Below are 57542 nucleotides of genomic sequence, written 5' to 3'. Positions count from 1 at the left end.
CAGCATTGATCACGCCGGAGGACTTCACATAGCCGGAACCTTTGAGGAAGCCGTCACGCAGGGAGAGATTCCACTTGGTTTCATCGAGGCTGCCAGCGACCTGGGCAAAGGTGTCACGCACGGCCTGATAGGCGGGGTCTTCCGCAGGAGCGGAGCCGTCAGCGGGCTTCTCCACAGGACCGATCTTCTTGCGGCCGAGGAGGGCGAGGAGCACCTCGATCTCACTGGTGCCGTCATAGAGCGGCTGGATCATCGGCTGGACGACGGAGTAGGTGCCGTCTGAGGCACGAACATCACTCCAGGACTCCAGGTAATGAGCGGCCGGGATGTGCAGCAGGGCTGCGCGAGCGGTGTCATTCGGCAGATGGCCGAGGTGGACGATCTTCACGCCTTTTTCCTGGATGGACTTCGCCACGGAGGCTGGGGCATCAAAGAGGAGGTTTGAAGGTGTAAGGGAGACGAGGGTCTTGACGGAACCGGAAGCCAGCGCGGTCTCAAGCTCAGCCGCGGTGCCGAGGGTGGCTGCGGCGGGGCCGCCTTCCAGGAGCTCGATGGTAGAACCATAAGCGCCGAGGGCGTTGTTGATAGCGGCGACGAGCGCGTGGACTTCAGCACCGTGACGGCTGCCAGCGACGACGACCGAGCGGCCTTTGTTGTCGATGAGGTCACGAACGGCAGGAGCGAGCCAGTCTTTGAGGCCGGCAGGAGCGGCGGCAGCGAGCGCAGAGCCGTCCTTGATGTCCAGAAGCTCGGCGATGATGGCCGCAGCGGCTGGGATGAGGCTGGCCGCGAGAGGCTTGCGGTGATCCGCCATGCCACCGGTGAGGGTGTAGCGGTTTTCCAGCACGTAGAGACGGTTCATCTCAGGACTTGGCTTGTCCTGGGCGCGCTGCTTGGTGAATTCCTTGATGGTCTCACCGGCGACGGGGTCGAGCGAGAGGAAGTCGCAGTCGAGGGAGATGATGCGGAGAGCCTTGCTCCAGCGGACGAAGGTCTTGGTGGTGGCACCGAGGACTTCGTTGTTCGCGGCATTCTGGGCGGCGCTGTTGATGGCTTCGTAGCTGAAGAGCTTCGCCTGCGGGAGGGCGGCCTTCACTTCACCTAACAAACGTTGCACCGTGGGGGAGGTGCCGCGGCCGACGACGACGGCCAGGGAGGCGCCGCCGTCTTTCTTGACTTCAGCGGAGATGTTTTCGAGACCCTTGTTGGCCTCAGCCCAGGTGGCGGACTTGCCGCCGATGGTGGGGAACTGGGAGCGCTCCGGATCATAGAGATCCAGCACGCTGGCCTGCGCGAAGCTATCCAGACCACCACCCACGGGGTGAAGCGGGTTGCCGGAGAGGTGCGTGGGGCGGCCTTCATGCGTGGTGACCACCATGGGCACGGCACCCGTGGGGGTGGGCATGGCGGAGGCATACAGGAGGGACTTTCCTGGGATGACCCACTCGACGTGGTTCGTGTAAGGCAGGATGTTCACCACCGGACGGCGGCAGGCGGCGAGGCCCATCATACCGGCGGAGGCGCCCATGAGCTTCAGGAAATCACGGCGTGAGTTGCCTGCTTCCTCCTCGGTCAGCGTGTCACCGGCGGGAAACTCCACACCGAGTGTCGAGAGGAATTCCGAGCGTTGCTCGAGTTCGGCCGGGCTGCGCCAGTAGCGCTTGCCGGTCTGAGGCTCCTCGGGGTGAATCCATTTGCGTTTCATGAGCGGGAAAAAGGAAGAATCAAAAAAGGGTCAAAAGGAGCAAACGAGCCGATCAACGGTGACAGGCGGTGCAGTTTTCCGGCGGCTGGACCTGCCAGTGTTTCTTGAGCTGGCTGCCCACTTCGAGCTGGGTCACCTTCTCACCGTATTTGCCCACGGCCAGGGCCACAAGGTCCTCGAGCTTACCGGCGGAGCTGCCTTCCTTGATGGTGGCGGCGATCTCGTCTGCCTTCACACCCTTCTTCAGGAGGCCGGCGTAGAAGCCGCTGCGGTCGAGCTGCTCAGGCTTGTAGTTCAGATTGGTGATCTGATCCAGCGGGCGGAGCTTCTGCTCAGGATTGCGATGGCACTCGAGGCACCAGCCCATGGACTGAGGTTCGGCGTGCTTCACCACTTCCATCTCATTGATCTGGCCGTGGCAGTTCTGGCAGGAGATGCCGCGGTTCAGGTGAGCGCTGTGGTTAAAGTAGACGTAATCAGGCGCCTTGTGGACCTTCACCCACTCGATTGGCTTGCCGGTTTCGGCGGCCTTGATCACTTTTTCGAGCTTCGGCGAGGAAGCCTTGATGTTGCCCTTGCCCGGACCATGGCAGTTAAAGCAGGTCTGGTTCGTCGGCACGTTCGCATGGCTGGAGACCTCCGCAAAAGAGTGGCAGTAGCGGCAGTCCAGGCCGAGCTGACCGGCGTGGATTTTATGCGAAAATGGCACCGGCTGAGTCGGCTCATAGCCCACGCGCGTGTATTTCGGCGTGAAGTAATACGGCACGGCCAGGCTCACCCCAAAAACGATAAAACCAGCCGCGACGGCTAGCTTCAGGGGGAGCCAATTGGTCCAACGAGGAAAGAAATTGCCCATAAAACGTCAAATTCAGGGCTTGTGAAAAATTTCACAAGCGAGGTTCGAGGATAGAAGTCCGAGGCACCTTTGCAAGGCTGGAAATCAAAAAAGTGGGGGCGCTTGAAAGACACCGGGGGGAACCGCGCGGGACGAAGAGTTGAAATGGGGGATTCCTGCATTTGGACCTCGGTCGACCGGGTCTCGACTGCCCCACCTAAACTTCACCTAAGGTATTGATTATCAAATGGATACTCCATTCCATTCTTGAAGATTACCCCACTTGACGCCATGCAGCTTTGTCAGGCGATTGGCTATTTCCCGGCTGGAAACTCGACCTCGGAGACGACTGCCCTGTGATCAGACGGATACGGAGAGACCACCACGTCGGCATATTCCGGCGACTCGCCGACAACCCTGGCTGCTCTTACTCGGAACGGTGGTCCGCCCACAAAAACGAAGTCGATTCGATCGTGCCGGTCTTTCGGATCGTCGACCCTGGTCCTCGGCGTCCAGGTCAGCCCCCGGTTTTTCACGGGGTCGGGGTAAACGGCGCGGTAGGTATCGATGAACCCGGCAGCCTCCACCGCCTGGGTTGAAGGCCACAGGACGGGCAGGGGGCAGTGGCCCGCTTTCACGGAGGCGGGCGTCCAGTCGAGGTGCGAGGGTTCATTGAAGTCACCGGTGATGAACACGGGCACCCCGTCTGGCAGGATGGTCTTCACCTCCGCCAACAGACGTGCCACTTCGTCACCCCGTGTGTCCCGGGCCGCCTGCACCGCCTCCTCACCCGTCTTTAAGAAGGGAGCCTTTCCATAAGGAATGCCGAGGAGCTGATATGGCTGGTAGGGAGAGTGAAAGAGGTGGGCATTGAAGTGATACAAGTGCCGGCCCGACGGCAGCTTCACCTTGATGCCCCATTTTTTGGGAGTCACCGCCACAATCTCAAACCGGCTGACGATGCCGGTGCCGCCCCCTTGCTCAACATGATGCCAGCCGAGCCGTCTGGCGATCTCGGCGGTGCGATCCGGGCGCGGCTTCCCCTGGGGAGCAAAACCTGCCGTCTCCTGAAGTCCTACCAAGTCCGCCTGGGACTGCCGGATGAGCGTCACCATCTGGTCGAGCGGCTGCTTCCCTCCATCTCCACCGTGCCAGAGGTTCAGACTCATGACCCAAACGATCTCCGCCTGGGGTTCCGCTGCGAGCGACTCAATCGCCTGATTGCAGGCCATGACGACGGCGAGAAAGGCAAGAACTTGTGATGGGAGGTGAATGAAGGGTTTCATGGGTGATTGCCACGGTGGCAGATCATGTCACACCTTCGGTCGGGAATATCGAGTTGAAGATAGCCACGTAGTTCGTCCTTCCTGGATACTCTTCGTTGTGATGCTTGTCCTGGTAGCACTGTAGCATGGCGCGCGTGTGCCCAATGCTCCAGCGCCCCCATCCGAAGATCTCGCGGGGTATGTTGTGAAAGGCGTCTGCAAGATCGGATGCCTGCTCCGCGCGGCCAGCCCAGCCAAGCAAACGAATCTCCACGAATGCCATCGCGACCATGTCGCTCAATCGCACTTGTTGTTCGGCGGTTGGCAATGGGTCGGCGTTCATTCTATGGTCTTCTTTCGATCCTTCATAGGAGGTGGGCATTTTGCCTCGTTATAGTTTGAAGAGCCTGTGGCTATGGTTTTTTAACTTCTGGAACGGCTGGGTCGGGAAGCTTGTCGGAGAAAGGATACGGGAGGAAGTCGTTTCCATCGATCAAGAAGCCACGGCTGCGGGTAGCTTCATCCTTGGCGGCGAAGTCTCCAATGGTCTCTTGCTGGCGGCGGAGCGCTATGCCCATGAGTTCAACCTCCGGGAAATCCAACTGACAGTGCGAAATCAAGCGCCACTGAGGTGAAAGGCAGAGGAGATAGCCATGGCCTTGCGCTGGGGGATACTCGCTGCCCTGGGCGGATGAGCGGAGAAACAGAGCGGTGGCCAGGAAAATCTTCTCCGAACCGCGCTCCACACTGCCCAGATACGAAACCGATTTCAGATGATATGAGAACTGCTGGACGCCATCACGATAGATGTGCGGCGTGAGATGATCCATCTTGGAAGCCATAAGTGCTTCCGTGATCTTTCCCACCAGATTGGGTTGCTCGACGAAACTTCCTGGCTCGGCTCCAGAAACTTGGAACGCGGCCCACAGCAAGAGGGCAAAGATGATGCGCATGGTTCAACTAGTCCGGCGTGGGAAATGTCATCGCCAACCATGTCATCCAAAGCGCAAAAGCACTGACGGCAAGATTGATAACAAGTGAAATGATCAGCGTCCATGTCCTCGGTGCTGTGGCTATGAGCCTCAAACCCACCGTCGCGAGACTCAGGACAAGAAGACCGGGAAGCACCAATACATGAAGTGAGAGCAAGTAGCGGTCACCAAAAATGGGGAACAGAACATGGAGCCCCACAGTAATCCCATAAAGCAGCGGCGCGACCAAGTAGGCTGCGGTTGGAATGCGTGCGATGCTGGCGGGCTGGATCCCCTCATTCGCGGTCGTGCTGCTCATGGCGTCAGCCTAGCTACTTCCAAAATCAGCTCAAGCTGGTCCTCCATGATGTGTGAGCGTGGTGGCGGCAGGGTGGACTCGATGCCGGTGGGTGAAAAGTCGTACCTCAGATAAAGCCTCCGAGCGGGAAGGTTGAGCCGGTCAACGTCGAGCACCAGTCTCCCAACGCCCAGACTCCTCGCCTCAGCGATTACGGCGGACATGAGCGCGTCTCCAACTCCCCTCCCCCGGTGCTCAGGAGCCACCCAGACGGCAAAGACGCCGCGGTCAGGTGGGGCATTGTAGGGTCCCAGCACAGCCATTCCTGAGTCACATGGCTCGACCGCCATGAATGTCACGGAGCCCGACGACTGGAGGCGGCCAATCCACCACTCGGGTGGTCTCTGAGACTCATCCTCGAAGGTGGAGCCAAAGGCGTCTGGTGTGTCCTGAAGCGCAGCCAGCCGGAGCTTCTGGACTCGCTGCCAGTCTGACGGAGAAGCTATGGCTATGATGGGCATATAAAATGATACTTTCAGTTAGGCTGACAGCTCAACGGCAGAGGCTGGCAGGCGAGTGGAGTAAAAGCCAGGCATTTTCTTTCCGGAGACTTGGAGAGCGGCACGCAGAAAGATGGCGAAGACTTTGTGCATGGAGGTGCTGCTCATGGGTGTCGGTTGACTCATTCTGAGTTCGCTACAGCGCATTGCGAGGCGCTTCAGTCTAGGGTCCATCGAGCGCACCCACATCCATGCCATCGTAGCTATCAAGTTCGAACCGATCGGCGAGTGCATACAAAGAAGCATTCCGCTCGAACAACGACTCTGGCGTGTGGGTCTCGACCCTGTCGAAGCGAAGGAAGATAGTCTGACACTCGTCATCTGGACTCGGATCCAGAAAGCCTCTGACCTCGTAACCGATCTCCTCAAGATGGCGACCTGCCTCGGCGAGCTTGTCCCTGTTCACATCGGTAAAAAAGTAAGACCAGCGACACTCCTTATTAATGTCGAAGCGGGCCTTGCCGTTGGCCTTGAGTTTACGGGTCTCGTCGAAGAACTCGATCAATATTTCCTTGGCAATCATACGCTTCCTCGACAGTTTGTTAGGCGAACAACTCAGCTACACCCAGGCTGGGGCACGGTGAGCTCGGAGACAGGATGGACGGCAGGGCAGCACCAGCGCTTTGTTCGGTCATTTGTCATTGGCAGCCTCCTTCGCCATCTTCTGGAGATCGTCAAAGTGCTTCTTGAATGCGACGAGATCACGATATTCACCCATGGGAAGTTTGTGGGCGTCAAAGATTTTAGCTATCGCTACCAAATCAAGATTCTCCGCTGATCCATCTGCGGTGATACGATGATTCGAGCATCCAAAGCAAATCTCGACAAAGGCCACAGGCTTCTTGCCAGCATCATAGAACACAAAAGCGTTGTGTGGAATGTGACACGCTGCGACTGGGTAATCAGGATGTTTGCCAGTGACGGCGGCAATGAGTGCCGTCGTCTGCTCTGGAGTCAAAACAGCTCCATCTGGGTTGATGCAACCTTCCTTCAACGCCATTCCATCCAATATGACGGCTTCTGTGCTTTTGTCATCAGGCCATGCATAAGCCCGAATTTCCGAGAACTTCACGCCGGGCCAAGCAGCGTCACCAGCAAATGCAGATAATGTGGACAGCAATAGAATCAGTATAGCTCGTGTCATGGCGAATGGTGCTACTTTGTTGGGCTTACGTCTAACGTGTACCACCGCCAGGGCGGTGGTGAGCACGAAGGCGGGTCGGCGAGTTGAAGTTGCGGGAGCATAACTGACAGGGCAGCGCCGGCGGTTTGCACCAGCGCTTTGTTCGCCATTGTTTGGTTGTTTGTCTGCGAAGTCGTCGTCATGGTGTCTTGATCCAGCCTTGCGAGCGCGCATGTGCCATCTCCTCCTGCTTCTTCACTCTAGCAATATTGGCTGGGTTAAGCTCCGCGTAGCGGGGATGCTGGGCGAAGTAGGGTCCAAGCGAGCCCTCCTCATGAGTAAAAGCCATCGTCCAGGCTAGGTTCGGGGGAAAGACGTAGAAATCTGAAAACGGACGATCCTCCGGTCTCGTGTCGGTGAGGAATGCCACCTCCCGATCATTTGAGAGGATGACGAACTCACCGCAAATCTGCTTGAGATACTCCACTCGGGCCAGCTCACCCTCCAAAGCCGGGTATCGGCTACCGCTAAAGACGTGCCACATGTATGCCTTGGTGTTGATGCCCTGCCTTTCTGGGGCAAAAACATCAAGCCACTGCTGAACAAGGCTGGCTACCTCATCTCCGGTGTACTCTCGTGGGCAGTTCATGGCGAGTGATGTGTAGTGATGCCTGGAATCGTTCGCTGCAGCGCATGGTTAGGCAACAGTTCGCTAGCGAGGTTGGAGTTGTCCGGCTTCATGTGTAAAGGGTTTCCCGCGGGATTCAGGGTTCCAACCTGCCTCGATTGCATCTGCAATGGCCTGGGTTAATCGGCCTGGATGGAAGTGGAAGCGCTGATGCTGTGGCATGTCTCCGTGGCGCGATAAATCTATTGAGAACTCAAGAATCAATCGACGTCTGCTTGCCTGAAGAGGTTCGACAAGGATTGCTAACCCCCGGAGTTCGTATTGTTCAAATCGGCCGGTTGCCCATGTGGGCTGTCGGTAAACGCTCCACCGGCAGTCAACGCCTTGAACTGCGACGATTCCTTCGGTCATAATTACAGCGCATAATGCGTGTCATATTCTATGATTCAATATGAACCTTACCGGGTTGTGAAGACTGGCGAGTGGGCACGCTCGCGCTCCGCAAGGAGCGCTCTGCGGAATATACGGGGTGCATCACCAACTTTATATTTCCTTAACATATCTCCGCGAAACTGGTCTGATGTCCGGAGGTTTAGAGCCACTGCCATGGAAACCCTGATCACCCCCTTTCATATCCGTCTGGACCGCCGTCGTCTGCTGAAGAGCCTGCTCGCTGTCACGGGCGGGGTCATCACCAGTCAAATCTATGCGGAGGCGCTGAGCCTGACCCCACGTGCCACGGAGGGGCCGTATTACCCGGACCACCTGCCGCTGGACCAGGACAACGACCTGCTGCAGATCAAGGACGGCGGCGTGGCGGAGGGTGTGGTGGCGAATTTCGGCGGGAGGCTGCTGGGGGTGGATGGCAAGCCGATCCAAGGGGCCTTGATTGAGGTCTGGCAGGCGGATAACAATGGCTGCTACATCCACAGCAAGGGCACCCAGCGGGACAAGGAGCGTGATCCGAAGTTCCAGGGGTATGGCAAGATCGAGACGAATGAGAAGGGCGAGTATCGATTCCGCACGATCAAGCCCGGTCTCTATACAGGTCGCACGATTCACTGGCACATCCGGGTGAAGCAAGACGGCAAGAGCATGCTCACGACCCAGCTTTTCATCGCAGGCGTGCCGCAGAACGATCGTGATGGCATCCTCCGCGGCATGGGCACGGACGAGCAGCGCCTCTCCGTGATCCGTGAGTTCAAGCCTGTGAGCGCGGAGAGCAAAGAGTTCGTCGGCACCTGGGACATTGTGATCGGCAAGACACCGGAAGAGCGGGAGCAGCGGCGCGGCGGGCCTCCGGGAGGTCGTCGTCCGAACGGGCCTGGTGGTCCTGGTGACCCGCCGCCAAATGGAGGTCCTCCCGGTGCGGGTGGGCCACCTCCGGGGCCGCAGGCGGAGCTGAGTGATCGGGAGATCCGCGATGCACTGTTTGGGCCTTCGCCGTTTTGATTTGAGGTAGAGATGAGGTCGTCTCGGGGGCGCTGACCCCCGAGAATTCGTGGGTCATGCACAAAGGCGGCGTGGGGTGTGTATTATAGCATCTCACCCCGCATGACCCGTTTTGCTTTCAGCCTCCCTGCCCTTTTCATCGCCAGTCTTGGCTCTGCCGGTGCTGTCCATGCAGCAGCATCTGCAGCCACAGCCCCAGCCGAGCCGTTTGATGCTTTCCTGAAGACTTACTGCATCAGCTGTCACGGACCTGACAAAGAGAAGGGTGATCTGCGGATCGACCAGCTTTCGCGTGACTTCAAGGTGGGGGCGGACACGCACCACTGGGCGGAGATGATCGAGCAGGTGAACTCCGGCGAGATGCCGCCGAAGAAGGAGAAGCAGCCGGCGCAGGCGGAGATCGCGGCGTTTATCTCGAGTCTCGACACACGCATCAAGGATGGTCGTGCGGCACGCATGGCGGCGCGGCCTGCGGTGGCGCACTATCGCCTGAGCCGGAAGGAGTATCAAAACACGGTCTATGATCTGCTGGGAGTGCGCTATGACCCGGCGAAACCCGGCGAGCTGAATGAAGACACGCGCTGGCATGGGTTTGAGCGCCTCGGCTCGGAGCTTTCGCTCTCGCCCTCGCATGTGGATCGCTACTACCGCGCGGCGGAGCTGGTGCTGGAGCGTGCCTTTCCTGCCGCTGCCACCAGCGAGGCGCGCAAGGTGCGCAAGACGGCGGCCGATCTGCGCTACAATGGTGGCAAGGACCAGCAGGCGGCGCTGGACCGGTTTGGCATCAAACGGCCGCTGCGCTACCTGCTCTTCCCCGGCACGGTGCAGAATGCGCTGTCAAACAATTGGTTCGGCAATGTGGGGCCGCAGCACAGCGGACTCTACAAGGTGCGCATCCAGGCCAGCGGTGTCCGCCCCATCGGCGGCCAGCCCGCGCACTTGAGCATCGGCAAGCGCACGGGTGAGGAGACGGTGGATGGCATCCTGGACTTCGACATCACGGCGCCGGAGGACAAACCGCAGGTGTATGAGTTTGACGTGGATCTGGAGATGCCGGCGACGCTGGACTTCTGCGTGGTGGCCACGGATGTGGTGGACCGCCGAAGCGGCGCAGCCTTCCGCAATGCGCTCGGCAGCCGTGGCGGCTACATCTTCACGCATAGCAGCGAGACGACACTGCTGAACTCAAACGCGCCGCAGATGTTTGATGACAAGGGCAACGGTCTTTTCTCGACCGTGCTCTTGGACTGGATTGAATGGGAAGGACCGCTGCAGACGGAGGCTGAAAAAGCTCTGCGCAAGGATCTGCTGCCAGCGGATGATGCAACGCCCGAAGTCGTGGCGCAGCATCTGCAACGCTTCGCGGAACGTGCGTGGAGGAGGCCGGTGAACACAGAAGAACTGGCGCAATATCTGGAATCCTACCGCACGGAACGCGAGGCAGGTGAAAAGCCTGCGGAGGCCTATCGCGTGGCGATGCAGGGTGTGCTGACCTCGCGCAACTTCCTTTATCTTGTGGAAGGTGAGCCGACAGCTCGCGAGACTCTCAATGACTGGGAGCTTGCGTCGCGCCTCTCGTTTTTCCTATGGAGCTCGATGCCAGATGAGGCGCTCTTTGCATCAGCCAAAAGCGGGGCCCTGAAGGGTGAAGGATTGAGGAAGGAAGTGGGCCGCATGCTGACCGATGGCCGCATCAATCGATTCATCGATGACTTCTCGCGCCAGTGGCTGCAACTGCACCGCGTGGGCATGTTCCCGCCGGATAAAAAACTCTACCCTAACTATGACCGCTGGCTGGAGGTGAGCATGCGGGACGAGCCGGTGGAGTTCTTCCGCGAGATGCTGGTGAAAAACCTGCCCATGGATGGCTTCCTCGACTCCAACTGGACGATGGCCAATGCGCGGCTCTGCGATTTCTACGGACTGCCGGAGCCGAAGAAGGATGGCTTTCAGCGTGTCTCGCTCAAGCCGGAAGATCATCGCGGGGGTCTGCTGACGATGGGTGCATCGCTCGGCCTAACATCGGATGGAACACGCCATCGCCCGGTGCATCGTGGTGTATGGCTGAGCGAGGTGATCCTGGCCAAAACACCACCACCGCCGCCCGCGAACGTTCCCGCCATCGAACCCAATCCACCGACAAGCGCCAAGGCCTCTCTCCGCGATAAACTGGAGGCGCACCGCGACAACGTGAACTGCGCTGCCTGCCACGCGAAGATCGATCCGCTGGGTCTCGCCTGGGACAACTACGATGCCATCGGCCAATGGCGCACCCACGAAAAGACCGCGACGGGAACCGGTGCAGCCCCCGTGGTCAATCCTTCCGGCGAAATGCCCGATGGCCGCACCTTCAAGGATGCCACCGAGTTCAAGAACCTGCTGCTCGCCGATCGCGAGAAGTTCGTGCACGCGTTCATCGAGCACCTCTGCACCTACGGACTGCGCCGTGTCTTGACTGTCGATGATGAAGACGACATCAAGGCCATCATGGCCGAGGCGAAGAAGAGCCAGTTCAAAGTAAAGGATGTCGTCCGGGCAGTCGCGATGTCTGAATTGATGCGCAAACGCTAACCTTTTTAAACCAAGAACAAGGAACCAAGAACCATGAACTATTTGTCTCAATCCTGGCTGATCGACCGCCGTCATGCGCTGAAGGCGATGGGCTCTTTTATTTCGCTGCCCTTGCTGGAGTGCATGGTGCCGATGCGCGCCGCGGCGGCGGAGAAGATCACGGCCACGCCACGGCGCAGTGCTTTCATCTACCTGGCGAATGGTGTGCACTCGCTGAACTACCAGATCACCACGGCTGGCAAGGACTACAAGTTCTCGCGCTCCATGAAGCCGCTGGAGAAGCATCGTGACTCCATCACGCCGATCAGCGGTCTGCATCATCCAGGAAGCCTGAGTCATCACCACAACTGCATCAGCATCTGGCTGACAGGTGGAAAGCTCGGGCCCTCGGATCGCAACACGATCTCCGTGGACCAGAAGATGGCGGAGATCACGGCGCAGCACACGCGCTATCCATCGCTGGAAGTGGCCATCACGCAGGAGTCGCTCGCGTGGACGGCGGACGGTGTGAGGCTGCCGGCGCTGCGCCGTTGCAGCGAGATCTTCTCCTCCATGTTTGCCGAACCGAAAGGTGGTATCGCGGCCCAGCGCAGGGCCTTGCGCCGCAAGGGCAGCGTGCTGGATGACAATCTGGCCGAAGTGCGCCAGCTCGAGAAGAAGATGGGTTCTGAAGACAAGGGACGCATGGAGCAATACCTCACCTCCGTGCGCGAGGCGGAGATCCGCACGCGACGTGCGGATGCCTGGCTGGACACACCGCTGCCCAGCATCTCTGAAGCGGATCGCACGCGGACGAATCGCGACATCCCTGACACCAAGGCCGGTGATTATTTCCGCACGGTCTATGACCTCATGGTGCTGGCGTTCCAGACGGATGTGACGCGCGTGGCGACCTTCAGTCTCGGCGGTGAGGGCCAGGCGATTGCCATTCCTGAGATCGGCATCACGGAGTCACGCCATCAGCTCAGTCATCATGGTGGCGACATGGACTACATGGAGAAGCTGACCAACTACGACACCTTTGCGCTCGAGCAGTTCAGCTACTTCCTGACGCGGCTCGAGGAGACGAAGGATCTCAGTGGCAAATCTTTGTTAGGCTCCACCATGTCCCTCTTTGGCAGCGGGATGTCCTACGGCCACAGCCATGGCAATGCCAACCTGCCGCTGGTGCTTGCCGGTGGCTCGGACCTCGGTCTGAAGCATGGTCAGCATCTGGATTTCAACCAGAAAGCCACGAACTTCCAGGGCTACACGTTCGGCCCGGATGGCGGACTCACATCGGCCCACTATCAGGTCTGCAGCCGTCCGGTGAACTCGGACGCTCACATGAGCAATCTGCTCCTCCTCATGGCCCAGCGCATGGGCGTGGAGATCAGCCAGTTCGGTGACAGCAATCAAGTGATCGCACTATGAAGCAGTTCTTTGTTCCTCGTTCTTTGTTCTTTGTTCCTTGTGCGCGGCGCTTGGTTCAGTTCTCGTTGTTGGTGCTGGTTTGTTGGTTCGCCGTTGATGCGTCTGCCGCCAACGAAGAACCAAGAACAAAGAACCAAGAACCAGCAGTGGAGCCATTCCGGCCGGAGGCGGGGAAGTTTCCGCCGCTGGAGAAGGCGCACTCCTACCGCGGTGAGCTGGTGTTTGTGGATCATGCGAACCGTCGCGGCAGCATCCGTGTGCAAGGAGCGGGCACGTATTTCCGCAATGCGCCGCATCCTTTTGCGATGCTGCCTTACGGCATGGTTCGTTATCACGGAGCGCCGGCGGATCTGCGGGATGTCCCGCTGGGCACGGTGATGCACATCCGTGCCTATCTGCCTCCAGATCCCAAGATCTCCGCCGTGCCGGTGCTGCCGGTGAACAACAAGGAGAAGACCGCAGGTTACAGCGGCCAAGGTGTCGCACCCGCCGAGAACCATGTGCTCCTGCTGGAAGATGAGCCCAGCCACTGCCAGCGCGAGGGCATGGTGTGGAAGCTCAAGGAGCTGGACTACAACAACAATGAGGGGATGATCATCGCCACGCGTGAACCGAAGTCGGGTGGCGATGGCAAGGCCAACGAGGAAAAGCTGACCCTGGATGCGGCCACGCGCATCTGGCGCGGTCGCGAGTCCCTCACGCCTGCGGACTTGATCGCCGAAGGTCTCTGGCCTGCGAGCGGGAAGAAGGCACTGGAAGGTCAGGCCGTGCAGCTGGGGATAACCTGGAAGCCCACACCAGACGGCATCTTCACGCGGTTTCACATTTCGGACATTTGGTTAGACGATGCCTCGATGCAACGCGCCGCGCAGAACCAGACCGACACTCACAAGGCTTTCATTCGCAGCCGCTGGATGCCTGCCTTTGTGGATAGCGTGGAGTATGGCAAGTTTGGTCGTGCGAAGGTGACGGCCACTTTGTTTGGCGGCATGGACGAGTCTCTCTATGCTGATTTCAAGAAGGACGCCTCCTTGCTGGTGAACGGAGCCGAGAACACCCTCAAGCATGCCGGAGGAAATTACGGCCCCGCGCACATGGCTTCCAAAGGCCCGATCCTCGCGGTCACCAAGGCCTCTGGAGAGGCGCCTTTGGGCAGCAGTGGTATTCAGGTGCAGTTCGAGACTGACCTCGTCATCGAAGGCATCCGTGCCACGAGAGTGGTGCGTGTTCGTCCATCGACCTGGCCGCAGGTGCAGGTGCCGCGCGAGGAGTACATCGGTGATGGCTCCAACGCGACCGACCGCTTTCCGACGCCGGTGATCTTTCCGGAGTACTGACCCACAGAGGAGTGGAGTACTAGAGTGTTGGAGTCATTGGGCTCCTACACTGCGACTGCTCGTTCACCACTCCCATACTCCATTACTCCACCCCTCCATTCGCTGATGAAACTCACAGTCCTCCTGCTCACATCTCTCGGGTGCATGCTCACCATGTCTGCGGCCGCCGAAGAGCCGTTCAGGCCTGAGGCGGGGAAGTTTCCGCCTTTGGCAAAGGCGCACTCTTACCGGGGAGAGCTGGTGTTTGTGGATCATGTGAACCGCCGCGGAAGCATCCGTGTGCAAGGAAATGGGGTGTTTCGCAGGAACGATCCACGCCCTTTCGCCATGCTGCCTTATGGCATCGTCCGCTATCATGGCGCACCGGCGGATCTGCGGGACATACCGCTCGGCACGGTGATGCATGTCCGCGCTTATCTGCCTCCGGATCCGAAGATTTCTGCGGTGCCGGTGCTGCCAGTGAACAACAAGGAAAAGGACTCTGACCACAGGCGCGGCACGGGCATCGCACCCGCCGAGAACCACGTCCTCCTGCTCGAAGATGAGCCCAGCCATTGCCTGCGCGAGGGACTGGTCTGGAAGCTCAAGGAGGTGGAGATCAAAGACAACGAGGGGATGATCGTCGCCAGCCGCGAACCGAAGGCTGGTGGTGATGGCAAGGCCGAAGAGGAAACGCTGAGCTTTGACGGCGCCACTCGCATCTGGCGCGGTCGCGAATACCTCGGGATCAGCGAGTTGATCGCCGAAGGCCTCTGGCCTGCGAGCGGGAAGAAATCGCTCGAGGGTCAGGCGGTGCAGCTCGGGATCACCTGGAAGCCCACTCCGGGCGGTGTGTTCACCCGCTTTCACATTTCAGACATTTGGTTAGACGATGCGGCCATGCAGCGCACCGCCCAGAACCAGACGGAGACGCACAAGGCTTTTATGCGCAGCCGCTGGATTCCTGCGTGGGTGGATGCCGTGGAGTATGGCAAGTTCGGCCGAGCGACGGTGACCGTGACCTTGTTTGGCGGCATGGACCCCAGCCTCTATGCGGCTTTCGACAAGGAGCGTCAGGTGCTGGTGAATGGCGTGGAGAACACCCTGAAGCACACCGAAGGCGGCAGCGCCGGGCCCACGCAAATGGCCGCAAGGGGCGCTATTCGCGACATCTCCAAGACTCCAGGAGACGTGCCCCTGGGCAGCAGCGGCGTGCAGGTTCGTTTTGAGACCGACCTCATCACCGAAGGCATGCGCCCGACCCGGATCATCCGCATCCGTCCCGCGAGCTGGCCCGATGTCCACATGCCGCGTGAGGAATACCTCAACAGCGGGAACTACAGCCACGAGGACCGCTTCCCGACGCCGGCCATCTTTCCTAACTATGAGGGCTGAAGGTTCACGGTCCAGGGTTCGCCGTTCACGGTTCACGGTTAACAGGGAGCGTTCAAAACATAGGTAACACTTTTGTGCTCGTTCTTGGTTGGCGAGGTGCCAGGAGTATGTGACTGATGCGCTTCGGCATGTGCAAATGGAGCTCATGAGAGCGTTGTTTGTGCTTCTCCCATGCCACGCATCACCGCCATCGAGACTGTCATTCCCTCCGGCATCATGCCGAACCTTTTGCTCGTCCGCATTCATACGGATGATGGGTTCATCGGATGCGGGGAGACGTATTACACACCGCATGCCATCGCGGCGCTGATCCATGACTGGATGGCGGAGCGGCTGCTGGGTGCGGAGGCGCTGGCCATCGAGTCTCACTGGCGGTTCATCTATGAGCGCTGCACACCTTTTGGGCATCCCGGCGCGGAGATGCGCGCGCTTTCGGCGCTGGATCTGGCCTTGTGGGACATCCTGGGACAGGCCTGCAACCAACCGGTGTATCGCTTGTTAGGCGGTCCGGTGCGTGATTCGATCCCGGTCTATAACACTAGCGGTGGTCCGAGCTATGGGGCACTCACGGATTGTGGATCCGCGCCTCGTCATCCGGGCTGGCCGGGGTATGGAGACATCGGCAGCGCGGGGCCGCTACAGGACAACTGGTCCTCGCACTTCGCGGCAGGTGATCTGGCAGAAGAGCTGCTGAGCGAGGGCATCACGGCGATGAAGCTCTGGCCCTTTGATCGTGCTGCGCATCGTAACGGAGGTCTGCACATCTCCTGGACGGACGTGGAGGAGGCGATGAAGCCGCTGCTCGAGATCCGCGAGCGCGTGGGCATGAAGATGGACATCGCCATCGAAGGTCATGCGTTCTTCCAACTGCCTGCGGCCTTGCGCATCGCGGAGGCTTTGCGCGAGATCAAGCCGCTCTGGCTCGAGGATGTGCTGCGCGTGGATCATGTGGGCACGCTGGCGGATTTTCGTCATCGCAGCGGTCTGCCGATCGCGGCCAGTGAGATGCTGCTGGGGAGGAAGGAATACCTCGCCGCGCTTCAGGCGGGTGCCTGTGACTACTGCATGGTCGACCCGACGTGGAATGGTGGCATCAGCGAGACGCGCCGCGTGATCGATCTGGCGCAGACTTTCAATGTGCCCTCCACCATCCATGACTGCACGGGACCGCTCACGCTTTTCAGCGGACTGCACCTCGCGGCCTCATCGGCGAATGTGGTTTTCCAGGAATCCGTGCGCGCGCACATCCGCTCGTTTTATGACAAGCTAGTGGATACACTGCCGGTGATCGTCAATGGCCGGGCGCATCTTCCCACGGGCACCGGTTTGGGCACGAAGCTCAAGGATGAGCTTTTCCAGGAAGGGAAGAACGGCTGGAGAAAGAGCACTCTCTGACTTTCAGAGAGTGCCCGTGATCTCATTCAAGAGAGCAAAACCTTACTCCTTCGCCTGTGGCAGCTCGCGATTGCTCTGGAGCACTTTGTCCACGAGGCCGTAGGCGCAGGCTTCCTCGGCGGTCATGTAGTTGTCGCGGTCAGCGTCCTTCTCGATGGCTTCCGGGGTCTTGTCGCAATGATGAGCGAGGATGCGGTTCAAGCGGCGCTTCAGCTTGTACATGAAGTCGACTGTGCGCTCCACATCGCTGGCTGTGCCGCGGGCACCGCCGGAGACCTGATGGATCATGATGTCACTGTTAGGCAGGGCGTAGCGTTTGCCCTTGGTGCCGGAGGCCAGAAGCACGGCGCCCATGCTGGCGCAGATGCCGATGCAGTAGGTGTTCACATCACAGGTCACGAACTGCATGGTGTCATAGATGGCGAGGCCGGCCGTGACGGAGCCACCAGGGCTGTTGATGTAGAAATGGATGTCTTTCTTCGGGTCCTGCATCTGCAGGAAGAGGAACTGGGCGATGATGATGTTCGCCACCTGGTCATTCACGTCCGAGCCGAGGAAGATGATTCGGTCCTTCAGCAGGCGGGAATAGATGTCATAGGCGCGCTCCACGCGGCCTTCGGACTCGATCACCGTGGGGACGATGAAATTCGACGGCGAGGGGGTGAGAGAGGTGGGAAAATCGTAAGGGGTCTGGGACATAGGAGGAATCAAGAGGAGTCAGGGAGCCTTGTCAAACTACGGACGTCATGCCCGGCTGGATGAGTTTCCACATTTTTCCCTGACGCGGTGCGTCACTCCCCTGCCCCGGCGGCCCCTGGCAGCCAGGCCGGGAAGGGGTCTGGCAGGGTCGCCCAGGAGTCTGGTCCACGACTGAACTCCTCCTCGGTCAGCAAGGCTTGGTCAAATCTGGCTATCAGAGCGGACTGGTCCATGTCACGGCCGATGAGGACGATCTCGGTGCGGCGATCGCCATGCTCACCCTGCATGTGGGAGCGGATGTCGGTCTGACTGGCGGCGTCTTGCGGCCATTCAGCCTCGTCCACGGCACTCCAGAAGAAGCCCATGGCGCGGGTCTCCCGCAGCACCCCAGCCTGCGAGACATAACCAGCGATCTGATCACGCGTGGCCAGCCAGAACATGCCCTTGGCCCGGATCACACCCTCCCAGCGTGATTGCAGCATGTCCTGAAAGCGCTGCGGATGAAACGGGCGTCGTGCCCGATAAACAAAACTGCTGATGCCATACTCCTCGGTCTCTGGCGTGTGACCTTGCAGGCTGTCCAGCCAGCCGTTGCTTTGCTCGGCCTCGCTCATGGCGAAGAGGCCGGTGTCCAGGACAGAGGTGAGAGGCACGGCGCTGTCACGGGTGAGGTGGACTTGGGCCCGTGGATTCAAGGCGTGGATGATGCCCTGGATCTCATCCAGATCATCAGCCCCCACGACATCCACCTTATTAATGAGGATCACGTTCGCGAACTCGATCTGGTCGGTGAGCAGGTTGGCAATGGAGCGCCCGTCTTCCTCGGAAGTCCCCATTTTGCGATGCTGCAGGTCATCGGTGCTGCGGTAGTCGTGCAGGAAATTTCGCGCATCGACCACGGTGACCATGGTATCAAGCTGGGCCCGGTCATTGAGCTGGCGGCCGGATTGATCCGTGAAGGTGAATGTCTCCGCCACGGGCATGGGCTCTGACACGCCGGTGGACTCGATGACGAGGGCATCAAAGCGGCCTTCGTGGGCGAGCTTGGACACCTCCTGCATCAGGTCCTCACGCAGGGTGCAGCAAATGCAGCCATTGCTCATCTCGACCATTTTTTCTTCCGTGCGGGAGAGCTGCGCATCGCCGCTTTTCACGAGCTGGGCGTCCACATTCACCTCGCTCATGTCATTGACGATGAGGGCGACCTTCCGGCCCTCGCGATTTCGCAGGATGTGGTTCAGCAGCGTGGTTTTGCCAGCTCCGAGGAAGCCGGAGAGGACGGTGACGGGGAGTTTGTGGGTGGACATGAGTTTATTAAATGCAATTATATTGCGTTTAATAAGCCTGTGTCAATAATGCAATCAAGTTGCTTTTATGGAAATGCACATGGTTGGCTGAGTTGCGGAGGCACGTCGTTCATCTGCCTTCTGACTGGAGCCGATTTGGCAGAAAAATTAGGGCAGAAAGATTCTCCTGAAATTTTTCTACCTTAATCTTGCTGCCAAAAAATCTGGAGACTTGGGCCTAACTTCTCCGCTTTGCCCGATACTCGGTGGGGCTGCATCTTTGCAGGCGGCGAAAGAGGCGGTTGAAGAAGGAGACCTGGGTGAAGCCGCTGCCCAGGGCGATCTCCAGCACGCTGCGGTCGCTCTCCACCAGCTCGCGGCAGGCGGCCTGGAGGCGCAGGTGGTTCAGGAACTCGCTAAGGGTCTTGCCGGAGTGCTTTTTAAACTGTCGCGCAAAAGTGGGGCGGCTCATGCCGGTAAGGATGAGCACGTCCTCCAGCCGCACTTGCTCGCGAAAGCTGGCCAGCAGATGACGCACGGCTTTGGAGATGGCCTGCTGGTAGTGAGACTCCGCCGCCAGTGCAAAGGAGCGCGCCGAAAGCCGCACGCGCTCTTTTTCCGGAGCGGCATGGATCACCGCGAGCACTCGCAGGAGCAAAGATAGCTGCTCCACACCCTGCACGCTGATCATCTCATTCATCAACGATCCAACTCGGGCCGCTGTGAGTCCGCTGAGGCGCAGCCCATGCCCGGCGCGCTCAAACAACCCGCGCAGCGGCAGTGTCTCCGGGAAGGCCCAGAACGGATGCCCCTCTGGAAAATGCCACTGCACGGACAAGCCGCCGGAATGTCCCCGCGTGTGCCAGTAGTGTGGGAGCTTGCTGCCAAGCAGCACGAGGTCTCCTGCCTCAAACGCGCCGATGTGGTCTCCCACGAAGCGAGTCCCCTGTCCTTCCCGGAACAGCGTGAGCTCCATCTCCATGTGGAAATGCCAGCGTGTGCCCTCACCGGTGAGCTTTTCGATTTTTCCCGGAGCGACCACGCACTCCACCTCACGCAGTGTGCGCGACCAACGGAGCACCCGGAACGAGTGGCCGCTGGGGATCTCAATCTTCTCACGCTCAACACGCATGGGCACTTTCGTAGCACGATCTATCACTGATACCAGAGGCAGTTGAGACAATAGTCTCAAGCTCTGAGACTGGAGACGTAGCAGACTCTGCATCTCCCGCGCTTTACTCCGCCCCGCCATGAGCAAACCAACCACGTATCGTTTTTCCTTCGGACCCTGGAACATCAGCGAGGGCGCCGATCCCTTCGGCCCGGAAGTGCGTCCGGTCTTCCCGCATGAGAAGAAGTATGCGCTCTACAAGCCGCTCGGCTTTGATGGTGTGCAGTTCCATGATGACGATGTGGTCCCGAACATCGATGACCTGACACCGGCGCAGATTAGCAAGCAGTGCGCGAAGGTGAAGAAGATGCTGGATAACCAGGGCCTGGTTCCGGAGTTCGTCGCGCCGCGCTTGTGGTTCGCGCCACAGACCGTTGATGGTGGCTACACGGCGAACAGCGCCAAGGACCGCCGTTATGCGCTGGAGCGCACGCTGCGCACGATCGATGTGGCACGCGAGATCGGCTGTGGAGCAGTGGTGCTTTGGCTGGCTCGTGAAGGCAGCTACATCCGCGAGAGCAAGAATGCTCGTATCGCCTATCAACGCATTTTGGAGACGATCAATGCCATGCTGGCGCATGACAAGGACATCGAAATCTGGATCGAGCCGAAGCCGAATGAGCCGACCGATGCCGCGTATGTGCCGACCATCGGTCACGCGGTCGCGCTGGCTTATGCCTCCAGCGATCCGAAGCGCGTGAAAGGTCTCATTGAGACGGCTCATGCTCTCCTTGCGGGTCTTGATGCCAGTGATGAGATGGCCTTTGCCCTCGCCCATGACAAGCTGGGCAGCGTGCATCTCAATGACCAGAACGGCCTGAAATACGACCAGGACAAAAACTTCGGCACGGCCAACCTGCGCGGCGCTTTCAACCAGGTGCGTGTGCTGGAAGAAGCCGGCTACGGCAGCAAGGGCGAGTTCATCGGCCTGGACGTGAAGGCCATGCGCACGCAGAAGGGCAAGGGCGTGACCTCCCACCTCACGGGCAGCAAGGAACTCTTCCTGCATCTGGTGAACAAGGTGCGCTCCTGGGACCGCAAGCTTGAGCAGCAAATGATCGATGCTCGTGACTATGAAGCACTGGAACTTGCCGTGATGAAGCACATCATGGGTGTCCGCTAATCCTACCCAACCTCCCCCCACTTCTTCATTCACATGAAACAGTATCGTCTCAACCGCCTCTTCAACGCCAAGTCTGGCCGCTGCTTCGACGTGGCCGTGGATCATGGCTTCTTCAACCAGCCCGGGTTCCTCCAGGGCATCGAGGACATGCGCACGGTCGTGAAGACCCTGGTGGATGCCGCACCGGATGCCATTCAGCTCACGCTGGGCATGGCCCGCCATCTGCAGGAGATCCCTGGCCGCTTCAAGCCCAGCCTCGTGCTCCGCACGGACGTGGCGAACATCTACGGCAAGACTCTTCCCGAAAGCCGCTTCAGCCTCATGATCGAGGAGACCATGCTCCAGGCCGTGCGCTATGACGCTGCCTGCGTTTGCGTGAACCTCTTCCAGATCCCTGGCGCTCCAGAAGTGCATGCGCAGTGCGTGGAAAACATCCTCCGTCTCAAGCCGCTGGCTGACGACTACGGTGTGCCGATGATGATCGAGCCGCTGGTTTTCCAGCCTAACGAAAAGGCTGGCGGCTACATGGTGAATGGCGATGAAACCGCCATCACCTACCTTGTCCGCCAGGCTGTGGAACTGGGTGCCGACATCGTGAAGGCCGACCCGACGGATGACGTCAGCGTGTATCACAAGGTCATCGCCGCAGCCTCCGGCATCCCGGTGCTGGTGCGTGGTGGTGGTCGTGTGAGCGACAAGGAAATCCTCGAGCGCACCCAGGGTCTCCTGGAGCAGGGCGCGGCGGGCATTGTGTATGGCCGCAATGTGATCCAGCATCCGAAGCCCAAGGGCATCACCCAGGCGCTCATGGCCATGGTGCATGACGGAGCCAGCGTTAAGAAGGCGCTGAGCCTGATCAAGTAAGCTTATCTATCTGAAATGAAGCCGCCGGGAAACCGGCGGCTTTTTCAGAGCTTGATAAAGTCCGTGATTTGAACTCGTATAAAATTGGTCCTACCAATTCATGCCTGCCACCAAGAATGCCATTTCACTCGTCGACTCCGTCAGCGGACGGATCGTCGACTTGGTGCGCGCCAGTCATCTGGACCGCCTGCCGACTGAGCGCTTCATGTCTGCGCAGTTTGGCGTGAGCCGGGGTGTCATTCGTGAAGCGACGAAGCGCCTCGAACTGCAAGGCATGCTGGAGATCCGTCAGGGCAGCGGCATGAAGGTGGTGGACAAGCTGCACAAGCCTCTGAGCAGCGCCGTGCATCTGCGCGTGCCGGATGAGAAGACAAGGCTCGTGCAACTCACTGAGGTGCGGCTGGCCCTGGAGCCGGAGCAGGCACGTCTCGCCGCTGAACGAGCGACCAAAGCGGATCTCAAACGGCTTCAAGATTGTCATCAGCGCTTCACGCTTTGCGAGGACCTCGAAACGCAAGTGCTGGCGGACATGGAGTTTCACTGCTTGATCGCTGAGGCCTCTCGAAATGAGGTTTCCTCACTGCTCATGCAGTCGCTTTCGGATCTGCTGCAGAGCAGTCTTTCGCATGGCTACCGGAGGGTCACGAAAGACCTCGCGGTGGATGACCATGGCAAGGTGCTCGCGGCGATTGTGGATCGCAATGGTGATGCGGCTGCGAAAGCGATGCGTGATCACCTGACGCATGCACGTTTCGATCTCGGCCTCCAACCCAAACCTCGCCGCACCGTAAAAGCCTGACATGAGCACGCTCGATTTCTCACGTCGTCAGTTCCTGACGAACATGACCACCGGCATGACCGGCGTGGCGCTTTCACGCCTCATGGCGGAGGCGCCTCGCGGCCAGCCGCATCATGCGCCGAAGGCGAAGCAGGTGCTGCAGATCTTCTGCCCGGGCGCGGCCTCGCATGTGGATCTGTGGGACCACAAGCCGATGCTGGAGAAGTATCACGGCACGCCGCTGCCTGGTGCGGCGGAAGTGACTTTCCAAGGCAAGAACGGCAACCTGATGCGCTCGCCCTGGGACTTTGTGGCGGCGGGCCAGAGTGGCAAAAAGATCTCCAGCATGATGCCGAACATGGCGCGGCACGTGGATGACATCGCCTTCATCCACAGCATGGCCAGCCGCACGAACACGCATGGCCCAGGCTGCATCTACATGAACTCCTGCTTCACGCGCGAAGGTTTCCCCAGCGCGGGATCGTGGATCAGCTATGGGCTTGGCAGCCTGAACGAGAATCTGCCGACCTACATCGCCATGCAGGACATCCGCGGCGAGCCGCCGAACGGCAAGGCGAACTGGAGCAATGGCTTTCTGCCCGCGCAGCACCAGGCGGTGAGCATGGCGGCCCAACAACCTTTGCGGAATCTTTCCAGGCCCGCGAACATCTCCGTCGCCGAAGAGAAGGCCACGCGTGCCTTTTTGCATCACCTCAATCAGCAGCATGCCAGCGCGCATCCCGAGAATGATGAGCTACGTGCGCGCATGAATGCCTATGAGCTAGCCGCGAAGATGCAACTCGCCGCGCCGGAGGTGAGTGATCTCTCACGCGAGCCGAAGCACATCCATGAGCTGTATGGCACGGGCGATGCCAACAAGCTGAAGGCTGCGTATGCCCGCAACTGCCTGCTGGCACGTCGCTTCCTGGAGCAAGGCGTGCGCTATGTGAGCCTCTACTGCGCCTCACGCGCCAGTGCCGTGGATGGTCTGCTGAACTGGGATGCGCACAAGACGCTGAAGGCGGACTATGAGCGGCATCTGCCTGTGTTTGACCAGCCGACTGCGGCCCTGCTCACGGACATGAAACAACGCGGCATGCTGAATGATGTGCTCATCATCTGGTGCACCGAGTTTGGCCGCATGCCCACGCATCAGCAGGGCACCAGCGGTCGTGATCACAATCCGGATGCTCTCACGACCTGGATGATGGGAGCCGGTGTGAAAGGTGGCGTGAGTCATGGAGCCACGGATGAGTTCGGCCGACGTGCCGCCGTGGATGTGGCCACGACCTATGATTTCTATGCCACGGTCCTGCACCTGCTGGGACTGGATCACGAAAAGCTGACCTACTACCACAACGGCACAAATCGACGACTCACGGATGTGCACGGGCATGTGATCCAGGGCGTGCTGGCATGAGCCTAACTTATTTTTATTCTTCGACAGATGACTTCCATCCGACATCTCCTGCTCCCCCTTCTAGGTATCTCTGGTCTTCTGCATGCGGCCACACCGCCCACCTGTGAATGGGTTTTCAATGGCGGAGGAAGCACGAGTGACAAAGCTCGCGCGGTCGCCTTCGACAAGAGCGGCAATGTTTTCCTGGCCTCTGAGTGCACGGGAGATTCCATCTTTGGCGACAAGCAGCATCAGAGTGCGGGCGGGATGGACATGTGCCTCGTGAAGCTTGATCCCGCAGGCAAGGCGCAGTGGGTGAGCAGTATCGGCGGCAGCAAAATAGACCGTGCTTATGGTGTGGTGGCGGACGCGGACGGGAATGCCTATGTCACCGGCCACTTCGAAAGCACGGATGTTAAGGTCAATGGCGAGGTTTTACCGAATGCAGGAGGCTATGATGTCTTCACGGCCAAGTTTGCACCGGATGGTCGCGTGGTCTGGGTAAAGACTGCCGGTGGCGCAGGTTATGACTATGGGCATGGCATCGCGATCGATTCCAAAGGTGATGTGGTGATCACGGGTGCGATCGACCGGAAGCTCTTTTGCACGAAGTATGGCAGCGAGGGTAAAGAGATCTGGCACAAGGTGGCCAGTGGAACGGTTTCCGGCAGCGGGCATGGGATCGCTGTGGATGGGAGTGATCGCATTTACCTCGGCGGCAATGCGTCGGGCGCTGGTGGCTTTGGCAAGGCTGCGATTGAATCGAAGACTACAGCGGCGCTCGCGGTGAAACTGACTCCGGACGGTGAGGGTGTATGGGCCAGTGTGATCCCTGGTGCACCCAGCGCGTTGTATCATGAGATCACCTGCGATTCTTCCGGCCGGGTGTGGGGCGTGGGGATGTTCAAGGGCAGCGTGAGTGTGGCGGGTCAGACCTTCACTAGCAGTGGTGACAAGGACAATGACGGCCTCATTGTGCATCTGGACAAGGACGGCCAGGTGAAGTGGGCGAAACATCTGCAAGGCAAGGGCACGGACTACTGCCTCGGCGTGGTGACGGATGATCACGGCACGGCTTTTGTATGTGGTGACTTCAATCAAGAAACCTCCCTCGCAGGTCATGCGCTGACACCACGTGGCAGTGGCGATATCTTTCTCGCGGCCTTTGACATCAACGGGGCGCTTCAATGGGTGGAGCAGGCGGGTGGGAAGCTGAATGACAATGCCTATCCGGCAGCTTTCCGTGCTCCGGACCTGCTGCTCATCGGTGGGGCGTGCGCGGCCCCAGCGGCCTTTGGCGCGAAGGAAGTGAGCAAATCAGGAGCCAGCGACATGTATGGTGCGCTGTGGAAGCTGGGAACTGCCAAGTGAATACCTAACTATGAATCTGTTTTCTAAACATTGGATCGCTTGCGGGCTGATTACTGCAGCGTTGGGTTTCACCACCGCACTGGCAGAGGAGAAGTCGGAGCTCGCCAAGTTGCTGAGCAATCTGCAGCCGGGCAGCACGGTGGAGGTGCCAGATGGCACGCACACTTTGAAGAGCCCGATCACGCTGAGGGATCTGCATGGCACGGAGGAGAAGCCGGTGGTCATCCGCGCGGTGCATCGCGGCAAGGCAGTGATTGGCGGTGTGGGAGGTTTCATTCTCAAGGAGTGCGATCATGTGGTGATCGAAGGTTTTGTTTTTGAGAACGATGCAGACGCGCAGTGCGTGCGGGTGGAGAACTGCCACTACGTGCAGGTCACGCGGAATGTGTTCCGCCCGAAGGAACGCGCGAAGCCGCGGCACTGGGAGCACTGGGTGACGGTGGAAGGCGCGAAGAGCAGCCACAACCGCGTGGATCACAATCTCTTTGAGAAGAAGGTGAACCGTGGCAGCCCGGTGTTTGTCCGTGGTGATGATGTGGCGCTGGTGAACTCGCAGCATGACCGTGTGGATCACAATCACTTCCGCGATGTGATCTATGCCAACAAGGAGAACGGTCACGAGACCATCCGCACGGGTGGCAATGATCTCGGAGCTTCGGGGCAAAGCTCATTCACGATTATTGAGGACAATCTGCTGGAACGCTGCAGTGGCGAGGATGAGCTGATGTCGCTCAAGTCATCTGACAACATCGTGCGGCGCAACACGCTGATCAATTGCCGCGGTGCCATCTGCATGCGGCTGGGGAATCGCAATGTGGCGGAGAACAATATCATCATCGCCACGGAGGACGGACCGGGGTTCGGAGGCATCAAGCTCTATGGCTTTGAGCATCGCGTGACAGGCAACTACTTCGCGGGACTCACGGGTGCGAAGCATGAGGCGCCATTCTCCTTTTTCCCGGGCATGCATGATACGCTGACGACGGAGAACATCCGTGACAAGTATGACGACAACACGGCCTCCGCCGCCACGCGCTGCACCGTCACGGGCAACACGTGGGTGGATTGCGCTCCGCTTTACATGGGCCTGGAGAAGGAAGACAAGCAGCGGCAGTATTTGCCGAAGGAGTGTGTCTTCACGAACAACACGGTGGTGCATACCAAGCCGCTCGGGAAGCCGCTGGTGATCCAGGGGCTGGTGCACAGCCTGACTGCGAAGGATAACATCGCCTACGCTGATGCGAAGCCGGAGGCGGAGTGGGCTTCGTGGTTTCGCTGGGAGGCGGCAAAGCCTGCGATAGCTGCGCCCAAGCAACTCACGGCGGCGGATGTGGGTCCGGATGCACCTTGATTCATCGTTTTTGATCCATGCGTACTGACTTTTGCATCCTTTCTTTGTTAGGCGGCTGGCTGCTCACAGGTCCGGCTCTGGCTGATGTGGCCTTCTTCGAGCAGAAGGTCCGGCCGGTGCTGGTGGAGCACTGCTACTCGTGCCACAGCGCGCAGGCGAAGAAGCTGAAGGGCAATCTCTATCTCGACACGAAAGCGGGTTGGGAAAAGGGTGGTGACAGCGGCGAACCTGCGATCATTCCGGGCAAGCCAGAGGAAAGCCTTTTCATCCGCAGCATCCAGCATCTAGAGGCGGATCTGGAGATGCCGCCGAAGAAGCCGAAGCTGCCTGATGCGGTGATCGCCGATCTGGTGACCTGGGTGAAAATGGGCGCACCGGATCCACGTGAGGGCAAGGTGGAGGCCAAACGCGCGGACAAGAGCTGGTGGTCGCTGCAGCCGCTGCGGAAGGAGTTTGCTCACAAGAGCATTGATGGGTTTATCGAGGAGAAGCTGAAGGAAAAGGGACTGCATTTCAGTCCGCAGGCTGATGCGCGCACGCTGGTCCGGCGCATGACCTATGATTTGCATGGTTTGCCGCCGACGTCGGAGTCTGTGGAGCATGGATCTCATGAGTCGTATGCGAAGCTCGTGGATGGGCTGCTTTCTTCTCCGCGTTATGGAGAACAGTGGGGGAGGCATTGGCTGGATGTGATTCGCTTTGGGGAATCTAACGGCTTTGAGCGCAACGTGATCGTCGATGATCTCTGGCCGTTCCGAGACTATGTCATCAAGTCCATCAATGATGACAAACCCTTCAACCAGTTCATCACGGAGCATCTGGCGGGAGACGTGATCGGCAAGGACGACCCGGCGGTGGAGGTCGGCAGTGCGTTTCTGACGGCTGGACCCTATGATGATGTGGGGAATGCGGATGTGGTGGCGCAGAAGAACATCCGCGCGGGGACGCTGGATGACATGATCACGGCCACGGGCAGCGCATTCCTCGGCCTAACCGTGAATTGCGCCAGATGCCACAATCACAAGTTTGATCCGATTCCGACGGAGGACTATTATCGTATCCGCGCAGCCTTTGAAGGAGTGACGCATGGACGGCGTGTGGTGGCGACGAAAGAGGCACGTGATGCCCATGCGGCGGCCACGACGCCGCTGAACCTGGAAGTGAGGAGGCTGGAGGCTGAGAGGCTAAAGCTGGATGGCACCATCAACGGCCGCGCCCATGACGAGGCGAAGAAGGTGAAGCCCACGCGGCCCAAGATCGACGAGAATGGCACGGATGAATCCTTTCAACCGATGCAGGCCAAGTATCTGAAGTTTGTCATTCACTCGCTCACCAGTGATCACCAGCCAACGAAGACGGCTCGTGCTGGCGGCTCTGGTGGCAAGCTGACGGAGTTTCAGGTCTGGGACAAGGAAGGTAAGAACGTTGCACTGGCCAGCCATGGCACGAAGGCCGAAGGCGCGAAGGCTGCCAGCGCCGATGACTTCCCGGAAGCGTATGGTCCGCAGTATTGCATCGACGGGCAGAAGGGCGAGGCGTGGTTCATCGGCAGTCCAGCGGAGTTGAGGCTGACTTTTGCCCAACTAGAAATGATTCAACGCATCACCTTCATCAATGCGCGTGGAGAGCGTGATGTCGATGAGAGCAGAGTGCGGGGCGCCACTCCCTGTGAGTATGATGTGCAGGTCTCGATGGACGGAAAGACCTGGACCACGGTGGCGACGGACGAAGGGCGGGAGTCCTGGACCAAGGAGCATGGCATTGCCAAGGCACGGCGCAGCATCATCACGAAGGAGGAAACGGCGCAACTGGCCAGCTTTGACAAGCAGATCGCTGCCACGAAGGCCGCGCTGGCAAAGATCGCGCCACTGCCGCAGATCTGGGCGGGGCATTTTGCACAGCCGACGGCGCGCACGCATGTGCATCAGGGTGGCGATCCAATGAAGGAGCTGGAGCCCGTGGTGCCGGCGAGCTTGAACGTGCTGGACAAGATCACGCAGCCTTTTTCACTGCCCCCGGAGGCAGAAGAAGGACAGCGCAGGCTGGCCTTGGCGAAGTGGATCACGAGTGATGACAATGCGCTCACGGCGCGTGTGCTGGCGAATCGTGTGTGGCATTATCACTTCGGCATCGGGCTTGTGGACACGCCGAGTGATTTTGGTTATCTCGGCAGCCAGCCGACACATCCGGAACTGCTCGACTACCTCGCCACGCGTTTGATTCAAAATGGCTGGAAGCTGAAGGAGCTGCATCGGGAGATCATGATGTCGAAAACGTATCAGCAAGCCTCGACGGGCAATACGGAAGGTCTGAAGCTCGACAAGTCTGCGCGGCTGCTTTGGCGCTTTCCGCCGCGTCGTTTGAGCGCGGAGGAGATCCGGGACACGATCCTCACGGCGGCGGGGCAGATGAAGCTGGAGCCGATGGGTGGAGCGGGGTTCCGGCTCTACAAATTCAGCCAGAACAATGTGTGCACCTACTTCCCGCTGGATCAGCATGGGCCGGAGACGTATCGCCGCGCGGTGTATCATCAAAATGCCCGCGCGAGCATCGTGGATGTGCTGAATGATTTCGATCTGCCCGACATCGCCTTTGCCTCACCGAAGCGGGCAAACACGACCACGCCGCTACAGGCGCTGACACTGCTGAACCACAGCTTCACGCTCGACATGGCGGCCGCGCTGGCGGCTCGCGGCGGAGATTGGAAGGCTGATCCAGGCGCTGCGATCACCCGGACTTATCGCCACTGTTTCCAACGTGAGCCGAGCCAGAAGGAGATTGCGATGGCCACAGAGTTCCTGCGCGGCCAGCCGCCAACAGCCCTGTGCCGGGCGCTGCTGAACTCAAACGAACTCATTTATCTGGAGTAACTCAGACCCGCACCCGGCGTGCGCGAGCAAGACGCTGCTCCAAGGCACGCTCAAAGCTCACTAACTGACGGATAAGGGCATTGTACTGCGAGTGCGCGGCATTGCCGTGACTTGCACCTAACAATGTATAGAGACGCCGGTCGGCATTCAAGGCTTCCTCGTGGTCAACGATCACACTCAATCCGCAGTCATTCAGTCTCGGGCTGCCGATCTTGACCAGCTCTCCGGCGACTGTTTCACGTCCAGCGGCGACATCCGCAAGACCATCGCTCACCAGATCTGCTCCAGGCAGACCGGCAAACAGCATGGCGCGTTCTGTCCCGTTCATAGTCCAAGCTAGATCCACTTTCCTTCTCTCGCAACTGCCTGCACTCGTTCATGCAAAGCCTCAGCGTCTACAGCGGGGTATCGCATCATCTGGTTTTCGACCTCCAGATAGAGGGCTAGCAGCCTTCCAGGCTCCACAAGCCCTGACTCCAGCATCATGCCCACGTCATGCCGGTCACGGGCATGGCCGCGCTCCAGTTTGGCAAGCGCCTGGCTGTAGAAATCATAGTGAAGAAACACCACCTTGCCATGCTGGGCAATGAAGCGGCTCCTCTCTCGCCAGCCGGGCAAGGGCGGGACAAACTGGTCTGGCGCAGCGAGCTCGATATTGATGTCGAGCTCATTCTTGAGGCGGGGCAGACTCTCGAAAAAACCTGCGGGCTCCGGATCTGCTTTCAGGTCCACGTCCAGGGTCATATCCCGCCAACCGAGAAGCACGGCCGAAACACCTCCGGTGAAGTAAACACGACCTTCCGAGGTCACGCTGGTGCCCAGCTCGCGCATCAGCCGCTCGACCCGGTCACGATTCGTGTTTTGTCTCATGGCGTTTTTTATAGTCGAGTCTCGCCAGGATGCCAGCTTTCGTCGGCCCGACGCATTCGGGGGGCGGCCAGGCTCATTTATCTGGAGTAAGGCGGCGGACTGTGATGGAGTGAGGGCATGCGTTTACTGACCCTGCTTTTCTCTGCTGCGCTGCTGCCGATGTCGATGACCTGGGCGGCGGATCTGGATGTGCTGATCACGAATGGCCGGATCGTGGATGGCACGGGCGCTGAGGCGAAAGCTGGGAGCGTGGGCATTAAAGACGGACGTGTGGTGGCGGTGGGCGAGGTGAAGGGGGATGCCACGACAACGATCGATGCGAAGGGGCAGGTGGTGGCGCCGGGGTTCATCGATGTGCACACGCACTCGGAGAAGATCAGTGATGTGCCGGCGGCGGAGAACTTTCTGCGCATGGGCGTGACAACGATCATCACGGGGAACTGCGGAATGTCGCGAACCAACGTTGCGGAATTTTTTGATGAGATCAACAAGGCGGGGATGACGCTGAATGTGGCGACGCTGATCGGCCATGGGTCGGTGCGCGAAGAAGGGATGGGCGGGAAGTTCATCCGCGCTCCGTCTGAGGCGCAGCTCGCGAAGATGAAGGGGATCGTGGAGCAGGCGATGAAGGATGGTGCCGTGGGGATGAGCACGGGGCTGATCTATGTGCCGGGCTCGTTCGCAAAGACGGAGGAGATCATCGAGCTGGCGAAGGTGGTGGCGCAGCATGATGGTGTGTATGCGAGCCATATCCGGCATGAGACGGTGAAGATCTTTGATGCGCTGGATGAGTTCACGCGAGTGGCCCGTGAGGCCAAGGTGCGGGCTGAGCTGAGCCACATCAAGCTTTCCGGTCCGACGGCCTGGGGCAAGACAGGCGAGGTGCTGAGCTATCTGGACAAGGCACGCGCGGAAGGGCTGAAGATCACGCACGATCTTTATGGTTATACCGCGTCCAGCACAGGGCTGAGGCAAACGATTCCTGACAGCGCGCTGGAGGGCACGCGCGATGACTACGCCGCGCGTCTGGCGGATCCGAAGAAGAAAGCGAAGATCATCGAGGGCATGCTGGAGATCCTGCATCGCAGCGGACGCAAGGACTACAGCTATGCGGTGGTGGCGCGCTTTGTGACGGACCCGTCTTTGAATGGGCTGACGATCCCGGAAGCGGCGAAAAAGGTGCGCGGCAGTGATTCACTGGAAGATCAGATCGAGCTGCTGCTGGACATCGAGAAGCGCGGCGGTGGCAGCGGTGTCTTCCATGGGATGAATGAGGATGACCTCACCGAATTTCTGAAGCATCCGCTGACGATGATTGCCAGTGATGGGGGGCCACGGAAGCTGGGCGAGGATGTGCCGCATCCGCGCAGCTATGGAAACAATGCGCGCATCCTGGGGCGCTATGTGCGGGAGAAGAAGGTGATCGGTCTGGAGGAAGCGGTGCGGCGCATGACGAGTTTACCGGCGGAGACGTTTCGTTTGAAGGGTCGTGGTGTTTTAAAAGTGGGGGCGAGTGCGGATGTGGTGATTTTTGATCCGGATAAGATCGCGGATCCGAGCACTTTTAATGATCCGCATCATTACTCGGAAGGGTTTAGCGAGGTGCTGGTGAACGGGGTGCCGGTGATTCGTGAGGGGAAGCTGACGGAAGCTAGGCCGGGTGGGGCGCTGAGGAAGTCGTGAGGGTGGGATTCAGGCGTCTGGTGACAGATTAAGCGTGGATTCAATTTCCATTAGACTCCCTCCACCCCATTGGAATGGGGTGGTACGGTCGGAAGTTGTTCATGCGCGGAGAATGTTGGGTGGGGTGTAGATGCTGAGAGCGTACATAGCGGTGTCGACGATGCACGGTGGCCCGTGCATCTCTGCCACCGCACTCCGGGACGCTCCGCGACTTCGTGATTGAGGGAGCTTGCCAGAAGGGGGAGGGCTCTGGCATGGTTTGAGGGTATGAAATTGATTCAATTTTTGGCTTTGTTTTGTTTTGCACTGCCGGCGCTGGCGGAGACCGCGCGTCCGAATGTGCTTTGGCTGATTGCGGAGGATTTTGGGCCGCATCTGGGATGCTATGGGGCGAAGGAGGTTTCCACGCCGGTGCTGGATGAGATGGCGGCGAAGGGGATGCGGTTTAATCGCTACTACACGACGGCACCGGTGTGCTCGCCGAGCAGATCGGCTTTTAACACGGGGATGTATCAGACGACGATCGGCGCGCATAATCACAGGAGTCATCGGGATGATGGCTACACGCTGCCGAAGGATGTGCGGGTAATCAGCGAGCGCATGCGGGATGCGGGTTACTTCACGGCAAATGTGAAGGCGCTGCCTGCCGCCTCCGGGCTCAAAGGAGCAGGCAAGACGGACTGGAACTTTGTGCCACCGGAGAAGCCGTTTGATTCGGACAACTGGGATGATCTGAAGGCTCATCAGCCGTTTTATGCGCAGCTGAATTTCCAGGAGACTCATCGCACCTTCCATGCACCACCGCATGCGGATCCGGCGAAGGTGGAGATCCCGCCTTACTATCCGGATCATGAGATCACGCGGAAGGACTGGGCGCAGTATCTGGATGCGGCGACGGAGCTGGACCGGAAGATCGGCAAGGTGCTGGAACTGCTGAAGAATGACGGGTTGCTGGAGAACACGGTGATCTGCTTTGTGGGTGACAATGGCGCGGCGCACGTGCGCGCGAAGCAGTTTTGTTATGAGGAAGGTCTGAATGTGCCGTTCATCCTGCAATGGCCTTCGGGCTTGCCAGCGCCGAAGGGATACGCGGCTGGCACGGTGAGTGACCGGTTGCTGATGTCGATCGACCTCACGGCAACGTCCTTGAATTTTGCGGGCATTCCGAAGCCCGCAGGGATGCAGGGGCAGGTGTTTCTGGGAGCGGATGCGGAGGCTCCGCGTGAGTATACCTTTGGGGCACGGGATCGCTGTGATGAGACGGTGTTCCGGCTGCGCACGGTGCGGGATGCGAAGTATCGCTACATTCACAACTTCACGCCTGAGCGGCCCTTCCTTCAGCCTAACGAATACAAGGAAAAGCAGTATCCGGTGTGGAACCTGATCAAGGAGCTGGCGGCGCAGGACAAGCTGACGCCGGAGCAGGCGGTGCTGGCCGCGCCGAACATGCCGGAAGAGGAGCTCTACGACATGGAGAAGGATCCGCATCAAATCCACAATCTGGCGAAATCACCGGATCATCAGCAGACGCTGGAGCGCCTGCGTGGTGTGCTGGACAAATGGATCGAGGACAGTGACGACCAGGGACGCATTCCGGAGCCGGAAGATGTGGTGAAGAACGAAGGTGCGACCAAGCCCAAGGCCGCCAACGGGCAGGGCAATGGCAAGGACAAGGCAAAGAAGAAGAAAAAGCAGTGACATTCATAGAGGACAGGCGGCGCTGCCGACTCCAGACTGCCGCCGCCTAACCTCATGCGTCACCTCTCCAGCCTCTGCACTCTTCTGCTCGCCGTGTCCCTGCATGCGGCTGACCTGCCCCTGCCCATCACGGTGAACCTCGCGGGTGAGCCTGGAGACTATACGGTGGAGCGCTGGAAGCAGGACTGGCCGGGCTGCGAATTTGAGGACGGGGTGAAGGAAGGTCATGTGCAGCTCAAGGCACGTGAAGATGGCCAGAAGTGGCTGCGCGTGAACTACGCGGTCGGCCAGATCGGGCCGGAGCAGGGTGGTGCGGGCTGGCGCTGGCCGATTGGGAAACATCGCGCGGCGGAGCTGAGCTACACGCTGCGGTTTAACCAAGATTTTGACTTTGTGAAGGGTGGCAAGCTGCCGGGCCTGTGCGGTGGACCGGAGAATGTGAGTGGTGGCCGGCCTGCGGATGGTGCGAATGGTTTCTCCGCACGTCTGATGTGGCGGCGGGATGGTCGTGGTGAGGCCTATGTGTATCACAAGAACCAGCCGGAGAAGTATGGGGAGAGTTTTTCATTTCCCGAGGACTTCCGGTTTCCGACCGGCAAGCCGATTGGCGTGCGGCTGGCGGTGGTGATGAACACGGGCGGTCAGCGCGATGGCATTCTGCGAGTGTGGATCACGCTGCCGGGCCAGGGTGAGAGACAGGTGGTGGAGCGCAAGGACATGGAGTGGCGCAGCGCGGAGACCTTTAATGTGGACAGTTTGTATTTTGAAACCTTCCACGGTGGCAATGACAGCACCTGGGCGCCGACGAAGCCGTGTTATACGGAGTTTTCGGATTTCAAGGTGGTGAAGGCGAAGAGCCAGTAGGCCGAAGAACCTGGATTTTTTTAACCGCAGATAACGCAGAGGGCACAGATGGTTTCAGACGCAGGCAATGCGGTCTGTTTGTGACTGGTGGGTGATCGAAGCCCGATGCGAAGTCGGCCATCCGATGGCGATTGGAAGCCTCTTTCGTCCCTTCCGGGACTCGGGATCAACCCAGGGTGCGGACGTGCGGTTTCCCCGGGTTGAAACCCGGGGCTATTTCCTTTCGCCTCTCCGAGGCTGGAGACCGCTGGCAGGGCATGACGAATCAATGTGTTTTTCCAGGCCCGGAGAGGTTCTGGCCTGTTTTTGGAACCAGGGGGTCCATGCTTGTCATGTGGGGCGCGGACCCGCACACTTGGGACCATGCCTGAGACGGCCAGCCCCCCAAGCCCGCTCCCCTATACCGACACGAAACCTGTCGGCGCGGCGGATTTTTACACGGCGGTGAATGCGACGTTCCGGTTCATCGAGAAGGAGTTCGGGAATGAGGGGTTGAAGCGCTATTGGACGGAACTTGGGCGTGGCTACTACGCACCTGTGACCCAGCGCTGGCGCGAGGGCGGGCTTCCGGCGGTGGCGGCGCATTGGAAGGCTTTCTTTGCGGCGGAGCCAGAGGCTGAAGTCGTGGTCACGGAACATGCGAATGAGGTGGTGCTGGAGGTGTGGAGGTGTCCGGCTATTCGATATCTGCGCGAGCATGGGCGCGAGATCCTGCCGTGCTTCTGCCAGCATTGTTCATTTGTGAGTTCGGCCATGGGCGAAGGTGCGGGTGTGGAGACGCGCATTCGTGGTGGCAATGGCTCGTGCGAGCAGCGCTTTGCGAAGACGGGCCACTTTGATCAACCTCAGCGTCTGGAGGACATCGCCACAGCATCATGATCGGCATCTACGATTTCTGCGGGCACTACGAATGGACCTTTCAATGGCTGCAAGAACGTGGCGGCCATGGGCTAGTGCGGCGCTACTGGCATGAGGCGATCCATGAGGATGCGCAGATCCATGCGAACGAGCTGATCATCGGCAAGGGCTTTGCCGGCATGGAGGAATACTGGGACCACACGCTGGGTGAGGAAGGCGGTGTCTGGGATGTGACGGCGCGCGAGGATGCCTTCCGCATCGACATGCATCACTGCCCTTCGAAAGGCTTTTTGATTCACAATGGTCTGCAGCAGTATCCGGACTACTGTGACCACTGCCTGGGCTGGATCGGGCCGCTGATGAAGAAGGCGGGCTTTGTGGTGAATCATGAGCACAACCACTGCGGCCAGTGCTGGTGGGAGATGAAGCGCGTGGACGATCTCTCGCCCGCGAGCGTTCCTGGAGAACTCTCCGGCGAGGCAGATGTGCGCTTGCATCCGGACTGGCAAACCGCTGATACTCATCTCGACTCTTATGAACGCGCGACTGATCCTGACGACAAGCTGCCTCCTGCTGCTGGCAGCGGGCACTAGCCAAGCTGCTGGATGGGAAAAGCTGCCTCCGCTGCCCGAGCCGGTCGGCGGGAGTGTGGTAGAATCCCACCAAGGGCGTGTGATCATCGCTGGCGGGACTAACTGGAAGGATGGCACGAAGCGCTGGCTGGACAAGGTGCGCGCGCTTGATCCTGCGACGATGAAGTGGGAGACGTGGAAAGATCTGGACAGGCCGGTGGCCTACACGGTGTCAGGTGTTCAGAATGAGCCGACGAAGGAATCCGCGCTTGTCTTCGGTGGAGGCATCAATGCTGAAGGCATGCAGCCGAGCGTGCGAACTTTGAAGGATGGAAAGTTCACCGCACGCCAAGTGGAAATGCCCGCGAATGCGGTGCTGTGCGCGGGTGGTGTGCATGGCAGGACGATGGTTTTTTCGGGGGGTGCTCCTGACACCATGCAGATCGCGAAGGCTGGGACGGATACTTGGTCGGTGGATCTGGAGACGATGGCGGTGACGACGCTGGCTCCACATCCGGGGAAGCCTTTTGTGACCTCGGGCCACTGCATGGATCTGTTTGGGCGGCTGTATGTTTTCGGTGGCGGCACCTGGGATGAGAAGGCGCAGACGGTGGTCAATCTGGATGAGGCGCATGCCTTTGATGCGCGGAAGAATGAGTGGAAGAAGCTGCGCCCTCTGCCCTATGCGGCACGTGGGATGACCGCGGTGGCGCTGTATCAAGAGAAGCCGGAGGGTGGATCCATCGTGAAGCCGTTTGTTTATCTGGCCGGAGGTTATAAGAGTGACGCGGAAGGTTTCACGAACGCGGCCTGGCTCTACGACACGAGCAAAGATCGTTACCGGCCTGCGCCACCCCTGCCGTATAAGGCCATGGTGGCGTTGGTGGTGCATGAGGGGTTTGTTTATTGCCTCGGGGGAGAAGACAAGAAGCAGTCTCGGACGGATGCTTTTTTCAGGATCAAGGTGGAGGAGTTGATGCCGGAGTGAGGGGGTGGGGTTGATCCGTGGATCTCACCACCTGTCGTGTGCATGAGACGCGCTTCCAGCGCTTTTCGGTGGGGCGTTTTGGCGAGTCCCTGGGGTTGAAACCCCAGGCTTTGATGAGACGCGCACGTTGGCGCTTGGCGGTCTATCGTTCATTCAGTCGCCGCGCCTTGCCCTCGAGGGACGGTGATTTGATTCGAAAGCGCCGAGAGCTTGATCGCCCTCATTGAAGGCATACTTACGCCTGCCTCTACGGGAGGTGCGATGCTCGACTTCGCGGGCTCATTCGCCGACACGATCCGAGGAGTCGAGCATCGGCCTTTCAGGCCTTCACATCGCGGGATCATCATGGTTCCATTTGTCCCCAGGGCGTTGCCCTGGGCTGAGGAGTGCCGCCTCTTCGAGGCTCCGATCAGTTTGCTTATCGCCGCAGGCTCATGAGATGTTTTCACCATCCAGGCTGGAAAGTGGGCGGTTCTCTGCCTGTATAGGCCACGATGCCCTCCCCTGCCCCTGCTGACTCCGCCGATCTTAACCAGCTGCATTCCCTTCCCGGGAGGAACAAGCTCTCCCTGGTGCTGGTGCTGGCGGTCTCCGCGCTGAATGCCTTTAACGACAACATCCTGAAGATGATGCTGGTGGGGCTGGCGCCGAAGGTGGCCGCCGGGGCGCTGGGACAGGACATCGGCGCGTGGCTGGGGGCGATGATCCTTCTGCCCTTTGTGATCTTTGCGCCGGTGGCGGGATGGTTTTCCGACCGCTACTCCAAGCGCAGCGTGCTGGTGGTGATGCTCATCGCCCAGGCGATCATTCTGCTGATGGCCGGGGCCTGCTTTGAGGCGGCGTGGGGGACCACGAGCATCCTGCTGGCGCTGGGCACCTTCTTTCTGCTGGCGACTCAGGCGACATTTTTCAGCCCGGCGAAGATGGGCATCCTGAAGGAACTGGCGGGGTCACGAAGGCTGGGATCAGTCTCCGGCTGGCTGCAGATGGTGGCGATGGTCGGGATTCTTGCGGGACTTGGCATCGGCGGGGTGTGGTTTGATGTGCACTTTGAGCAGTCCGGCGATCCATGGAACGCGGCAGCGACACCGATCTGGATTCTCTTTGGTGTGGGCGTGCTGGCGATGATTGGTGGATTTTTCATCCAGGAGACGCCGAGGCATCCGGGGCTGCCTTTTCGCAAGGAGCTGTGGTGGGAGCATTTCAAGAACCTGCGCGAGTGCCTCTCCGACCTGCCAATGCGCCGGGCCTTTGTGGGGAATTCGACCTACTGGTTCGTGGCCAGCATGGTGGCGGCCATGTTTGTGGACATCGGCATGGTGCTGCATCCGGACTCCGCTGCGGGCGGTGCGGCCAGCGCCTCCTCTCACATGACGCTGATGGTGGGCCTGGGCACGGTGGCCGGCAGCATCTTTGTGGCCTGGATCAACCGGCGCGGCATCCAGCTCGGCGTGATCCCTCTCGGGGCGCTGGGGCTGGCGCTGGCGCTGCTGTGGTCAGGGCTGGAGCCGGTGCAGAGCAAGGCCTTTGAATGGGCGCTGCTGGGCGTGGGATTCCTCGGTGGCTGCTACATGGTGCCGATCCAGACCTTCATCCAGGACCGTGCGCATCCAGAGAAGCGCGGCATGGTGCTGTCCTCCATGAACTTGCTGGACAGCATCGCGGGCGTGCTGGGCGTGCTGGTGCTGGTGGGGCTGAAGATGCTGGGCCTGGGCTTCCGCGGGCAGTTCTGGGTGCTGGGTGTGCTCATGCTGATCGCGGCGGTGTACACGGTGAGGCTTTTGCCACACTATTTGTTGCGCTTCATCGCGCTGGCCATCGTCCGATCGATGTACAAGGTGCGCGGTGTGAACCACCCGAACATCCCTGAAAAGGGCGGTGTGCTGATGCTCTCCAACCATGTGAGCTACATGGATGCCTTCATCATCGGTGCGGCGAGCCAGAGGCCGGTGCACTTTGTGATGTGGGACCAGCTCTACAATATTCGTTATGTCACGTGGTTCCTGAAGATCGTGGGCACGGTGCCCATCTCCGCCACGCGGGCGAAGGACGCGATCCGCGCCGTGGGCGCGGCTTTGAAGGAAGGCCGCGTGGTGTGTCTCTTCCCGGAAGGGCAGATCACGCGCCACGGCATGTTCAATGACCTGCGCAAAGGCTTTGAGCTGATGGCACGCCAGGGAGATGCGGTGGTGCTGCCGGTGTATCTGGAGGGGCTTTACGGCTCTGTGTTTTCCCATGAAGGCGGGAACTGTTTCAAGAAGCTGCCGAAAACGGTGCGCTACCCTGTGCATGTGCATTTCGGCAAGCCGCTGAGCGCCCGTGAGGCGACCACCACGGCCGTGCACCACCAGTGGCTGGACATGCGCCACAAGGCGATCACGGCGCGTGCCGAGCGCACCTCGCTGACGCATGCATCCGCGATTGCCACGGCAAATGCCGTTAGGCTGGTGGAGGCGGAGTGGGCACAGCCGGGAGACACGCTGCTTTGTCTGGCACCGAAAGACAGTGCCATCCACCAGACGCTGGAGGCGTATGTGCAGCTCAAGCCGAAGATCCAGCTTAGCGTGGACGTGGCCAACTGCCCGGAGCCGCGTGTTGTCGTGGGCCGAGTGGAAGATTTCAGGGCAGGGATTCCCAGCGGAAGGCTCATCATGTGCTGGGATGATGTGCAGGCAGGACTTGTTCCTGGCACTCTACGCGGGATTCTGGACAACTCCACGGGCGAGCTGCTGACGATGAGCGTGCCGGATCCTCAGATGCCTGAGGGTGATGAAGGTGCCCAGCTTGGCAACGATCCGGAATCCTTTGGCAGGCCTCTGTCCGGCGCCATGAACGCTGCGGGTCTCATCGCGCTGATGGAGCGGCATCAACTGGAGATCATGGAGATTGGTTTCTTGAAGCCGAAGACGCCTCCCCCAGCAGCCTCCGAACCTCCTGCTGCATGATTTCGCGCGCGGTCATCACGCTTCTGATGCTGGCAGGTTCGTCCTGCCTCAGCGCGCAGACGACGCCGGTGGCCTTGATGGACATTCCGTTAGACCTGAGCGTGCCAGCGGTCACGCATGGACCGCCCTCAGCGGGAAAACGGGTGCCGCTGACGTCCATGGGCTGGGAATGCACGGCGGTGCATCATCTGCTGTATCTACCGACGGATTGGCAGGCCGGGAAGAAGCTGCCGGTCTTCATCGAGTATGCGGGGAATCCGTATGATCATGGTTCCGGCAATGCGGGGGATGGCAGCGTGGAGAGCTGTGTGATGGGGTATGGCATCAGCGCGGGCAAGGGCATGATCTGGGCGAGCCTGCCTTTTATTGAAGAGTCGGGCGGAGAGGTGCAGAACGCTGCGCGATGGTGGGGTGATGTGGAGATGACGCGCGACTACTGCGTGGAGACGGTGCGGGATATCTGCGCGCGCTATGGCGGTGATTCGAGGAGGGTTTTCATCGGTGGATTTTCGCGCGGGGCCATCGCCGCGAATCTCATCGGGCTGCATGATGATGAGATCGCGGCGCTGTGGTGCGGGTTTATCTGTCACAGTCACTACGATGGCTCGCGTCGGTGGCCGCGGGATGGAGGGCGTGAGGCGGTGCTGGAGAGACTGAGAAGACTGGGGAGCCGGCCGCAGTGGATCAGCCATGAGATCGAACCCATGGAGACGAAGCGCTGGCTGGGGGTCACGGGCATCACGGGAGACTGGACGTTTGTCTCGCTGCCGTTTCCAGAACATAGCGGGGCGTGGGTGCTGAGGGATCTGCCGGAGAGGAAGAGGCTGCGGGAGTGGGTGGCGAAGGTGATGGAGTGATGTGCGAATGGGCGCGGCACTTGTCACTTTAGCTGTGCTGTAGGTGTCTGACTGAAGGCTGGCGATGAAGTCGCGGCAGCGTCTTGGAGTGCTCCAGTCCTCTGGAGCTCTTGAAGTCCAATGGAGACACGTCGCACGTGCCATCTTCGAGGTCCGAAGGGAGTCATTTTGTCATTTGGCATGCGCCGATCACTCACTTCGTCGGAAAGCGCCAGAGGACTGGCGCAGTCCAGGACGCTTTGCGCCTTCAACGCTCATTTTGGTTTTGCGTATCTGACTCGAAGTTCGCTATAACAGCGCTTTCACATGCCACTCCTCATCGATCGTAAAACGCAGCCGCAGTATGATGTCATTGTCGTGGGGTCGGGGGCTGGGGGCGGGATGGCGGCGCTGATCCTGGCGCTGCATGGGGTGAAGGTGCTGATGGTGGAGGCGGGGCGGAACTATGAACCGGCGACGGAGACGGCGATGTTTAACACGCCGGAGATGGCGCCGCTGCGCGGGGAGAAGAACCCGGACAAGCCTTTCGGCTTCTACGATGCGAACATCGGCGGATGGCAGGTGCCGGGGGAACCCTACACGAACAAGGAGGGCACGGAGGGAGCGTTTTGGTGGTGGCGTGCGCGCATGCTGGGCGGGCGCACGAATCACTGGGGACGCATCTCGCTGCGCTTCGGGGAATTTGATTTCAAACCGAAGTCGCGAGACGGGCTCGGAGTGGACTGGCCGATCAACTATGAGGACATCGCGCCATGGTATGATCGTGTGGAGCAGCTGATCGGCGTGTATGGGGAGAATGATGGCATTGCGAATGCACCGAACTCCTCACCGGGGGTGCTTTTGCCGCCGCCGAAACCGAGGCTGGGTGAGCTGATGGCGAAGAAGTCCGGGAAGAAGACGGGCGTGCCGATTGTGGCGGCGCATCGTGCGGTGCTGAGCCAGCCGCTGGACTGGAAGAATCTGCCGAAGCAGCTTTTCCCGAACAACCCGAAGGCGCAGGAAATCATCGGCAAAGACATGATGATGCGCGCGCCGTGCTTCTGGGCCACGGACTGCCTGCGCGGGTGTAGCATCCGTGCGAATTTTCAAAGCACGACGGTGCTGATCCCTGCGGCGCTGGCAACGGGGAACCTGGACATCATCACAGATGCGATGGTGCGCGAGATCGTGATGAAGGATGGCAAGGCGGTGGGTGTGCACTACATCGACAAAAAGACGCGGCGTGATGCGGTGGTGAAGGCGCGCGTGGTCATCGTGGCAGCGAGCGCCTGTGAGACGGCGCGCATTCTGCTGAACTCGAAGTCCAAGGACAGCGCCGGCCTGGCGAACAGCAGCGGCGAGGTGGGCAAGAACCTCATGGACAGTGTGGGCACCCGGCTGGGCGCCCACATTCCCGCGCTGGAAGATGCGCCCGTGCTGAATGAAGACGGCGCAGGGGGACTGCACGTCTATTCGCCATGGTGGCTGGTGAAGGATCACGCAAAGCTGGGCTTTGCGCGCGGCTACCACATCGAGATGGGTGGCGGACGGAAGATGCCCTCCGCCAACGGCTTCTCCTATCTGAACCAGACCAGCCCGGGTGTGTATGGCAGCAAGCTGAAGGAAGAGGCGCGGCGCTACTATGGATCGAACTTCAGTTTCAGCGGACGTGGCGAGATGGTGCCGAACAAGGATTGCTACCTCGAACTTGATCCGAAGGTGGTGGACCAGTGGGGCATTCCGGTGCTGCGCTTTCACTGGAAGTGGAGCGATCACGAGATCAAGCAGGCGGAACACATGCAGCAGACCTTTGCCGAACTGCTGGAAGGCATGGGCGGCAAGGCGAAGCCGCAGAGCGGGCGCGACGCCATTCAGCGTCCGGGTGAGATCATCCATGAGGTGGGCTGCGCGCGCATGGGATCCAGCGCGAAGGACTCCGTGACGAACCAATATTGCCAAACGTGGGATGTGAAGAATCTCTTCCTCATGGACGGCGCGGTGATGCCGAGCAATCCGGACAAGAACCCGACGCTGACGATTCTGGCCCTGGCGTGGAGATCCTGTGAATGGCTGATGGGGGAGATGAAGGCGGGGAGTGTATGAGCTCAATCGACATCACTCTCTTCCTGGTCATCATTGCCCTCCTCTTCTGCGCGATGTCCTTCACTCGTTCACCTGTAACAAGTCAGGCGAAATGCGCCTTCCGCGTTTCGGAAGTAGTCGATTTTGAAACTCCTGAAAGTGATTCATTCCCTGCATCAGAATATGCAAACGCGGAGAGAATCTTCGTCAAGAAAACGAGCATTATCACTGACGTGGATGTGAAGCAATTCTCTCCCCAAATGAACGAGGATGATCAATGGATCGTTCTCCTCATACTAACAGAGGATGGAACAGAAAAGTTCCGTCAGGCAACGAGTTGTCTTATTGGCAAACAGCTGGCGATCATCTTGAATGGCCGCCTAGTCAGCGCTCCTGTTCTGCGCGCACCCATCGAAGACGGCAATATCATTATCTCAGGAAACTTGGACAAATACGAGTTGATGACGATGACCTCGCATTTCGAAAGGCAGGGAAAGTAGAGGCTCAGCTTTCTCTTTTTCTCCTCATGGAGTAAAGCCATGCCAGCACCAGAAACGTGAGGCTGCCGGGTTCGGGGACGACGCTCATCAGAGTGAAGTCGAAGTCGTCGAAGAAGTTTTTGAAGCCGTCGACGTCGGTGGCGGTCCACTCGATCTGGGTGACGTTGTCGGTATTGAAACCGAGGAGTTGATCGGTGAACACGGTGGTGTCTGTGCCGAGGGTGCCCGTGATGTCACTGTAGGCGCGTGCGGCGAGGCTGACGCTGTTGGCCTGGGTATCGAGCACGAGATTGATCTGGGACCAGCCGGTGGCGCCGAGATTCAGCGCGGTGACCTGCCAGGTGGAAGAGCCGCCGATGCGGTATTGGAGGAAGTTGTCGCCCGTGTAACCGATATCCACCAGGATCTGGTCCATGGAGTCACGGAAGCTGAGGCCGACGGTGTTGACGCCGATAGCAATGTCATCATCCGCATCTGTGGGGCAGGTCCAGAAGCTAGCCTCGATGCGCATGTCGCTCGTGGTGGCTGGATTGATGCCATCAAAGTCACGCGAATCCAAGCTGTAGGAGTAGCGGAGGTTCTCGTCATAGGCCAGGAGGTTCAGCACCTGGGAGCCGGTGCGGGCGCTGCCGTAGTTGTAACCGGCGATGTAGTCCCGCTGAAACGGCCCGCCGAGGTAGTAGGGCGCGCCTTGGTCTTCATTGAGCCGGCCACCAGACAGAGCTCTCCAGAGACCGGTGTTGTCCTGGATGTCCGTGCCGTTTCCGCCAGGCCCTCCACCGCCGCCGCCATACTGGCCGGCATTGTAGCGGGAGACGTCCAACCCGTGGGTGGCGTCACCGAGGGTGCTGGGATAGGCCCCAGGTGCGACGATGCCGGTCAGACCGTTAGTGGGGTTGTTTCCCAAGTAGAACTGCGCATCCCCGGCAAAATTCAGAGAGAGGATGTTTCCAGAACTAGGCACACGGTATCCATCGTTCTCCTCAAAACTACCGAGATAGCCCCACGCAAAATGAGCCCCTGAGAAAATCAGGAAAATCATGAATTTGGGGAAGTTGCGACCTCGATGGCTCCGCATCTTCACATATTTTATTATTTTTGTAATGATAATCAACTTGTATTAAAATTATCATTCCCACGCAAGTTGCCTAACCCTAGAAATTATCCTGCGATTTTGCACCTTTCTCGAGATGCGTTGTCTTTGAGAGGTGATGACTTGATGCCGTGAGCAGGCCCACCGGTTGATTTCCCTTCAAGTCGCTGACTTTGTGGCAGTTGAGGAAGACCTGGCTCGGCAATCGAGCCTTCCGGCGGGAGCCTGCAAGAATCGACAGACCTTCCCACGAAAGGGCAGCCAGCCTCAGACGACGAGGCAGCCATGATGAATCACCCTCCGATGACTAAATGACTAAAGCGCTGAAGACGAGTCCACTATGAATCAATCAGGGCGTATCCTGAGACAAAAATCTGACATTTGAAGCAAGGAGGCTTGACCTTTCGCCACCCCCTTTTAAAAAAAGCGCCGATTTTAAACCTGCCTTTCGTCCTCCGGGGCGGAATGGGGTTTAGATCACCCTACCAACCACCCAAATTAGACTACCCAACCATGCTGAAAAAGACACTGGCCGCGCTGGCCCTCGCCTCCTGCACCCTCGCTCACGCTGGCACCCCTGCCCCTGCCGTTCCTCCGACCGTCGAGCCTGATGACATCTCCTACAGCAACGTGTCCGTCTCCTGGCTGCGCCAGTGGGCCAACGTGGACGGCTTCAGTGACCTCGACGTGGACAGCAACGGCGTCGCGGCTGCTCTGGAATACTCCCCGGTGAATCACCTCTACCTGGCTCTCGGCGGTTCCTGGAGCGATGCGGAACTCAGCGGCCCTGGCGGCAGCGTGAACGCTGACTACTGGACTCTCAACGGCGGCGTGGGTGGCTACATCCCCCTGGCACACAACGTGCATTTCGTCACGGAAGTCGGCGCTCACTACGCAGATCTGGACCTCGGTGGTTTCGGCAACCTGGACGACTGGGGTGTCTACGTGACTCCGCATGTCCGCGCCAAGTTCGGTGCCTTTGAAGTTCACGGTGGCGTGACCTACAACAGCAACGACGTGGCTCCCACAGAGTGGAGCGCCTTCGCCCGCGCTCTGTATGAAGTCTGCCCCAAAGTGGACCTCTTCGTGACCGGCACCTTCGGTCTGGGCAGCAACGACGTGCTGGAAGACGTGTTCGGCCTGAACGTCGGCGTCCGCTTCAAGTTCTAATCATCCAGGTTGGTTCACACGAACCTAATCAACTCTGCGCCCGCAGCCTTCACCGGTTGCGGGTGTTTTGTTTTTGCTCTTCACGCCTTCTGGTAAAGCCGCGTGGCATCTGCTGCGGCGAGCTCAATGAGATAGCTGGCGAACTTCTGAGTGAGGCGTTCGAAATACTGCGCGCCTCTCTCCGCCGTGGAGTGCTGCGGATCACCGGAGCCGGTGTCATTCGTGGCCTGGGTCCACGGACGCTGGGACCAGGCCCATTTCTCCCGCATGGCTTTGAGGATGGGCAGGTTGTCCTTGCCCTCGCCCCAGTCACTTTTCGGCAAAACGAGGTCGGGGTGCAGATGCAGCAGCAGGCTGGTCTCACGCTCGTCCGCGTGATCGCCGAGGATGGTGAAGATGTCCTTCCCGGCATCCATGTGGAACCAGTTCACGACGCTGAGATGAATCTTGGGGTGGCGCGCCTGCAGCTCACGCAGCATCTGGCGGAAGTCATTGCCACCGTGGCCATTGAAGACCACGAACTTCGGCACGCCCACGCCTTCCAGGCATGAGATGGTGTCCTCCAGCACCGCCATCTGCGTGCTCGGGTTCATGTTGATGCAGAAGGGGATATCGAGCTGGCCTGTCTGCACGCCAAACGGCATGTTTGGCAGGATGGCCACCTTCGCGCCAGCCTCCCAGGCGATGCGTCCGGCCTCGGCCGTCATGGCCTCATTTTGCAGGCTGTCCGTGGCATAGGGTAAATGCCAGTTATGCGCCTCGGTGGCACCCCAGGGGAGCACGGCCACCTCATAGCGCGTGGCCTTCACATGCTTCCAGTTCGTCTCGGCGATCATCCAGGGGCGGGGTGAGTTCATGGGATAGAAAGTAAGTTGTTGTCGAAATACAGCACTCGCGGTGTGCTCTTGCCAAGCATCTTCATTGACGCGGCCTCGTTCACACGATGAAAATGCCTTCATCATGCGCTTCGCGGCTCTCCTCTGCCTTTTCCCTCTGCTCACCCACGCGGCTGGCAGCTACTTCACGGTGGAGTATCCGCCTTCTGAAAAGCCCGGCGAACTGATCTACGGCGTGACCTACACGGTGTGGCTGCCTGAGGAGGTGAAGCAGGTGCGCGGAGTCATCGTGCATCAGCATGGCTGTGGTGAGGGTGCCTGCAAAGGTGGGGCGACGGCGGCCTATGATCTGCACTGGCAGGCCCTGGCGAAGAAGCACAACTGCGCGCTGCTGGGCCCCTCCTACCATCAGCCCGAGGGCAAAGACTGCCGCATGTGGTGTGATCCACGCAACGGCTCTGAAAAGACCTTCCTCCGCAGCCTGGATGATCTGGCCACCAAGTCCGGCCACCCGGAACTGGCGAAAGCGCCCTGGTGCCTGTGGGGTCACAGCGGTGGCGGTTTCTGGTCCAGCATTCTGCAAACCCGGCACCCGGAGCGCATCGTGGGCATCTGGTTCCGCTCCGGCACCGCTTTTGCCACCTGGGAGAAGGGCGAGATCCCGAAGCCTGAACTGCCTGAGGCCATGTATGCCATCCCCATGATGTGCAATCCCGGTGCCAAGGAGAATGGTGACAAGCGCTTCAACGGCGCCTGGACCGGCAGCCTGGCCATGTTTCATGCTTATCGGGCCAAGGGCGCGCCCATCGGCTTCGCTCCAGATCCGCTGACCAGCCATCAGTGCGGGGACTCACGCTACCTGGCCATTCCCTTCTTCGATGCCTGCCTGCGCCTCCGGCTTCCTGAAACGGGCACGCAGCTGAGGATGGTGGATGTTTCCCAAGGCTGGCTGGCACCGCTGCTCGGGGAGAGTGCCCAAAGCGCGGCTGATTTTAAGAGCAAGCCGGAGGAATCTGTCTGGCTACCGGACGAAAAAGTCGCCCAGAGCTGGAGCCAGTATGTGAAGACCGGCTCCACGCAGGACAGCACCCCGCCGCCTGCCCCTACAAAGATTGTAACAGTCCGCACCGAAAATGGCTATTCAGTATCATGGGATGCCGAGGCCGACTTCGAAAGCGGGATTCAACAGTTCATCATCATGCGCGATGGGCGCGAGGTGGGCCGGGTCCCTGCGAAGCCCGTGGGCAAGTTTGGCCGTCCGCTCTTCCAGTCGATGTCGTATCACGACACGCCGGAAGCCCCGCTGCCTGAGATGAAATTCCTCGACCCGAACGCGCCAGAAAAGGCCACCTACACCGTTACCGCCGTGAACAGCGCCGGCCTAACTTCCGCACCTATCCAGTAAACACACTGCCCTATCCATTACCCACACGGCCCGTTTAGCCACCTGTCCAACAATTGTCTAAGCGCTTGATTTTCTGACACTCGCCCCGAGTGTGCGCGCCCCCTAGACCCTACCCTGCCCTTGCCCACTGATGAAATTTGCCATCTTCGGAGACATTCACGCCAATCTGGAAGCCCTCCAGACAGTGCTGTGGGATGCCCATGAGCAGGGGTGTGGAAACTATGTCTGCCTCGGTGACATCGTCGGTTATGCCGCGAATCCGGCCGAGTGCCTGGAAACCGTGCGCCAGATGGGCTGCCCGGTGGTCCGTGGGAATCATGACGAAGGCGCCGCCAGCGAATCCCAGCTGGAGGAGCTGAATCCCCTGGCCCAGGCCGCCCTCCTCTGGACCCGTGACCAGCTCAGCGAGGAGCAGCGCCAGTGGCTGCGTGATCTGAAGCTCGTCCGCCAGGTGCGTGACTTCACCATCGTCCACGCCACGCTGGATTCCCCCGGAAGCTGGGGCTACGTGACCAACCGCTTTGATGCGATGGCCAGCTTCAGCTACCAGTTCACTCAGGTCTGCTTCTACGGTCACACGCATGTCCCGCGCATCTTTGAAAAGGACGACTCCGTGCGCGCTGCGCGCGGCACTGAGGTCCAGCTCCAGCGCGGTGTGAAGTATTTCGTCAATGTCGGCAGCGTGGGCCAGCCCCGTGATGGCGACTGGCGCGCCGCCTATGCCATCTATGATGTGCAGGCGCAGACCATCTCCATCCGTCGCCTCGAATATGACATCCAGACCGCGCAGGACAAGATCCGCGCCGCTGGCCTCCCCTCCCTGCTCGCGGACCGCCTCGCTCTCGGCAAGTGACCCATGACTGACACCGCGTTGCCCAACCTCGCGGATTTTCGATCAGTCCTGATCGTCAAACCCAGCTCGCTGGGAGACATCGTGCACACGCTGCCTGCCGTGCATGCCATCAAGCATGCGCACCCGCATCTGCGCATCCGCTGGGTGGCGAACACCGAGTGGACTCCTCTTCTCCAAGGCGCCCCGTGGCTCGATGAAGTCATCGCCTTTCCCCGCAAGAGCTTCCGTGGCCTCACCGCCATCTTCAAAGCCGCGCGCTGGGCCCGTGCCACCCTGCCCGGCCAAACCCAGCCCGAGCTTGTGCTCGACTTCCAGGGCCTCCTCCGCAGCGCCGTGCTCTCCCGTGCCAGCCGCGCACGTCCCATTCTCGGCCTCTCGGATTCCCGCGAAGGTGCCCGGCTCATGCATGACCACGTGATCCCGGTGGATGCATCCGCACATGCCGTCGACCGCTACCTCACCCTGCCCCGCGCACTTGGCCTAACCATTGATGCTGATCACCTGAGCTTCCCTCTCGCTCCTGGCACTCTTCCTTCTGACTGGCCGCAGCGTGACGACCTCATTGTCCTCCATCCATGGTCACGCGGAGCTGGGAAGTCCCTCTCGCCCGAAGCCTTGCAGACCCTTTGTGATGCCCTCGCACCGCATCCCGTGGTGCTTGTCGGCATGAGTGATGACAAATCCCGCCCCACCGGTGCGCACATCACGGATTTCAGCCATCGCACCTCTTTGGCCGAGCTCATCGCCTGCCTGCGTCATGCACGCTGGGTCATCAGTGTGGACAGCGGCCCCATGCACATCGCCGCTGCCATAAATGACAATACGTTAGGCCTCCACACCTGGAGCAACCCGCGAAAAGTCGGCCCCTACAATCCGAAAGCCTGGGTCTGGAAGGCAGGTCGCATTTCTCATCGCCAGGATTTCACCGACCAGGAAGTCCTCACCGAGTCCGAACTCACCCCCGAAGCCGCCAGGCAGATTGGCGGATGGGTGCTGGGCAGGCTTTGATGCGAGCGATGCTGGGTTAGCACGACCTCCCAGGGCTGCCTGGAAGTCTAACCACATTTACCCAGCCTTAACAAATCTCCGGGTCAGGCATCATCATTCCTTCACATGGCCACATCAGGTTAGGCGCTGAAAAAGGGAAAATAACTTCCCAAAACATTCAGCACCTCCCAAGCCATGAAACCTACCACCGGACCTCACCATCTCATCCTGCTGCTCACCGCAGTAGCCGGGATCACCTTCGGTCAGACCACCGACAGCCCGCCGCCACCCCCAGGGCAGCAGCCACCCGCTGGTGCTCCAAAACCACCCGTGGCAGGGCAGCAACCTCCTGCTGGGCAGCAGCCTCCTGCCGGGCAACAACCTCCTGCCGGGCAACAACCTCCTGCCGGGCAACAACCTCCCGCCGGCCAACAACCTCCCGCCGGCCAACAACCTCCTGCGGGCCAGCAACCTCCTGCCGGTGCGCCGAAACCACCGACCGCTGGTCAGCCGCCCCAAGGAGGACCTCCTCCCATGCGCAATTCTCAGCGCCGCCGGCCTCCGCATCAGATGATGGCACGCCACAGTGGCCCGCCACGCGCCGCCGATCCGCTTCCGGGTTTGAGCAATGCTGATCTCGTGGCTTTTGCGGATGGTCGGCTGGAGTTCAACAACCGCGAAGATGCCGCCGGAGGTCTCGGCCCCATCTTTAACCGCAACTCCTGCGCGGCCTGCCATGTGCAGGGTGGCATCGGCGGAGCCGGCACCATCAACGTCACGCGCTTTGGCCGAACAACGAATGATATCTTTGACCCGCTCGCCTCGCTCGGCGGCTCGCTGCTGCAGAACATGTCCATCCACCCTGCCGCGCGTGAGGTCGTGCCTCGCGAGGCGAATGTGATTGTGCGGCGCCAGACCACCGCGCTGTTTGGCCTCGGCCTCATCGAAGCGATTCCGGATGAGACCATCCTCGCGGGGGAAGTCGCTGGCAAACCTGACGGCGTGCTCGGCCGTGCCGCCATCATCACGGACGTGACCACGGGTGATGAGCGTGTCGGACGCTTCGGCTGGAAGGCCCAGCAGGCCACGCTGCTTGCCTTCTCTGCAGATGCTTATGTCAATGAGATGGGCATCACCAGCCGCTTCTTCCCCACGGAGAATGCGCCGAATGGCAAGGCGGATGTGCTGGCCACGCATGACCGCGTGAATGATCCCGAGGACACCATCGATCCCGTGACCGGCAAGGCGGACATCGACCACAGCGCGGACTTCATGCGCCTGCTGGCACCGCTGCCACCACGTGCCTTGACGGCGAATGCCACGGCTGGCCAGGCGCTCTTCACCTCCACCGGCTGCGCGGTGTGCCACACACCCAGCATGACCACGGGAGTGAACGTCATCGCCGCGCTCAGCGAAAAGGAAGTGGCTCTGTATTCCGACCTGCTGCTGCATGACATGGGCCGTCTCGGTGACGGCATCGTGCAGGCAGACGCAGGTGCTCGTGAAATGAAAACCGCTCCGCTCTGGGGCGTGCGTGTCAGCGCACCCTATCTGCATGATGGTCGTGCTCCCTCGATCGATGCAGCCGTCCGCGCCCATGATGGCGAGGGCCTCGCCTCACGCACCCGCTACACCCAGCTCACCGCGGCGGAGCGGCAGCAGTTGATCGAGTTCATCAATTCCTTGTGAGTGCACAAGGTGTGTTAACGCATAAGTTGGTACCATAGGCTGGCGCAGCCCTCGAAAGGGGGCTGCGCTTTCTGTTGCTCAATCATCGGTGCCCTCTGCGTGATCTGCGGTTAAAATTCAGTGCTTCCCGACTTGTCTTGCACCGCCCAAGTCCGCCCTGTAAATCCTGCCCATGCTGCAAACCGCCGCGCTTGTCCTCTTCCTCCTCGCCCTGCTCGTCACAGGCGTGCTCGGCACGGAAACACGCCTGCTGTTTTTCTGGCCTGGAGCCATCCTGCTCGGCATCGCAGGCTTGTTCGCGACTCTGCGCTGGCGTCTTCGCATCCTCTTTCCACCGAGTGATGTCTGCCTCGCCACCACGCTGGCCTTTGCCGCCTACATGATCGGTCGCGCCGTGTGCTCTCCCGTCAGTGCCTATGCGCGCGAAGACGCCATCATCCTGCTCGGCTGTCTCGTCACCTACATCCTCACCGTCACCGCGGCCAGTCATCCGCGCTGGCGCATGGCTTGGCTCGCCGTGCTGCTGCTGCTCGTCATGGGAAACCTCGCTGTGGGTTCCATTCATCTCTCGGGAAACTGGGGCTTCCATGTCGTGCCGCACTTCCTGCGGCCTGCGGAGCCCGGGCGCATCGGCGGCTTCTTTGCCAATGCCAACCACCTCGCTGCCTTTCTTTCCGTGGCGCTCTTCCTCTCCGCCGGCTGGCTCTGCTTTGGTCGTGGCGGCTCAGTGCTCAAGCTCTGGCTGGCCTTCTGCTGCGTGGCCATGGCCGTGGGCATGTCTCTCACGGTCAGCCGTGGCGCCCTCTTCGGACTTGTGGCGGGCAGTTTTGTCTTTGCCATGCTCGCCCTGTGGATGATCTGGCAGACCCAGCGCCACATGTTCTGGAGCCTGCTCGGTGGCGGCATTGTGATGAGCCTTCTCTGCGGTGCAGTGCTGTGGAAGGTGAATGAGGAATACCTCCGCGGACGAACTGAACGCCTCGCCATGACCAGTGACATCCGCCTGGGCATCTGGGAGTCCGCCATCCGCCAGAATGCGGAGCATCCGCTCACCGGAGCCGGGGCGCGCATGTTTTATGATGGCGGCACGCGCCTGCGCTCTGACAAGCTTCCGCAATGGGCTCCTGAGCCGCTCTTTGCGCATAACGAGCACTTTCAACTGCTCGCCGACTACGGCTGGATCGGTGTCGGCATGCTGCTGCTGCTGGTCCTCGCTCACATCCTGAACGGCTGTCGCTACCTGCGCTGGTTTGTGCGTGAGCGCTTCCTCAACAGCGGACGGGTCTTGAGCATGAACCTCGCGCTCTGCCTCGGCGCGCTAGCCGCGATCGCAGCCACCCTGGTGCATGCGCTGTTTGAGTTTCACTACCACGTGCCCGCCACCGCGCTCACGGGCGCCTTGCTGCTGGGTGTACTGGCGAATCCTGGCTTTGAGCAGATGCAGCGTCCGCTCCTCCGCCTGCCTGGAGTGCGCGTGCTGACCAAGATCACCCTCGGCATCGCCTCGATCGCCCTTCTCGCCGGTGCCTGGTGCTATGGCCGTGGCGACATGGCGCTCACCCAGGCTCAGCTCGCTGAGGCGCGCAAAGACGCCCCTGCTCGCAAAGCCCATCTCGATGACGCTGTGCGTCTCGACCCCACCAATGGCGAGGTCTTTTACCAGCGCGGCCTCGCTGTGCTCGACACCCTCACCGACAAGGATCGCGCCCCAGACAGCCCCGCGCTGAAACAAGTCATCGACGACCTCGAGCACGCCATCTCGCTCAATCCGTATAACCACTTATACGACCTCGCCCTAGCGGATGCCTATGATGCCGTCGGCCGTTATGATGATGCGCTCGCCGCCATCCATGAGTCCATCAAGCTCGCCCCGCATCATGAGGAGCCGCGTGTGGCCCTAGGCATTCACTGGCATCGTCTGGGTGACTGGGAGAAGGCCGAAGCCGCCTACCTCTGGGCTCGCGACTCCTGGGCCATGAACCAGGGAGACACGGCCAACTGGCTGAGCAGCTACCGCCTCATGCTGGAGCACGCCGCCCTGATGCGCGCGCAGCCTCCGGCCCGCTGATGTCGATTTGGTGCCTGAACTTTCATTTATTTTCCAGGCACGAAATCGACAATTAGTTGATTTGGTGCCTGGAAAAGGGCGTCACTTTCAGGCACCAAATTGACATCATGTCGATTTCGTGCCAAAAGTATGGCCAGTTTTTCAGGCACCAAATCGACATTTCATATCATGGACGGTTATATTGGCCGCAGCGCGGAGCGTGAGGAGTTCAGGAGGCTTCTTCAAAAGAGAACCGCCTCTCTCGTGACATGCCAGGGCCGCCGGCGCATCGGCAAGAGCCGCTTCATCACCGAATGCGCGCAGGAGGCGGACTATTTCCTCAGCTTCATGGGCCTGCCTCCGCGTGAGGACATCAACCGCCAGGCCCAGCTGGATGCCTTTGCGGATCAGCTCGCGAAACAGACCAAGGCTCCCAAGGTCCACCTCGATGGCTGGCCCACCGCCTTCCAGCTCCTGGCCAGCCAGATCCCGGCCAGCGGCACCGTCGTGATCCTGCTGGATGAAATCTCCTGGATGGCCATTGGTGATGCGGACTTCCCCGGACATCTCAAGACTGCCTGGGACACTCTTTTTTCCAAACGCCAGCGGCTGGTCGTGGTGCTCTGCGGCTCTGTGTCATCCTGGATCGAGCAAAACATCCTCAACAACACCGGCTTCGTCGGCCGCTGCTCCTGGCAGTTCCGCCTGGGCCCGCTCACGCTTCCTGATTGCGTGCAGTTCTGGGGCAGGCGCGGATCACGCATCAGCCCGGTGGAAAAGCTCCGCCTCCTGGCCGTCACCGGCGGCGTGCCGCGCTACCTTGAGGAGATCAATCCCGCGCGCACTGCCGAACAAAATATTGCGGATCTCTGCTTTCATCCTTCCGGGATGCTCTTCAACGAGTTCGACAGCATCTTCCACGATATTTTCACCCGCCGTGCCGAGACCTATCGCGAGATCGTGCGCACCCTGGTGGACGGCTCCCACAGCGTGGACCAGATCAGCGAGGAACTCGAGCGTGCCCGTGGTGGCAGCCTCAGCGGATCGCTCAGCGAACTCGAGCAAGCAGGCTTCATCACCCGCGACATTCCTTTTGATCCTGAGACCGGCCAGAGCCGCCCGCGTGATGCGCGCTACCGTCTCTCGGACAACTACCTGCGCTTCTACCTGAAATATGTGGATCCCGTGAAATCACGCATCGCGAAGGGTTTGCTCAAAAACACCGCGCTGGAGAAGCTGCCGGGTTGGGACAGCATCCTCGGCCTTCAGCTCGAGAACCTCGTCCATGCGAACCTGGACATCCTGCTCTCCCACATCGGTCTGGACAAGAAGCTCGTGCTCAACGCCGGCCCTTACCATCAGAAGCAGACCCTTCGCCGCAAAGGCTGCCAGATTGACCTGCTCATCCGCACCCGCCGCTGCCTCTATGTCTTCGAGATCAAGATGCGCCCTCAGATCGGAGCTGCTGTCGTCGACGAGGTGAATGAAAAGATCACCCGCCTCAAGCTCCCCCAAGGCCACTCCGTCCGCACCGGTCTCATCTACACCGGCGAGCTCGCCTCAGGCATCGAAGAACGTGATGAGTTCGACTTCCTGGTGCCCATGGAAGGCCTGATGAGGAAGGCGTGAGGCAGCCGATGTCGATTTCGTGCCTGAAAAATCCCCGAAACTTCAGGCACCAAATCGACATTTGGTTGATTTGGTGCCTGGAATTATGCACGATGTTCAGGCACGAAATCGACAAAGTGGAACAGGTTTTCAATCTGTTTCCTGTTCGCAGCGTTGCAGGTGTTGGCGCGCAGACAGGTTGCAAACCTGTCCCACTTTCATTACTCCACCGGCACCGGCTCTGACTGCAGATGCTGCAAGGTGTCTTTGATGCTCTTACCCACCAGCCCCGCGAAGCTGATCTTTTTGCCCTTCACCTCGGCGGGAATGTCAAAGGTCACCTCGATCACACCCGTGCCGCTGGCCATGACCTCCTTGCGCTCGATGCGCGCTCCGCTGCCGTCCTTGATGGTGATTTGAATCGGCTTCTCGCCGAGATCTTCCGGCAGGTTGTGCTTGAGCTTCACGATGGCTTTCTGACCATGAGTGACAGACTCAGGATGCTCGAGTGAAATCAGCGCGGCAGGCTTCTTCGGAGCAGCGGCCTTCTTCATCTCCGCCTTGTTAGCCTTGCGATCCTTGCGACTCACCTGCTGCTTCTCCAAATTTGAAATATAGCTCTCACGAAACGCCGCATCCTCACGCTTGCGAAACACCTCCAGCAGCGGATCACCCGTGCGCACCATCCAGTCTTCCAGCGCCTTTTCCAGCGCCGCCACCTGCGCGGCATTCTCCGGCTTCGCGATGAGGTTCGTCAGCGCATCCGGATCATAGCGCACCTCATAAGCCTCCTCCGGCACACGATGATCAAAGAGATCGATGCGACCGGCGATCTGTTCGTTAGATTTCGCCAGGACACGCATCTGGCGGCAGGTGGAGGTGCCGTTCGTGGCGCCGGTCATGATACGCTTTCCGTTCGACCACGGGCTGAAGATATACAGCCAGTCCTTCGTCTGCACCGCGCGCATGGGTGTGTTCTGGCCGCCGGAGTTTTCATTGTGCTCCTTGAAGACCATCGTGCGCTCAGGCTGCTTCTCGCCGCGCAGCACGCCCGCAAAGGAAGAGCCGTCAAACCCGCCTGGCTGCTTGATCTGCAACATGTCGAGGATCGTCGGCAGCAGATCCACCGTGGAGATCATGTGCTCATCATCCACAGCGCCCGCCTTCGTCACGCCGGGCCAGCGGATCATGAGTGGTGTGCGTGAGCTGTGATGATAAAGCTGTGTCTTCGCAAAGGGCAGCGGCATGCCATGATCCGAAAGGAAGACGATGATGGTGTTCTCATCCTGGCCGGAAGCTTTCAAGGCGGCGAGGATCTCACCCACCGAATCATCCGCACGCCGCACGCTGGAGTAGTAGTGCGAGAGCTCTTTGCGCACGATCGGATCATCCGGCAGAAAGCCCGGCACCGGCACCTCTTCCGGCGTGAAAACACGCGACGGCACATTGTCATCCGGGATGGTCTTGCCTCCTTTGCCCTCAGCATAGAAGGGCTTGTGCGGATCCGCGATGTTCAGCAGCAGGCAGAAAGGCTTGCCGGCCTTCTTCGCGGCTTCAATGCCCGTCGTCGCGGCCTTGCCCCAGGAGGGTGGGTTCTTCGCATTGTCCTTCCGCTCGTCACCCAGCACGATGTCCCACGGAAACGGTGAATAAGGTGTGGAGTGGCTGACCTTGTGACGAATGCCCGTGAACCATCCGGCGTCCTTCACGATCTCTCCCAGCACGGGATATTTCTTCTCCTCCCTCGGGATGGGGACAAAGCCCTCGATCCCGTTGTTATGCGGATACTTCCCCGACCACATCACATTGCGCGAGGGCATGCAGTTTCCCACCACCACATGCGCTTGATTGAACCGCAGGCTCTGCGCCGCCAGCTTGTCCATGTTCGGCGTCGTGTCCTTCAGCTTGCAGCCATACACACCCACGGAATCACAGCTCATGTCATCTGCGGTGATGATGAGCAGGTTCGGCTGCGCCCCGGAGAGCACCGAGCAGCACAGCGAGAGTAAGGCACAGGAGAAGAGACGGATCATGGCCGCGCTGTAACGACGCAAACGTCCGATGATTTCAAGAGATGCAAAATGCTGAAGTCTCCAGCGCCGCCGGAGCGCGGACTTCA

Annotated in this window: 49 protein-coding genes (1 of these 49 running past the window's edge); 30 read left to right on the top strand and 19 right to left on the bottom strand. The window is 59.9% G+C overall.

Going from position 1 to position 57542, the window contains the following annotated elements; genetic code table 11:
* The 11 genes from BGE01nite_RS20985 to BGE01nite_RS20940 all read right to left on the bottom strand — a co-directional run.
* Positions 1-1705: the 5' portion of a TAT-variant-translocated molybdopterin oxidoreductase gene (locus tag BGE01nite_RS20985; RefSeq protein WP_146853342.1), read on the bottom strand. The gene continues 1568 nt to the left of window position 1, outside the view; only the first 1705 of its 3273 coding nucleotides appear in the window; the start codon lies at positions 1703-1705; the stop codon falls past the left edge of the window.
* Positions 1706-1757: 52 nt separating this feature from the next.
* Positions 1758-2471 (bottom strand): cytochrome c3 family protein, encoded by a 714-nt coding sequence (locus BGE01nite_RS20980; protein WP_246145773.1) that lies wholly within the window; start codon positions 2469-2471, stop codon positions 1758-1760.
* A gap of 383 nt (positions 2472-2854) precedes the next feature.
* Positions 2855-3826: an endonuclease/exonuclease/phosphatase family protein gene (locus BGE01nite_RS20975; protein WP_146853337.1), complete on the bottom strand. Its 972-nt coding sequence runs from the start codon at positions 3824-3826 to the stop codon at positions 2855-2857.
* Positions 3827-3848: 22 nt separating this feature from the next.
* Positions 3849-4187, bottom strand: coding sequence for a hypothetical protein (locus BGE01nite_RS20970; RefSeq protein WP_146853335.1), 339 nt, complete (start codon positions 4185-4187; stop codon positions 3849-3851).
* 31 nt (positions 4188-4218) lie between these two features.
* The gene (locus tag BGE01nite_RS20965) at positions 4219-4758 is read right to left on the bottom strand and encodes a hypothetical protein (RefSeq protein ID WP_146853333.1); all 540 of its coding nucleotides are present in this window, start codon (positions 4756-4758) and stop codon (positions 4219-4221) included.
* Positions 4759-4765: 7 nt separating this feature from the next.
* Positions 4766-5095: a hypothetical protein gene (locus BGE01nite_RS20960; RefSeq protein ID WP_146853331.1), complete on the bottom strand. Its 330-nt coding sequence runs from the start codon at positions 5093-5095 to the stop codon at positions 4766-4768.
* Positions 5092-5595, bottom strand: a complete 504-nt coding sequence (locus tag BGE01nite_RS20955) for a GNAT family N-acetyltransferase (protein ID WP_146853329.1) — start codon at positions 5593-5595, stop codon at positions 5092-5094. The genes BGE01nite_RS20960 and BGE01nite_RS20955 overlap by 4 nt, the downstream gene beginning before the upstream one ends.
* A gap of 18 nt (positions 5596-5613) precedes the next feature.
* Positions 5614-5742 (bottom strand): hypothetical protein, encoded by a 129-nt coding sequence (locus BGE01nite_RS29725; RefSeq protein WP_281292067.1) that lies wholly within the window; start codon positions 5740-5742, stop codon positions 5614-5616.
* A gap of 55 nt (positions 5743-5797) precedes the next feature.
* Complete coding sequence (locus tag BGE01nite_RS20950) at positions 5798-6157, bottom strand: ribonuclease E inhibitor RraB (protein ID WP_146853327.1); 360 nt, start codon at positions 6155-6157, stop codon at positions 5798-5800.
* 108 nt (positions 6158-6265) lie between these two features.
* Positions 6266-6844: a hypothetical protein gene (locus tag BGE01nite_RS20945; protein WP_170266948.1), complete on the bottom strand. Its 579-nt coding sequence runs from the start codon at positions 6842-6844 to the stop codon at positions 6266-6268.
* Positions 6845-6956: 112 nt separating this feature from the next.
* The gene (locus BGE01nite_RS20940; protein WP_146853323.1) at positions 6957-7406 is read right to left on the bottom strand and encodes a DUF4275 family protein; all 450 of its coding nucleotides are present in this window, start codon (positions 7404-7406) and stop codon (positions 6957-6959) included.
* Between the two features lie 585 nt (positions 7407-7991).
* Here BGE01nite_RS20940 and BGE01nite_RS20935 point away from each other — a divergent pair.
* The 6 genes from BGE01nite_RS20935 (at position 7992) to BGE01nite_RS20910 (ending at position 16927) form a co-directional block, all read left to right on the top strand.
* The gene (locus BGE01nite_RS20935; protein ID WP_146853321.1) at positions 7992-8837 is read left to right on the top strand and encodes a dioxygenase family protein; all 846 of its coding nucleotides are present in this window, start codon (positions 7992-7994) and stop codon (positions 8835-8837) included.
* 102 nt (positions 8838-8939) lie between these two features.
* Positions 8940-11408 (top strand): DUF1592 domain-containing protein, encoded by a 2469-nt coding sequence (locus tag BGE01nite_RS20930; protein ID WP_146853319.1) that lies wholly within the window; start codon positions 8940-8942, stop codon positions 11406-11408.
* A gap of 33 nt (positions 11409-11441) precedes the next feature.
* On the top strand, positions 11442-12821 hold the full coding sequence (locus tag BGE01nite_RS20925) for a DUF1552 domain-containing protein (protein WP_218033056.1): 1380 nt from the start codon (positions 11442-11444) through the stop codon (positions 12819-12821).
* A 146-nt stretch (positions 12822-12967) separates the two neighbouring features.
* Entirely contained in the window at positions 12968-14158 is a 1191-nt protein-coding gene (locus tag BGE01nite_RS20920) for a hypothetical protein (RefSeq protein WP_246145772.1), read from the top strand.
* A gap of 153 nt (positions 14159-14311) precedes the next feature.
* Positions 14312-15532, top strand: a complete 1221-nt coding sequence (locus tag BGE01nite_RS20915) for a hypothetical protein (RefSeq protein WP_246145771.1) — start codon at positions 14312-14314, stop codon at positions 15530-15532.
* Positions 15533-15703: 171 nt separating this feature from the next.
* Positions 15704-16927, top strand: a complete 1224-nt coding sequence (locus BGE01nite_RS20910) for a mandelate racemase/muconate lactonizing enzyme family protein (RefSeq protein ID WP_146853315.1) — start codon at positions 15704-15706, stop codon at positions 16925-16927.
* 42 nt (positions 16928-16969) lie between these two features.
* On the opposite strand, the gene BGE01nite_RS20905 is transcribed toward BGE01nite_RS20910, so the two are convergent.
* The 3 genes from BGE01nite_RS20905 to BGE01nite_RS20895 all read right to left on the bottom strand — a co-directional run bounded on the left by BGE01nite_RS20905 (position 16970) and on the right by BGE01nite_RS20895 (position 20044).
* Complete coding sequence (locus BGE01nite_RS20905) at positions 16970-17626, bottom strand: ATP-dependent Clp protease proteolytic subunit (protein ID WP_146853313.1); 657 nt, start codon at positions 17624-17626, stop codon at positions 16970-16972.
* Between the two features lie 92 nt (positions 17627-17718).
* The gene (gene zigA / locus BGE01nite_RS20900; RefSeq protein WP_146853311.1) at positions 17719-18933 is read right to left on the bottom strand and encodes a zinc metallochaperone GTPase ZigA; all 1215 of its coding nucleotides are present in this window, start codon (positions 18931-18933) and stop codon (positions 17719-17721) included.
* Between the two features lie 217 nt (positions 18934-19150).
* Positions 19151-20044, bottom strand: coding sequence for a helix-turn-helix domain-containing protein (locus tag BGE01nite_RS20895; RefSeq protein ID WP_170266947.1), 894 nt, complete (start codon positions 20042-20044; stop codon positions 19151-19153).
* Positions 20045-20162: 118 nt separating this feature from the next.
* Between BGE01nite_RS20895 and BGE01nite_RS20890 the strand changes: the two genes are divergently transcribed.
* The 7 genes from BGE01nite_RS20890 to BGE01nite_RS20860 all read left to right on the top strand — a co-directional run bounded on the left by BGE01nite_RS20890 (position 20163) and on the right by BGE01nite_RS20860 (position 29839).
* A complete protein-coding gene (locus BGE01nite_RS20890; protein WP_146853307.1) occupies positions 20163-21206 on the top strand; it encodes a TIM barrel protein in 1044 nt (347 codons plus the stop codon).
* Positions 21207-21239: 33 nt separating this feature from the next.
* On the top strand, positions 21240-22070 hold the full coding sequence (locus tag BGE01nite_RS20885) for a class I fructose-bisphosphate aldolase (RefSeq protein WP_146853305.1): 831 nt from the start codon (positions 21240-21242) through the stop codon (positions 22068-22070).
* Positions 22071-22170: 100 nt separating this feature from the next.
* Complete coding sequence (locus tag BGE01nite_RS20880) at positions 22171-22869, top strand: FadR/GntR family transcriptional regulator (protein WP_146853303.1); 699 nt, start codon at positions 22171-22173, stop codon at positions 22867-22869.
* Position 22870: 1 nt separating this feature from the next.
* Positions 22871-24268, top strand: coding sequence for a DUF1501 domain-containing protein (locus BGE01nite_RS20875; protein WP_146853301.1), 1398 nt, complete (start codon positions 22871-22873; stop codon positions 24266-24268).
* 27 nt (positions 24269-24295) lie between these two features.
* A complete protein-coding gene (locus BGE01nite_RS20870; RefSeq protein WP_146853299.1) occupies positions 24296-25618 on the top strand; it encodes an NHL repeat-containing protein in 1323 nt (440 codons plus the stop codon).
* Between the two features lie 10 nt (positions 25619-25628).
* The gene (locus BGE01nite_RS20865; RefSeq protein ID WP_170266946.1) at positions 25629-26969 is read left to right on the top strand and encodes a polysaccharide lyase 6 family protein; all 1341 of its coding nucleotides are present in this window, start codon (positions 25629-25631) and stop codon (positions 26967-26969) included.
* Between the two features lie 17 nt (positions 26970-26986).
* Positions 26987-29839, top strand: a complete 2853-nt coding sequence (locus BGE01nite_RS20860) for a DUF1553 domain-containing protein (RefSeq protein WP_146853295.1) — start codon at positions 26987-26989, stop codon at positions 29837-29839.
* Between the two features lies 1 nt (position 29840).
* On the opposite strand, the gene BGE01nite_RS20855 is transcribed toward BGE01nite_RS20860, so the two are convergent.
* Positions 29841-30167, bottom strand: a complete 327-nt coding sequence (locus BGE01nite_RS20855; protein ID WP_146853293.1) for a hypothetical protein — start codon at positions 30165-30167, stop codon at positions 29841-29843.
* An 8-nt stretch (positions 30168-30175) separates the two neighbouring features.
* Positions 30176-30709 (bottom strand): hypothetical protein, encoded by a 534-nt coding sequence (locus BGE01nite_RS20850; RefSeq protein WP_146853291.1) that lies wholly within the window; start codon positions 30707-30709, stop codon positions 30176-30178.
* Positions 30710-30826: 117 nt separating this feature from the next.
* Between BGE01nite_RS20850 and BGE01nite_RS20845 the strand changes: the two genes are divergently transcribed.
* From BGE01nite_RS20845 to BGE01nite_RS20800, 10 genes are all read left to right on the top strand, one after another.
* Positions 30827-32392 (top strand): N-acyl-D-amino-acid deacylase family protein, encoded by a 1566-nt coding sequence (locus tag BGE01nite_RS20845; RefSeq protein WP_146853289.1) that lies wholly within the window; start codon positions 30827-30829, stop codon positions 32390-32392.
* 267 nt (positions 32393-32659) lie between these two features.
* Positions 32660-34090: a sulfatase family protein gene (locus BGE01nite_RS20840; RefSeq protein WP_146853287.1), complete on the top strand. Its 1431-nt coding sequence runs from the start codon at positions 32660-32662 to the stop codon at positions 34088-34090.
* Positions 34091-34144: 54 nt separating this feature from the next.
* A complete protein-coding gene (locus BGE01nite_RS20835) occupies positions 34145-34954 on the top strand; it encodes a polysaccharide lyase (protein ID WP_146853285.1) in 810 nt (269 codons plus the stop codon).
* Positions 34955-35317: 363 nt separating this feature from the next.
* Entirely contained in the window at positions 35318-35833 is a 516-nt protein-coding gene (locus BGE01nite_RS20830) for a hypothetical protein (protein WP_146853283.1), read from the top strand.
* Positions 35830-36405, top strand: coding sequence for a hypothetical protein (locus BGE01nite_RS20825; protein WP_146853281.1), 576 nt, complete (start codon positions 35830-35832; stop codon positions 36403-36405). The genes BGE01nite_RS20830 and BGE01nite_RS20825 overlap by 4 nt, the downstream gene beginning before the upstream one ends.
* Complete coding sequence (locus tag BGE01nite_RS20820; RefSeq protein WP_170266945.1) at positions 36347-37372, top strand: Kelch repeat-containing protein; 1026 nt, start codon at positions 36347-36349, stop codon at positions 37370-37372. The genes BGE01nite_RS20825 and BGE01nite_RS20820 overlap by 59 nt, the downstream gene beginning before the upstream one ends.
* Before the next feature lie 494 nt (positions 37373-37866).
* Entirely contained in the window at positions 37867-40317 is a 2451-nt protein-coding gene (locus tag BGE01nite_RS20815) for an MFS transporter (RefSeq protein ID WP_146853278.1), read from the top strand.
* On the top strand, positions 40314-41174 hold the full coding sequence (locus BGE01nite_RS20810) for a hypothetical protein (protein WP_146853276.1): 861 nt from the start codon (positions 40314-40316) through the stop codon (positions 41172-41174). The genes BGE01nite_RS20815 and BGE01nite_RS20810 overlap by 4 nt, the downstream gene beginning before the upstream one ends.
* Positions 41175-41480: 306 nt before the next feature.
* Positions 41481-43256: a GMC family oxidoreductase gene (locus BGE01nite_RS20805; protein ID WP_146853274.1), complete on the top strand. Its 1776-nt coding sequence runs from the start codon at positions 41481-41483 to the stop codon at positions 43254-43256.
* Entirely contained in the window at positions 43253-43735 is a 483-nt protein-coding gene (locus tag BGE01nite_RS20800; protein ID WP_146853272.1) for a SecDF P1 head subdomain-containing protein, read from the top strand. Before BGE01nite_RS20805 ends, BGE01nite_RS20800 begins: the two co-directional genes overlap by 4 nt.
* A gap of 4 nt (positions 43736-43739) precedes the next feature.
* Here BGE01nite_RS20800 and BGE01nite_RS20795 read toward each other — a convergent pair whose 3' ends face one another.
* Entirely contained in the window at positions 43740-44777 is a 1038-nt protein-coding gene (locus tag BGE01nite_RS20795) for a hypothetical protein (protein WP_146853270.1), read from the bottom strand.
* Between the two features lie 564 nt (positions 44778-45341).
* Between BGE01nite_RS20795 and BGE01nite_RS20790 the strand changes: the two genes are divergently transcribed.
* Entirely contained in the window at positions 45342-45998 is a 657-nt protein-coding gene (locus BGE01nite_RS20790) for a hypothetical protein (RefSeq protein ID WP_146853268.1), read from the top strand.
* 80 nt (positions 45999-46078) lie between these two features.
* On the opposite strand, the gene BGE01nite_RS20785 is transcribed toward BGE01nite_RS20790, so the two are convergent.
* Positions 46079-46855, bottom strand: coding sequence for a creatininase family protein (locus BGE01nite_RS20785; RefSeq protein WP_146853266.1), 777 nt, complete (start codon positions 46853-46855; stop codon positions 46079-46081).
* A 103-nt stretch (positions 46856-46958) separates the two neighbouring features.
* Here BGE01nite_RS20785 and BGE01nite_RS20780 point away from each other — a divergent pair, with 103 nt between their 5' ends.
* The 6 genes from BGE01nite_RS20780 to BGE01nite_RS20755 all read left to right on the top strand — a co-directional run bounded on the left by BGE01nite_RS20780 (position 46959) and on the right by BGE01nite_RS20755 (position 55444).
* Positions 46959-48239: an alpha/beta hydrolase family protein gene (locus BGE01nite_RS20780; RefSeq protein ID WP_146853264.1), complete on the top strand. Its 1281-nt coding sequence runs from the start codon at positions 46959-46961 to the stop codon at positions 48237-48239.
* Between the two features lie 130 nt (positions 48240-48369).
* Entirely contained in the window at positions 48370-49092 is a 723-nt protein-coding gene (locus tag BGE01nite_RS20775) for a metallophosphoesterase family protein (RefSeq protein ID WP_146853262.1), read from the top strand.
* A 3-nt stretch (positions 49093-49095) separates the two neighbouring features.
* The gene (locus BGE01nite_RS20770) at positions 49096-50100 is read left to right on the top strand and encodes a glycosyltransferase family 9 protein (RefSeq protein WP_146853260.1); all 1005 of its coding nucleotides are present in this window, start codon (positions 49096-49098) and stop codon (positions 50098-50100) included.
* A gap of 174 nt (positions 50101-50274) precedes the next feature.
* Positions 50275-51768 carry a di-heme oxidoredictase family protein gene (locus BGE01nite_RS20765; RefSeq protein ID WP_146853258.1) on the top strand — a complete coding sequence of 498 codons (1494 nt, stop codon included), beginning with the start codon at positions 50275-50277 and terminating at the stop codon, positions 51766-51768.
* Between the two features lie 172 nt (positions 51769-51940).
* A complete protein-coding gene (locus tag BGE01nite_RS20760; RefSeq protein WP_146853256.1) occupies positions 51941-53836 on the top strand; it encodes an O-antigen ligase family protein in 1896 nt (631 codons plus the stop codon).
* A gap of 168 nt (positions 53837-54004) precedes the next feature.
* Positions 54005-55444: an AAA family ATPase gene (locus tag BGE01nite_RS20755; protein WP_146853254.1), complete on the top strand. Its 1440-nt coding sequence runs from the start codon at positions 54005-54007 to the stop codon at positions 55442-55444.
* A gap of 200 nt (positions 55445-55644) precedes the next feature.
* Here BGE01nite_RS20755 and BGE01nite_RS20750 read toward each other — a convergent pair.
* A partial coding sequence (locus BGE01nite_RS20750; RefSeq protein ID WP_218033055.1) for a sulfatase family protein occupies positions 55645-57542 on the bottom strand: 1898 nt, incomplete at its 5' end.

Origin of the sequence: Prosthecobacter gellanilyticus (assembly GCF_007992435.1) — a bacterium.
GTDB classification, from domain to species: domain Bacteria; phylum Verrucomicrobiota; class Verrucomicrobiia; order Verrucomicrobiales; family Verrucomicrobiaceae; genus Prosthecobacter; species Prosthecobacter gellanilyticus.
The sequence above is the reverse complement of the archived record's forward strand: the minus strand, read 5'-3'. Positions and strand labels throughout refer to the sequence as shown.

What these genes read in the sequence shown, in the direction of transcription:
- BGE01nite_RS20975 (WP_146853337.1), bottom strand. Translation starts at nt 3,826, where the DNA reads ATGAAACCCTTCATTCACCTCCCATCACAAGTTCTTGCCTTTCTCGCC.
- BGE01nite_RS20970 (WP_146853335.1), bottom strand. Translation starts at nt 4,187, where the DNA reads ATGCCCACCTCCTATGAAGGATCGAAAGAAGACCATAGAATGAACGCC.
- BGE01nite_RS20965 (WP_146853333.1), bottom strand. Translation starts at nt 4,758, where the DNA reads ATGCGCATCATCTTTGCCCTCTTGCTGTGGGCCGCGTTCCAAGTTTCT.
- BGE01nite_RS20960 (WP_146853331.1), bottom strand. Translation starts at nt 5,095, where the DNA reads ATGAGCAGCACGACCGCGAATGAGGGGATCCAGCCCGCCAGCATCGCA.
- BGE01nite_RS20955 (WP_146853329.1), bottom strand. Translation starts at nt 5,595, where the DNA reads ATGCCCATCATAGCCATAGCTTCTCCGTCAGACTGGCAGCGAGTCCAG.
- BGE01nite_RS29725 (WP_281292067.1), bottom strand. Translation starts at nt 5,742, where the DNA reads ATGAGCAGCACCTCCATGCACAAAGTCTTCGCCATCTTTCTGCGTGCC.
- BGE01nite_RS20950 (WP_146853327.1), bottom strand. Translation starts at nt 6,157, where the DNA reads ATGATTGCCAAGGAAATATTGATCGAGTTCTTCGACGAGACCCGTAAA.
- BGE01nite_RS20940 (WP_146853323.1), bottom strand. Translation starts at nt 7,406, where the DNA reads ATGAACTGCCCACGAGAGTACACCGGAGATGAGGTAGCCAGCCTTGTT.
- BGE01nite_RS20935 (WP_146853321.1), top strand. Translation starts at nt 7,992, where the DNA reads ATGGAAACCCTGATCACCCCCTTTCATATCCGTCTGGACCGCCGTCGT.
- BGE01nite_RS20930 (WP_146853319.1), top strand. Translation starts at nt 8,940, where the DNA reads ATGACCCGTTTTGCTTTCAGCCTCCCTGCCCTTTTCATCGCCAGTCTT.
- BGE01nite_RS20925 (WP_218033056.1), top strand. Translation starts at nt 11,442, where the DNA reads ATGAACTATTTGTCTCAATCCTGGCTGATCGACCGCCGTCATGCGCTG.
- BGE01nite_RS20915 (WP_246145771.1), top strand. Translation starts at nt 14,312, where the DNA reads ATGTCTGCGGCCGCCGAAGAGCCGTTCAGGCCTGAGGCGGGGAAGTTT.
- BGE01nite_RS20910 (WP_146853315.1), top strand. Translation starts at nt 15,704, where the DNA reads ATGCCACGCATCACCGCCATCGAGACTGTCATTCCCTCCGGCATCATG.
- BGE01nite_RS20905 (WP_146853313.1), bottom strand. Translation starts at nt 17,626, where the DNA reads ATGTCCCAGACCCCTTACGATTTTCCCACCTCTCTCACCCCCTCGCCG.
- zigA (WP_146853311.1), bottom strand. Translation starts at nt 18,933, where the DNA reads ATGTCCACCCACAAACTCCCCGTCACCGTCCTCTCCGGCTTCCTCGGA.
- BGE01nite_RS20895 (WP_170266947.1), bottom strand. Translation starts at nt 20,044, where the DNA reads ATGCGTGTTGAGCGTGAGAAGATTGAGATCCCCAGCGGCCACTCGTTC.
- BGE01nite_RS20890 (WP_146853307.1), top strand. Translation starts at nt 20,163, where the DNA reads ATGAGCAAACCAACCACGTATCGTTTTTCCTTCGGACCCTGGAACATC.
- BGE01nite_RS20885 (WP_146853305.1), top strand. Translation starts at nt 21,240, where the DNA reads ATGAAACAGTATCGTCTCAACCGCCTCTTCAACGCCAAGTCTGGCCGC.
- BGE01nite_RS20880 (WP_146853303.1), top strand. Translation starts at nt 22,171, where the DNA reads ATGCCTGCCACCAAGAATGCCATTTCACTCGTCGACTCCGTCAGCGGA.
- BGE01nite_RS20875 (WP_146853301.1), top strand. Translation starts at nt 22,871, where the DNA reads ATGAGCACGCTCGATTTCTCACGTCGTCAGTTCCTGACGAACATGACC.
- BGE01nite_RS20870 (WP_146853299.1), top strand. Translation starts at nt 24,296, where the DNA reads ATGACTTCCATCCGACATCTCCTGCTCCCCCTTCTAGGTATCTCTGGT.
- BGE01nite_RS20865 (WP_170266946.1), top strand. Translation starts at nt 25,629, where the DNA reads ATGAATCTGTTTTCTAAACATTGGATCGCTTGCGGGCTGATTACTGCA.
- BGE01nite_RS20860 (WP_146853295.1), top strand. Translation starts at nt 26,987, where the DNA reads ATGCGTACTGACTTTTGCATCCTTTCTTTGTTAGGCGGCTGGCTGCTC.
- BGE01nite_RS20855 (WP_146853293.1), bottom strand. Translation starts at nt 30,167, where the DNA reads ATGAACGGGACAGAACGCGCCATGCTGTTTGCCGGTCTGCCTGGAGCA.
- BGE01nite_RS20850 (WP_146853291.1), bottom strand. Translation starts at nt 30,709, where the DNA reads ATGAGACAAAACACGAATCGTGACCGGGTCGAGCGGCTGATGCGCGAG.
- BGE01nite_RS20845 (WP_146853289.1), top strand. Translation starts at nt 30,827, where the DNA reads ATGCGTTTACTGACCCTGCTTTTCTCTGCTGCGCTGCTGCCGATGTCG.
- BGE01nite_RS20840 (WP_146853287.1), top strand. Translation starts at nt 32,660, where the DNA reads ATGAAATTGATTCAATTTTTGGCTTTGTTTTGTTTTGCACTGCCGGCG.
- BGE01nite_RS20835 (WP_146853285.1), top strand. Translation starts at nt 34,145, where the DNA reads ATGCGTCACCTCTCCAGCCTCTGCACTCTTCTGCTCGCCGTGTCCCTG.
- BGE01nite_RS20830 (WP_146853283.1), top strand. Translation starts at nt 35,318, where the DNA reads ATGCCTGAGACGGCCAGCCCCCCAAGCCCGCTCCCCTATACCGACACG.
- BGE01nite_RS20825 (WP_146853281.1), top strand. Translation starts at nt 35,830, where the DNA reads ATGATCGGCATCTACGATTTCTGCGGGCACTACGAATGGACCTTTCAA.
- BGE01nite_RS20820 (WP_170266945.1), top strand. Translation starts at nt 36,347, where the DNA reads ATGAACGCGCGACTGATCCTGACGACAAGCTGCCTCCTGCTGCTGGCA.
- BGE01nite_RS20815 (WP_146853278.1), top strand. Translation starts at nt 37,867, where the DNA reads ATGCCCTCCCCTGCCCCTGCTGACTCCGCCGATCTTAACCAGCTGCAT.
- BGE01nite_RS20810 (WP_146853276.1), top strand. Translation starts at nt 40,314, where the DNA reads ATGATTTCGCGCGCGGTCATCACGCTTCTGATGCTGGCAGGTTCGTCC.
- BGE01nite_RS20805 (WP_146853274.1), top strand. Translation starts at nt 41,481, where the DNA reads ATGCCACTCCTCATCGATCGTAAAACGCAGCCGCAGTATGATGTCATT.
- BGE01nite_RS20800 (WP_146853272.1), top strand. Translation starts at nt 43,253, where the DNA reads ATGAGCTCAATCGACATCACTCTCTTCCTGGTCATCATTGCCCTCCTC.
- BGE01nite_RS20795 (WP_146853270.1), bottom strand. Translation starts at nt 44,777, where the DNA reads ATGATTTTCCTGATTTTCTCAGGGGCTCATTTTGCGTGGGGCTATCTC.
- BGE01nite_RS20790 (WP_146853268.1), top strand. Translation starts at nt 45,342, where the DNA reads ATGCTGAAAAAGACACTGGCCGCGCTGGCCCTCGCCTCCTGCACCCTC.
- BGE01nite_RS20785 (WP_146853266.1), bottom strand. Translation starts at nt 46,855, where the DNA reads ATGAACTCACCCCGCCCCTGGATGATCGCCGAGACGAACTGGAAGCAT.
- BGE01nite_RS20780 (WP_146853264.1), top strand. Translation starts at nt 46,959, where the DNA reads ATGCGCTTCGCGGCTCTCCTCTGCCTTTTCCCTCTGCTCACCCACGCG.
- BGE01nite_RS20775 (WP_146853262.1), top strand. Translation starts at nt 48,370, where the DNA reads ATGAAATTTGCCATCTTCGGAGACATTCACGCCAATCTGGAAGCCCTC.
- BGE01nite_RS20770 (WP_146853260.1), top strand. Translation starts at nt 49,096, where the DNA reads ATGACTGACACCGCGTTGCCCAACCTCGCGGATTTTCGATCAGTCCTG.
- BGE01nite_RS20765 (WP_146853258.1), top strand. Translation starts at nt 50,275, where the DNA reads ATGAAACCTACCACCGGACCTCACCATCTCATCCTGCTGCTCACCGCA.
- BGE01nite_RS20760 (WP_146853256.1), top strand. Translation starts at nt 51,941, where the DNA reads ATGCTGCAAACCGCCGCGCTTGTCCTCTTCCTCCTCGCCCTGCTCGTC.
- BGE01nite_RS20755 (WP_146853254.1), top strand. Translation starts at nt 54,005, where the DNA reads ATGGACGGTTATATTGGCCGCAGCGCGGAGCGTGAGGAGTTCAGGAGG.